This window comes from Gardnerella sp. DNF01205 (genome assembly GCF_049244135.1).
In the GTDB taxonomy this organism is placed as follows: domain Bacteria; phylum Actinomycetota; class Actinomycetes; order Actinomycetales; family Bifidobacteriaceae; genus Bifidobacterium; species Bifidobacterium leopoldii.
Map to the genome: position 1 here is coordinate 1,440,836 of NZ_CP058378.1, position 57,671 is coordinate 1,498,506.

General features: G+C 45.4%; 37 protein-coding genes and 1 tRNA gene (2 of these 38 running past the window's edge). 4 read left to right on the top strand and 34 right to left on the bottom strand.

All coding sequences use genetic code 11. The features are described from left to right. The 3 genes from HXT47_RS05760 to HXT47_RS05770 form a co-directional block, all read right to left on the bottom strand. A protein-coding gene (locus tag HXT47_RS05760) for a fatty acid synthase subunit beta domain-containing protein (protein ID WP_421789019.1) crosses the window boundary here: on the bottom strand, positions 1–8,190 show its 5' portion. 1,395 nt of this gene lie to the left of the window's left edge; 8,190 of the gene's 9,585 nt are visible here — the first part of the coding sequence; the start codon lies at positions 8,188–8,190; its stop codon lies off the left edge, out of view. Between the two features lie 128 nt (positions 8,191–8,318). Further along, positions 8,319–9,965, bottom strand: coding sequence for an acyl-CoA carboxylase subunit beta (locus HXT47_RS05765; RefSeq protein WP_421789021.1), 1,647 nt, complete (start codon positions 9,963–9,965; stop codon positions 8,319–8,321). Then, positions 9,962–11,866, bottom strand: coding sequence for a biotin carboxylase N-terminal domain-containing protein (locus HXT47_RS05770; protein WP_112928805.1), 1,905 nt, complete (start codon positions 11,864–11,866; stop codon positions 9,962–9,964). The genes HXT47_RS05765 and HXT47_RS05770 overlap by 4 nt, the downstream gene beginning before the upstream one ends. Before the next feature lie 205 nt (positions 11,867–12,071). On the opposite strand from HXT47_RS05770, the gene HXT47_RS05775 reads away from it, so the two are divergent. Next, a complete protein-coding gene (locus tag HXT47_RS05775; protein WP_112928806.1) occupies positions 12,072–12,722 on the top strand; it encodes a biotin transporter BioY in 651 nt (216 codons plus the stop codon). 228 nt (positions 12,723–12,950) lie between these two features. Here HXT47_RS05775 and HXT47_RS05780 read toward each other — a convergent pair whose 3' ends face one another. After that, positions 12,951–13,853, bottom strand: a complete 903-nt coding sequence (locus HXT47_RS05780; protein WP_004118602.1) for a biotin--[acetyl-CoA-carboxylase] ligase — start codon at positions 13,851–13,853, stop codon at positions 12,951–12,953. A gap of 102 nt (positions 13,854–13,955) precedes the next feature. Here HXT47_RS05780 and HXT47_RS05785 point away from each other — a divergent pair, with 102 nt between their 5' ends. Together HXT47_RS05785 and HXT47_RS05790 are read left to right on the top strand one after the other, a co-directional pair. Further along, positions 13,956–15,986 (top strand): DUF6020 family protein, encoded by a 2,031-nt coding sequence (locus HXT47_RS05785; RefSeq protein WP_421789024.1) that lies wholly within the window; start codon positions 13,956–13,958, stop codon positions 15,984–15,986. Between the two features lie 15 nt (positions 15,987–16,001). Then, the gene (locus tag HXT47_RS05790) at positions 16,002–17,348 is read left to right on the top strand and encodes a helix-turn-helix domain-containing protein (RefSeq protein ID WP_421789026.1); all 1,347 of its coding nucleotides are present in this window, start codon (positions 16,002–16,004) and stop codon (positions 17,346–17,348) included. A gap of 121 nt (positions 17,349–17,469) precedes the next feature. Here the strand turns inward: HXT47_RS05790 and HXT47_RS05795 are convergent, their stop codons facing one another. The 19 genes from HXT47_RS05795 to HXT47_RS05885 all read right to left on the bottom strand — a co-directional run bounded on the left by HXT47_RS05795 (position 17,470) and on the right by HXT47_RS05885 (position 42,234). Next, positions 17,470–17,928, bottom strand: a complete 459-nt coding sequence (locus tag HXT47_RS05795; RefSeq protein ID WP_004106282.1) for a hypothetical protein — start codon at positions 17,926–17,928, stop codon at positions 17,470–17,472. Positions 17,929–18,340: 412 nt separating this feature from the next. Beyond that, positions 18,341–19,762: a hypothetical protein gene (locus HXT47_RS05800; RefSeq protein ID WP_004106279.1), complete on the bottom strand. Its 1,422-nt coding sequence runs from the start codon at positions 19,760–19,762 to the stop codon at positions 18,341–18,343. A 451-nt stretch (positions 19,763–20,213) separates the two neighbouring features. Continuing rightward, positions 20,214–21,074 (bottom strand): hypothetical protein, encoded by an 861-nt coding sequence (locus tag HXT47_RS05805; RefSeq protein WP_004118590.1) that lies wholly within the window; start codon positions 21,072–21,074, stop codon positions 20,214–20,216. A 610-nt stretch (positions 21,075–21,684) separates the two neighbouring features. Further along, positions 21,685–22,380, bottom strand: coding sequence for a 50S ribosomal protein L1 (rplA, locus tag HXT47_RS05810; RefSeq protein ID WP_004106273.1), 696 nt, complete (start codon positions 22,378–22,380; stop codon positions 21,685–21,687). A 14-nt stretch (positions 22,381–22,394) separates the two neighbouring features. Further along, the gene (gene rplK, locus HXT47_RS05815; protein ID WP_004118588.1) at positions 22,395–22,826 is read right to left on the bottom strand and encodes a 50S ribosomal protein L11; all 432 of its coding nucleotides are present in this window, start codon (positions 22,824–22,826) and stop codon (positions 22,395–22,397) included. A 511-nt stretch (positions 22,827–23,337) separates the two neighbouring features. Continuing rightward, positions 23,338–24,291 carry an ORF6N domain-containing protein gene (locus HXT47_RS05820; RefSeq protein ID WP_004106266.1) on the bottom strand — a complete coding sequence of 318 codons (954 nt, stop codon included), beginning with the start codon at positions 24,289–24,291 and terminating at the stop codon, positions 23,338–23,340. Positions 24,292–24,639: 348 nt separating this feature from the next. Further along, positions 24,640–26,007 carry an ATP-binding protein gene (locus tag HXT47_RS05825; protein WP_004106264.1) on the bottom strand — a complete coding sequence of 456 codons (1,368 nt, stop codon included), beginning with the start codon at positions 26,005–26,007 and terminating at the stop codon, positions 24,640–24,642. Between the two features lie 186 nt (positions 26,008–26,193). Beyond that, positions 26,194–27,192, bottom strand: coding sequence for a class C sortase (locus HXT47_RS05830; RefSeq protein WP_032842470.1), 999 nt, complete (start codon positions 27,190–27,192; stop codon positions 26,194–26,196). A gap of 206 nt (positions 27,193–27,398) precedes the next feature. Further along, positions 27,399–29,270: a SpaH/EbpB family LPXTG-anchored major pilin gene (locus HXT47_RS05835; RefSeq protein WP_032842469.1), complete on the bottom strand. Its 1,872-nt coding sequence runs from the start codon at positions 29,268–29,270 to the stop codon at positions 27,399–27,401. 244 nt (positions 29,271–29,514) lie between these two features. Next, positions 29,515–32,031, bottom strand: a complete 2,517-nt coding sequence (locus HXT47_RS05840; RefSeq protein ID WP_421789030.1) for a hypothetical protein — start codon at positions 32,029–32,031, stop codon at positions 29,515–29,517. 331 nt (positions 32,032–32,362) lie between these two features. Continuing rightward, a complete protein-coding gene (gene nusG / locus HXT47_RS05845; protein WP_004106255.1) occupies positions 32,363–33,265 on the bottom strand; it encodes a transcription termination/antitermination protein NusG in 903 nt (300 codons plus the stop codon). 41 nt (positions 33,266–33,306) lie between these two features. Then, entirely contained in the window at positions 33,307–33,534 is a 228-nt protein-coding gene (gene secE, locus HXT47_RS05850) for a preprotein translocase subunit SecE (protein ID WP_004106254.1), read from the bottom strand. Positions 33,535–33,570: 36 nt separating this feature from the next. Beyond that, positions 33,571–33,646, bottom strand: a tRNA-Trp gene (locus HXT47_RS05855). Between the two features lie 157 nt (positions 33,647–33,803). Continuing rightward, a complete protein-coding gene (locus HXT47_RS05860; protein WP_004106253.1) occupies positions 33,804–35,042 on the bottom strand; it encodes a pyridoxal phosphate-dependent aminotransferase in 1,239 nt (412 codons plus the stop codon). A 102-nt stretch (positions 35,043–35,144) separates the two neighbouring features. Continuing rightward, the gene (gene proB / locus HXT47_RS05865) at positions 35,145–36,290 is read right to left on the bottom strand and encodes a glutamate 5-kinase (RefSeq protein ID WP_004106251.1); all 1,146 of its coding nucleotides are present in this window, start codon (positions 36,288–36,290) and stop codon (positions 35,145–35,147) included. Between the two features lie 25 nt (positions 36,291–36,315). Beyond that, a complete protein-coding gene (gene obgE, locus HXT47_RS05870) occupies positions 36,316–37,998 on the bottom strand; it encodes a GTPase ObgE (RefSeq protein WP_004106249.1) in 1,683 nt (560 codons plus the stop codon). Positions 37,999–38,145: 147 nt separating this feature from the next. Further along, complete coding sequence (rpmA, locus tag HXT47_RS05875; protein WP_004106248.1) at positions 38,146–38,397, bottom strand: 50S ribosomal protein L27; 252 nt, start codon at positions 38,395–38,397, stop codon at positions 38,146–38,148. Between the two features lie 33 nt (positions 38,398–38,430). Continuing rightward, on the bottom strand, positions 38,431–38,739 hold the full coding sequence (gene rplU / locus HXT47_RS05880; protein ID WP_004111933.1) for a 50S ribosomal protein L21: 309 nt from the start codon (positions 38,737–38,739) through the stop codon (positions 38,431–38,433). 174 nt (positions 38,740–38,913) lie between these two features. Further along, the gene (locus HXT47_RS05885) at positions 38,914–42,234 is read right to left on the bottom strand and encodes an Rne/Rng family ribonuclease (protein WP_410294731.1); all 3,321 of its coding nucleotides are present in this window, start codon (positions 42,232–42,234) and stop codon (positions 38,914–38,916) included. Positions 42,235–42,604: 370 nt separating this feature from the next. On the opposite strand from HXT47_RS05885, the gene HXT47_RS05890 reads away from it, so the two are divergent. After that, a complete protein-coding gene (locus HXT47_RS05890) occupies positions 42,605–43,546 on the top strand; it encodes an AEC family transporter (protein WP_004106240.1) in 942 nt (313 codons plus the stop codon). A gap of 221 nt (positions 43,547–43,767) precedes the next feature. On the opposite strand, the gene HXT47_RS05895 is transcribed toward HXT47_RS05890, so the two are convergent. The 11 genes from HXT47_RS05895 to HXT47_RS05945 all read right to left on the bottom strand — a co-directional run. Then, complete coding sequence (locus HXT47_RS05895; protein ID WP_421789031.1) at positions 43,768–45,207, bottom strand: Maf family nucleotide pyrophosphatase; 1,440 nt, start codon at positions 45,205–45,207, stop codon at positions 43,768–43,770. Between the two features lie 33 nt (positions 45,208–45,240). Next, entirely contained in the window at positions 45,241–46,317 is a 1,077-nt protein-coding gene (thrB, locus tag HXT47_RS05900; protein WP_116442848.1) for a homoserine kinase, read from the bottom strand. Between the two features lie 18 nt (positions 46,318–46,335). Continuing rightward, a complete protein-coding gene (locus HXT47_RS05905) occupies positions 46,336–47,709 on the bottom strand; it encodes a homoserine dehydrogenase (RefSeq protein WP_116442849.1) in 1,374 nt (457 codons plus the stop codon). Positions 47,710–47,770: 61 nt separating this feature from the next. Next, entirely contained in the window at positions 47,771–48,763 is a 993-nt protein-coding gene (locus tag HXT47_RS05910) for a CPBP family intramembrane glutamic endopeptidase (protein ID WP_004118563.1), read from the bottom strand. 101 nt (positions 48,764–48,864) lie between these two features. Next, positions 48,865–50,007 carry a D-alanine--D-alanine ligase family protein gene (locus HXT47_RS05915; RefSeq protein ID WP_116442850.1) on the bottom strand — a complete coding sequence of 381 codons (1,143 nt, stop codon included), beginning with the start codon at positions 50,005–50,007 and terminating at the stop codon, positions 48,865–48,867. Positions 50,008–50,079: 72 nt separating this feature from the next. Next, positions 50,080–51,075, bottom strand: coding sequence for an NAD(P)H-dependent glycerol-3-phosphate dehydrogenase (locus HXT47_RS05920; RefSeq protein WP_004106227.1), 996 nt, complete (start codon positions 51,073–51,075; stop codon positions 50,080–50,082). Positions 51,076–51,216: 141 nt separating this feature from the next. Then, positions 51,217–52,101, bottom strand: a complete 885-nt coding sequence (locus HXT47_RS05925) for a lysophospholipid acyltransferase family protein (protein ID WP_064340516.1) — start codon at positions 52,099–52,101, stop codon at positions 51,217–51,219. Positions 52,102–52,121: 20 nt separating this feature from the next. Further along, positions 52,122–52,985, bottom strand: coding sequence for an anchored repeat-type ABC transporter permease subunit (locus HXT47_RS05930; RefSeq protein WP_064340515.1), 864 nt, complete (start codon positions 52,983–52,985; stop codon positions 52,122–52,124). Beyond that, the gene (locus tag HXT47_RS05935) at positions 52,985–53,773 is read right to left on the bottom strand and encodes an anchored repeat-type ABC transporter ATP-binding subunit (protein ID WP_162720539.1); all 789 of its coding nucleotides are present in this window, start codon (positions 53,771–53,773) and stop codon (positions 52,985–52,987) included. The genes HXT47_RS05930 and HXT47_RS05935 overlap by 1 nt, the downstream gene beginning before the upstream one ends. Before the next feature lie 20 nt (positions 53,774–53,793). Further along, on the bottom strand, positions 53,794–55,539 hold the full coding sequence (locus tag HXT47_RS05940) for an anchored repeat ABC transporter, substrate-binding protein (RefSeq protein WP_217428718.1): 1,746 nt from the start codon (positions 55,537–55,539) through the stop codon (positions 53,794–53,796). A gap of 51 nt (positions 55,540–55,590) precedes the next feature. Beyond that, on the bottom strand, positions 55,591–57,671 hold the 3' portion of the coding sequence (locus HXT47_RS05945; RefSeq protein WP_112928816.1) for a choice-of-anchor M domain-containing protein. The gene runs 115 nt beyond the window's last position; the window shows 2,081 of its 2,196 coding nt (coding positions 116–2,196); its start codon lies off the right edge, out of view; the stop codon is at positions 55,591–55,593.

A 57,671-nucleotide genomic window follows, 5' to 3' on the forward strand; every position in this document is an offset into this window, starting at 1 on the left:
CATTGAAGCAGGAATTCCCCACTTCAGCGGATCGAAGCCCTTAGGGAATTGTCCACCGACGGTTCTGGTCATTGCAGCCCTACGCGGTACGCGAATCATAGAACCTGCCTTGCGCGTAACAGTCCATTCGCCAGATTCTGCATCGCGAGCAATCTCAGTGTGCGATTCGTCAAGTGCCACATATTCGCGCGCAATTGTTTCTGTTGGAACGCTGAAGCTCACGTCGTGATCGAGGAAGATTTCTGCTTCTTCTTCGTTCGCTCCATCCTTGTAGTCGCCGCCCATGCCGGTTTCGAATGGTCGAATACCCGAGCGCGCAACTACTTCATCGCGATATTTCTCTGCAATATCTTCTTCTGGAACAAGCGTGCCGTCCGCATCGTACCAGCCTGGCTTTGGTGAATCCTGCCAAGTAAGCAAGCCCATATTCCAAGCCAATTCCAGCACTGCTCCTGCAGAAAGCTCCACGGATCCATCTTCGCGAATTCCAAGTTCTGCTTCGAAACGAGTACGTCCGGAACCCCACGGTCCAAGCTCGCCGACTGAGACGATCACAATTTCGTCTTCTGGACGCGCTGTTACGTTCTTCCAATCAGCCAAGTTGACTCGCGGCTGAGTTGGCACGTAAGGAGTTGGAAGTGCTTTGTTGGTTGATTTAGCAGTTGATTTAGCAGAAGATTCTGCAGCTTCTTCTACAGCTTCCGCCGCTTCTTCCGCAGCTTCAGCACGCTTCTGATCTTCCAGCGCTTCTGCACGAAGAGCATTCAAATCAAGAGGCTCCTTGCCTAATCCACCCGTAAAATCAACATCCAAAGGCGCAATTGCAGCCTGTTCGCGCGCTTCCTTCGTGCACAAATCAAGCAAACGATCTGCCATTTCTTGCGTCGAGTAGGTAGTTAAGCCATGACGTTCAACTACAGCCACAAGCGGATCATTTCCACCCATCAAGCCGGTTCCACGCACCCATCCAATCTTAGGATGCGCAAAAGTCACGCGATCCGACCACACACTTTCTGCATGCGCACGGTTCACAATCGCATCGAAAGCACTCTTGACTTCGCCATAAGCACCATCGCCGCCAAACATACCGCGGTTTGGAGAGCCAGGTAACACAACGTGCATACGATGTTGCACATCAGTATCTGCTCCAATTTGCGCAAATCCAGCGATTGCACGCTCCACTCCCCACAGCATTAAGCGCGATTGCGATTCAAAAAGCGAACCAGAATCAGCCAAAGTTCCGTGAACTGGAGGCGCTGCGAATGGGAAGAACATATTCGGCTCGTACGCAGGCTTCAAAATAGTAGTAGTTGCGCCGCTAACTTTCTTCGAAACTGTGCCAACCCACTTTACAAGCGCGTCAACATCGCGGTAGCTAGACAAGTTTGCTGGAACAAGCCACAACTTTGCGCCCATTTGAGCGTTTTCGCGATACGCTTTCTTCGCCCAAGACTTAACGCTCGGCTTGAAACTGTGCGAAGTTGCGATAACCGTAGCTCCACCCTTAAGCAAGCCCGTTACTACGCGAGCAGCAATCGAATTAGGAGCAACACCTGTAACTACTGCAACTTCTCCTGCAAAACGAGTCGCTTGAGCAGTATCAGCGTTGTTTTGCGCAAGTTTAGTGCGAGAATCGTGAGCAATATCATTAAATATTGTTGCAAGATTGTTTAATTCGCGAGATTTAGAAAGACTTGCAAACCACTCAGCTTCCGAAGCTACTGCTTCCCCTGCACCAAGGAAACTACCAAAATCATTTAAGATTTCAGAAACTTCATTTACCTGAATATCAACATTCTTTCCAGCATACTTGTAGTACAAGCGAGCAACGTCTTCACGAGCAGAGGCCCAGCGGTCGTCGAAAAGAATTGCTTTACGCTCATCAAATCGAGGAGCAACTTGCTTTGGCCAATCCGCACCAAGCTCAGTTTCAACAGCAGACACAACAGCAGCATTTTCGTCACTTTCAGTTTCTGCTTTAGGAGCCTCAACACCAAGCTTTGCTAGCACAAACTTAGCAGTTGCAGCAAGTACGCCATCTGCGCCAACAACCTGCTGAGCGAAAGCGTCAAGAGCTGCAGAATCAACAACAGCACCGCCTGCGCCGCCAGCAGCACCAGGCTGAGAAACGCTAACGCCGTGAGCTTGAGCAACTTGCGCAATTGCTGCGTCGATTAAAGCGTCAGCTGCAGCAGTATTCTTTGCAGGATCAGTTGAAAGTTGCGCAAGATTTTCACCGCGCACGCTAGCACCTTCACGCGTTTGCAAAACCAAAGCCGCAAGAACGTGCGCACGCCAGCCTTCGCCAAGCTGCCAGACTTCAGAGATTCGCTTGTCAATTTGCGCTGGTTTCACACCGGCTGCACCGAAAAGCGCACGCAAACGTTCGCGCACAATATCGGAAAGCACAGCACCAAAAGCCTTATAGCGCGGAGCAACCGAATCAACTAACTTTTTAAGCGCACTCATTGGAGCTTCTGCAGCACCATCCACGCTTGCCACGCCAAGCTCGGAACTAATATCCATAAGAAGCTGGTTTCTGCGTGAAGATACGCCGTTTGTAAGAGTATCAGTTGTGTCAGTGTCTCCGATTTGGTCGAGGCGAATTTTTGCACTATACGCAATAAGCATTGAGATTGCGTCGGATGCTTTGAATGGCAAGTCTGCTACAGGTCCGCTTGCTGCTGCATTAGCTGCAGGAGCAGAAGCCGCAGGAGCAGCAGAGGCAACATTTGCTGCAGGAGCTGCAGGAGCAGCAGTCGCATCAGCAATGCTACTTGCTTCTTGACTATCTTCCTCAGTAAACACTTCAGGCACAAGCGAATCAGTGTCAGTCATATAAACGCGGCCTTCATCACGACCAACGTTGTAAACAGTCACTTTTTCGCCACTAAACTCCGGCAAAGCAAGAGTTTTAGCACCAAGATTTGCCAAAGTTGGCGCGTTTCCTAAACCAACTTCAACGTACTCTTCAACGCCAAGACCACCGCGAGCGCGATCGGCAAACATAAGAGCCTGCGTTTCAATCCAGCGAACTGGAGAAGCGAACTGCCATGAAAGAAGCTCCGTAAGAAGCAATCTACCAAGCTTCTGCTCATCCTCTGCATAAGATTTCCACGTAGTTTCATCTTCCAAAGCTGCTTCAATGCGCTCAGATGGCACAACATCCAAAATCTTTTGCGCAAATTCTCGCGTAAGCTCAAACGGGCAAGCCACGAGGTTTGGAATGTAACGATCTACAAGCACAGAGTAATCAATATGCTTCGGCAGCAGCGAATCGAGCTTGTCGCGGAATTCCGGCACACCCTTTCGAAGAATTCGAGAGTGGAACGGCACGTCAATTCCTGGAACAAACATGAATGGAGGCTTGCCGCCATACTCCTTAGCGCGCTTAGAAGCGTCTGCCGCCAATGCCTTCAAGCCTTTAATAGTTCCAGCAATTGCGTACTGCTGACCTGCCAAGTTGTAGTTTACAATTTGCAAGAATTCGCCAGTAGCCTTGGAAATGCCATCAACGTAAGCGTTCACACCTTCGTCTGACACTCCAAACTGGTTTGGTCGAAGCGCACCCATGCGGTAGTTCGAGCGACCTTGCGCATCGCGCTCAATCAAGTGATGCATTGTAGATCCGCGGTGGAACACCAATTCAAGCACAGTTTCGAGTGGAATAATTTGCGCGAAGGAGCTCAAAGCATTGTATTCTCCAAGCGAGTGACCAGCAAAGTAAGCAGGCCAAATATCGCATCCCGCTTCACGCAAACGCGCGGTTTGCGCAAAGGCAACTGTTGCGAGCGCAACTTGCGTAAATTGCGTTAAATTAAGCAATCCTTCAGGATGGTGATAAGTTACGCCGTGAGCAGTAAGCTCCTTTGGATTATCGCGCACGACTGCGAGGATTGAGAATCCAAGCTTTTCGCGAGTAAGCTTGTCTGCTCGCTCCCAAGTATCGCGCACTGCAGGCGACTTTGCGCGCTCATCCAGCGACATTCCTTGCTTTTGGATACCCTGACCTGGATATACGAATGCTGCACGTGGAGCGCGAGTAAGTGCGCTTGCTTTAGACACGATTTGCCCATCAACTCGGCATGTAACTTCCAAAGCAAGTCCACCGCGACGAACTTTACCAACGCGCTCAACTGTGATTTCTACTTCGTCATCAAGCTGAACCATGCCGTACATGTTGTAGGACCAACCAATGAGCTCGTAGCGAGCACCTTTTTCATCAACCGCTTGAGCCACATGCTGAGCTGTTGCAGAAAGCCACATACCGTGTACCAAAGGAGCAGAAAGACCGGAAATTGCAGCACCTCGCTTAGAAGTGTGAATTGGGTTGAAATCTCCAGAAGTACGCGCGAAAGCGGTCATATCGTGAGGAGCGCGAACGACTACTCTGCGCAAAGCTCTGCGAGGAGTGTCTTCAATTTCATATCCGTGCAATCCTGCAGCTTCGCCATATTGCGCAGCTGGAGCAGGAAGCGCATTGCTGAAGCTTCGTCCACGAATAGCAAAACGCTCAGTTTCGTGAGCCAAACGAGTTCCATCTGCAGCAGTATGCACTACGTGAATAGTTACCACGCGTCCGGAAGCAGATTCTGCATACGGCTCAGCCCAGCCGAGCAAATTAATTCGCTTGTCGACATACTTTTTAAAATCTTCAGCATCGACGTCAAGCTCTACTAAATGATCTAAGTGAACAGCGTTAAGCAGACCCTCAATAATCGGGTATCCATCAACCATTACGGAACCCAAAGCCGAGTAAATAGTCGGCCAAGCAGGACCTACTAACGCGTCTGGCACAATGCGAGAAGCAAGCAATCCATCTGGAAGTCTTCCAGCAGTAGCAGACTCGTGATCAATTCCAAGATTTCTTGAGAAAGTATAGGAAGAATGAACCAATCCAAACGGGAAATCTCTATAACCTTCTGCCATCAAATCTTCCGGCAATTTTGCCAAACTGCCATCTTCTTTTACTGTTTCAACCTTAGGCATAGCGTCAAGCACATCGCCAGTAATCGCTGTATTTCCAATACCTGCGGTTGCTGCAAGCATTTCGTACACGTGCTTTGGCAAGCGCTCGCGGTCAACTACTGGTATGCTTCCAGCTTGACTTGCGTCAACAGTTAGCGGAATTACAATATCTCGTACTGCATGCTTGCGTTTTGGTGAGTTTGCAGCGTTTTTTGTGGAGTGTTTTGCTTCCTGATTTTCTTGATTATCCCAGAATGTATCTAGCTTAATATCTAAATCAAGCGAAATTACGTCATTATTACTAGAAGTTACTGTAATTACGTAATTTTCGTCTCCTAAAGACGTTCCGTAAGCAGGGTTTGCAGTTACATGACCAACCCAAGAAATATTCGGGCATGCACGCACGTAAGCTTCAACGTTTTTAGCATCAGCAATCTGACTAAAAGCAGATTTTGAAGACTTGCTCGCCGCATTTTCCTTATTTTCTGCTTCTACTCCAGTTTCCGCTCCAGTTTCCGCTCCAGATTCTGCACGATTGAGCACAGCTGCTTCAAAACGTCCCAGAATATCGGCAATCGGCTCATCCATAGTCGTAATTCCAGCCACGGAAATCGGTCCTGGAATTACGCGCACAGCATCTGCCGAGTAACGCGAATCTTCCGACTGCCAAAGCTGATCTTGACCCCACCAACGCAACAAATCGTTGTCAATAACTGGCACGAATGGCATTGGCTTCGGATATTCGCGCACCAAAGTTGGGAACCATGCGGCATCCATTGGCACAACGTTCATCTCGCGAGCTTGAGGCAACGCGTCAATCAGCGTATATAAAGCAGCTTGAGGGTGCTTAGAAACTTCTTCAATAGAAGGCAGAATAGAAGCAAATTCGCCTGAATCTTGATTAATTAAACGCGCTTCAATACGCTGCAATAAATGCATGTAGCGATCTGCGTAAGTCGGATCCACCCAAGGATATGCCAAATCTAGGAAACGTTGAGCAAATTGTGCGTAAGTCATGCTTTCTACGTCACCAAAATATGGCTTTGCAGTAGAGTTAAGTGCTTCGATTACTTCATCGCGACGCACTTCAAGCTCTTCAGGATGTTTCATCATATGAACGAGCAATCGACCGCAGCGAGCAGAAGCGTTTTCTAACTCGTAAATATCTGCGTGCAAATGGCTTAAACCGCTCGTCACGCCGCCAATAACTTTGCCAGAAGGCACCCAACGCTCACCCATTGGCGCGAACGGATCCTCATCAAAACCTTCAATGCTAGAAGATTTCGGCATCGCAATACCCGGAGTTTCCACAAGCATACGCTTTACTTCAGGGCTTGTATGCGCTTCTTTTGCTGTCATTGCAGCTGTGCCAATCATTACAGCATCAACTGGCATATTTGGCAAACCGTATTCATTCGCCCATTCGCCAGAAATGTAGTCTGCAGCACGCTCAGGAGTGCCAATACCGCCTCCTGCAACAAGCACCAAATTTTCGCACTCGCGCACTTGCGCGTAAGTTGTCATAAGCAAATCGTCAAGAGATTCCCACGAATGGTGACCTCCTGCAGCACCGCCCTCAACCTGCACAATAATCGTTGCTGGAGCAACAGCCTTAGCAATTCGCACAACTTGACGAATTTGGTCAACTGTTCCTGGCTTAAACGTTACGTAAGGGAATCCATCAGCTTGCAAAGATGCTACTAATTCCTTAGCTTCGTCAAGTTCTGGAATGCCTGCAGAAATAACCACGCCATCAATAGGAGCTCCCGACTGCCTCTTTTTTGGCACGATTCGCTTCGAACCAAATTGCAAATTCCACAAGTAGCGATCCATAAACATGGCGTTAAATTCGATAGTTGCGCCTTCGCGAAGCTGATTTTCAAGCGACTTCATATGACGATCGAAAACTTCTGCAGTTACTTGACCGCCTCCAGCAAGCTCAGCCCAGTAGCCTGCATTTGCTGCTGCAGCAACGATTTCCGGCTCTACTGTCGTTGGTGTCATTCCTGCAAGAAGCACAGGAGCTTTGCCTGTAAGCTTGCTAAATTTGGTAAGTACTTTGCGTCCTGCAGGCGTGTTGATTACTCGAGGCGCAAAATCAGCCCAGCAGCCCGTACGCTCTGGCTCAGAAGCAGAGTCAGCTGTCGAAAGCTCTGCACGCGAGCGCAAGGTAGCAGCCTCTACTATTCCAGCGCCGGTTCCTTGCACAAGTACTCCAGTAAGCTTTCCGAGAACTTCGCTAGGACCCATGTCTAAAATCCAAAGCGAGCGCGCGTCGTTTTGCTCCAAAACTTCGCCAATTTGCGTAGCCCAATCAACAGGAGTTACAAGCACTGCATCAGCCAATTCGCGAGCAACTGTAGTGTTCAAACCAGCCTCATTTGCCCACTCTACTACCTGCTCAACTGCAGATTGAAGCATTGGCGAATGGAATGGAACTGTAACATCCAAATATTCAGCAACTGGCGCAAATACAGCTCCACCGCGAACTTTCATTTCGCGCAATTTTTTCGAACGCTTTGTTTCTTTTTGCGCTTCGTTTGCAACAGCTTCCATATCTTCCGGGTATCCTGCAATAACCACGTGATTGTAAGCGTTTTTAACAGCAATTGACACTTCACCGCGCGTGCGCTCTACGCGGGAAATTAACGCTTCTGCCTGCTTTTTAGTAACTCCTTTAAGTGACAGCATTGGCGTATGCTCGCCGTCACCAGTAATTTCAAGCATTCGAGATTCACGATCTCCTGCAGCTCCAATTAAGTAGGCAATTGCGAGTAACTCTTCGATTTGAGCACGAGCCTTCTGCCAAGACTTTGCTTTTATGCGAGCTTTTACCATTTCTGCTGCGATTACGCCTTGAGAATGACCCAAAACTGCGCACGGCTTGTTTACTTCAAAGTTGTATCCAAGATTTGTTAAGTCGCGCACTGCACCGAACTGTGCAAGCGTAATTCCAGGCACACTAAGAAGCGCGTTTGCAGCGTTCATATGCTTATTTTCTAGCGCGTCAAACACGTTTATGTCGCCGCCTGCATTTGCTAAAAGCTCAGAATAAATTGGCGATAGCAAAGCTTTTGCGCCTGCTTCATACTCGTGAAGTTCTGCGTTTAATTCTTCGTCTGAACTAAGCTCGCGCAAAGCTTCAACCCACGGAGTTGACTGACCTGCAAACACGAGTGCGTGCGGATTATTAGCGAGTTGGTCAAAAAAGTATGTTGTCATGATGTTTCCTTCTCGTCGATTTGGATAAGTTTTATAAATTCTGTAAGTTTTGTAAGGTTTATAAGTTCTGTAAGTTCTATAGTTTTTAGTTATAAGTTTGATAATTCCTATAATTTTTATAAATCTGCTTACATTGGCTGATTTCCGTGATGCTTTCCAGTTCTGGAAACCCGCTTTTTACTGCGCAAAAGTTTCAATGAGCCAGCAATCATATCGCGAGTCTGCTCCGGGTCAATCATTGCGTCAATCTGCCCAGTTTCCAACGAAAGATTTGCGTTAACAGTAGTCGCCTCATACTCGTCAACCAGCTGCTTTCTAAGAGCTGCAACGTCTTGTCCACGCTCTTTAGCTTTTTGCAAATCTTTACGATGAATAATATTCACAGCACCTTGCGCACCCAAAACCGCAATCTGGCTGGTTGGCCACGCGTAATTTACGTCCGCACCCATCGACTTGGAACCCATAACGATATAAGCTCCACCGAAAGCTTTACGCAAAATCACCGTAACCAGCGGAACCTGCGCGTTCGCGTACGCATAAATCACTTTCGCGCCTCGGCGAATAATTCCTGCGTGCTCTTGATCTGAACCAGGCTTATAACCAGGAGTATCTACTAGAGTCACCACAGGCAAATTAAACGCATCACACAATCGCACAAATCGCGCGACTTTTTCGGAAGAATTTACATCCAAAATACCAGCGTTCACCTTCGGCTGATTTGCTACGATTCCAACAGGATGACCCTCAATGCAAGCAAAACCAACCACTGCAGAAGCAGCATACAATTCCTGCACTTGCACGAACTCACCATAATCAACAATTCTGCGAATCACGTCGAGCACATCGTAAGGCTGACGGTCGTTATCTGGCACAATATTCGCCAACTCGCGCGCAGTTTCGCGATCGGCACGAGTAGCAGAATATGCAAAAGTTGGAGGCTCTACCTCGCAGCTAGATGGCAAATAAGCCAAAACTGTGCGCGCGTAGTCAATTGCGTCAGCTTCATCCTCTCCCAAATAGTGAGCGACACCGGAAGTTGCGTTATGCACAAGACCGCCGCCCAAATCGTCCATGCTAATAGCCTCGCCGGTTGCAGCTTTAACAACATCCGGACCGGTTACAAACATGTTTGAGTGCTCGCGAGTCATAATAATCAAATCTGTTAACGCAGGACAATAAACTGCACCGCCAGCGCAAGGACCCAGAATAATTGAGATTTGCGGAATTAAGCCGCTCGCTTCGCAAGTTTTTTTGAAGATACGCCCGTATTGCATAAGCGCGCTCACACCTTCTTGAATGCGAGCGCCGCCGGAATCAATTACGGCAACAACTGGCACGCGAAGTTCAACAGCCATATCTAAAAGATGGCAGATTTTCTCGCCTTCAGCTTTGCCTAAAGTTCCGCCGCGCACGGAAAAGTCTTGTGCATAAACTGCAACTTTTCTGCCATAGACTTCGCCAAATCCGGTGATTACAGCGCACCCTGCAACGTCGTTATTAATGTCACCACCGTTAAAACGTCCGATTTCCACGAACGATCCGGTGTCAAAAAGCAAGTCAAGACGCTCTCTTGCAGTTGACTTTCCTTTTGCGTGCTGACGTTCTAAAGCTTTTTGTTCTGCGTCACGAGCAAGTTGTGCTGCGTGCTGAACTGCAGCTTTTCCGCGACGAGGCTGCAAGTTTGTATCGTCAGCAGAGCTATTAACAGAAGAGTTACTAACTGTTTTCGCTGAAGTTTCAGAGATTTCAGACTTTTCTTTTACTAAAGCGCTCATTTCTGCTCTCCTTCCAGCTTTTCATCGCTTTTTTCGGAAGATTTTTCTGCGCCTTTATCTGCGCTTTTGTCTCCAGCAAGATCAATCGTCACAAGCTTTGCGCCCGATTCCACGCCGTCACCAGGCCCCACAAAAATTCCAGTAACAGTACCAGCAGCCGGCGCGTAAACGTAATTTTCCATCTTCATAGACTCAAGCACCACAAGCAAATCACCCTTAGCAACCTGCTGTCCTTCAGCCACATTCACGCGCGTAATAACAGCTTGCATAGGCGCTGCGATTACGCCAGGAATCTGCTTTTGTTCTTCAGATTTGTGAGTACTTCCGCGAAGCGAACGTCCGCGCAAAGGCTGCGAAGCTCTAGAAACGCTACGAACTCGCGCAGAACCAGTCAAATTATCAACAATATCTTGCGGAATCGTAAGCTTTACGCGCTTATTATCAACCTCAATAATGAAGGATTCCATTGCAGGCTGCTTATTTTCGGATTCATCCGCAGACTTTCCAGAAACAAGCGAAGCCGGCTGACCGCCCAAGGAAGCTGCAGGAACGCGGTTCAAATACTTGCGTTCCATCCACTTAGTAGACACGTCAAAACTGTGATTTTCCGCAGTAAACTCAGGGTCGTTAAAAATCTGCTCAAAAAGTTTTGCTGGAGTTGGCACGCCCTCAATACAAAGTTCCTTCAAAGCGCGACGCACGCGAGCGACAGCAGTTTCGCGACTTTGCGCAGTAATAATAAGCTTGCCCATCATCGAATCGAATTTTGGCGAAATATTATCGCCAACTTCAACACCAAAATCGACGCGAATACCAGGACCGGAAGGCCACTTTATTTTCGTTAAAGTGCCGGAACTTGGAGTCAAATTCGTAGCAGGATCTTCCGAAGTAATGCGAAGCTCGAAGCTGTGTCCGCGAGGTTCTGGATCCTTAATCAACTCGCCGCCGTCAGCAATATTGAGCTGTTCTCGCACTAAATCAAGTCCACTAACTTCCTCACTAACCGTGTGCTCAACTTGCAATCGCGGATTAACTTCCAAGAAGTAGACTTTATGCTGAGAAGTCACCATATATTCGCACGTGCCAAGACCAACGTAGTCAACAGCTTCAAATAGGTTACGAGAATATCGGTAAAGCTGATCTTTTTCATCGTCGGTCAAGAACGGTGCAGGAGCTTCCTCAACCAGCTTTTGGTTTCGGCGCTGCACCGAGCAATCGCGCGTGGAATATACGGTGAAATTTCCGTGAGCGTCGCGGCCGCACTGCGTTTCAACGTGGCGAGCCTTGTCGATAAAACGCTCAATAAAATATTCATCTAAGTCGCCGCCCTGAAGAGCGTCGTGATTCATGTAAAAGCCTCGCAACTCGTCATCGTTACGAACGACTGTAATGCCGCGTCCGCCACCGCCATCCGTGCGCTTCATCATCACAGGATATCCGTGCGTTTGCGCAAAAGTTAAAAGTTCTCGAATATCTTTTACCGGCTCCGAAATGCCTGGAACTGGCGGCACTTTCGCGCGAACTGCCACGCGACGAGCCGTAATCTTATCTCCCAAATCAATAAGAGCTTCCGGGCGAGGACCAATCCAAATAACCCCAGCATCGTTAACTTTTTTCGCAAAAGACGCAACTTCCGAAAGGAAACCGTAACCCGGGTGCACAGCATCCGTGCCGCTTCTTTTAATAATGTCAAGAATCGCATCTTCGTTTAAATAAGTATCACGATACGTGTCTCCGGAAAGTGCGTACGCTTCGTCTGCCATTTCTACAAACTGCGCGTTGCGATCAGTCGGTGCATAAATAGCAACGGTAGAAATGCCCATTTCGTGAGCCGTGCGAATAACTCGCAAGGCAATTTCACCGCGGTTTGCGATGAGAATTTTTTTGATATTCGTAACCATACGTTACAAGATATTAGAAAAGTTGCGTTTACGGATGAGTCGACATACACAAAAGCTAGAGCAAAATTTTGTACACTTCTCCAATGCACATGATTTTTTAGGCACGTAATGTGATTAGCGAAACGGAAAACAACCGGCAAAACCGTTTAATTGACAACCTATTAGCTGCAAACGGCAAACCGGAAATAACCAAAAGAAGGTTTTCATGACTAACATAAATCAAAATAATGCAGCAACAGCTTCAGCAAATTCAAACGTTGCAAATAAGTTGAAAGTAGCTGCAGCATGGCTTGCAAAGCCAGCGCTTCTCACTGTGCTTTTGGCTCTTTCTACCATGGCAGGCGCAATTTATCTTCCTATTACTCCTGTGCCTATTACGTTGCAAACTCTTGTTTTGTGCATTATTGGTTTAACTTTGAGCTGGCGCGAAGGCGTAGCTTCTGTAGTTATGTATCTTGCTGTTGGCGCGGCAGGTTTGCCTGTGTTTGCTGGCTTTAAGGGCGGCTGGGCTGTTTTTGTTGGCCCTACTGCAGGATTCTTAGCCGGTTTCATATTTGGCGTTGCTGCAACTGCAGCTTTGAAGCGCGTATTTGACGTAGCTCTTGACGCAATGATGCCAGAAAACTCCTTCAAGAAGACTTTCGCACGCTTCTGCACTTACTCTGTGGCTTCTATAATCGGCACGATCGTGATTTACGCATTCGGCATTTTCGGTCAAAGCTACCTAACTGGCATGCCACTTTCAACTGCCGCCGCAACCTTGATTATCTTCATGATTGGCGATTTGATTAAGGCTTTTGTTGCAAGCGCAGCTTGCTCCGGCTTGTACAACGCACTTAACAAAAAGCGCGCGTAGCGGAAACGTTATATTGCAGAAAAACGGCATTTCCTTTACACGACTGTAAAGGGAATGCCGTTTTGTATAAGATTGCCGCGCACTTGCTCTTTGACTGAGATAACTAGCAAACAGCTGACGCTTGCGCTTTAAGCGCTCGCTGCTGAGCTTGCACGGAAAGCACACTGTGCTTTCAACTCTGAGCAAGCTCGGCGCTCCGAATTGCTTTCGCGCGCTAAATCGCAGCGCTCAAGCAGGTCGTCGCGCTTCATACGCAACTGCGTGCACATCGCCGCTTTTTACCACAATTTCCTCGCCAGATGCCTCACGAATTGTAAGCGACGCATCTTCTCCAAGCCGCACAGCAGTTCCTGTCACCACGCTTCCGTCAATTGGATGCACGTTAACTTCGCGTCCAAGAGTCCAACACACACCATTTACCTCTTTAAGCAAATCGGCAGCGTTACTTGGATAATCACGCATAAAATCGCACAATCTCGTCCTCAATCCAGTAACTATTTTTGCAGCAATCGTATCACGCAATTCTTTAGATTCCGGCAAATCAGTCATATGCATTTGCAACGAAGTTGCCATCTTAATTGGCAGCACTTCTTGCGGCACGCACAAATTCAATCCGATTCCAAAAATTACTCCAACAACATTGTCTTTGCTTGGATCGGCTACAATTTCTGTTAAGATTCCGCCTTCTTTACAATCGTGCAAAAACACGTCGTTAGGCCATTTAAGTTTTATCGCGCAAGCATCACCGTGTATCGGCGAACTTCCGCACTCTTTAAACGTTTCTAGAAGTGCGTCACGAGCTGTAAGCCCTGCAATAATAGGCAGCCAGCCATTGTGACTTGCGTCCATAACAATTGACTTCGGCAGCAAAGTTACGAATGAAACTAAAAAGCTTTCTCCCGGTCGGCTTACCCACGCGCGTCCAAGCCTGCCGCGACCTGCTGTTTGCTCGTCTGCCACAATCGCAACTATTGCTGACTTTCCGTCATCTCGCGCGATTATTTCGCCTTTTTGTATCATTTCTCGCGCAATATTTTGCGTAGAATCTGTAATTGCGAAATATTTTACCAAATCTGCTACTTCTGATGTCTGCGGCATCAATGCCACACTTTGCGAAGAAAAAATAGTCATATGTATAATTTACATCAGATTATATTTTTGCGCGCGTAATTGCATGTTTTGCGCGCAATAGCAACCAAAATAGCTAGGCATCAATTAAGCAGGTGTTAACACATGGAGCGCATACGTCGCAAAAAGCAGTACAAGAAGCCGCGCACATTGCGTGCTGTTGTAGCACGTTTTTTAGATTACACTCTTGCTGCTTTGTTATGCTTTATACTTGCTTTTTGCACTAGCCTGGGGCCAATTTTCCGCAGTCAAGATATTAAAGTTCATTTAGGATCAATCGCTGATTTTTCGTTGGTTAATGCTTTTATTTTCGTTGCTGCCTTCATAATATACGCATTAATACTGACTGTGCTTATTTACTACGGTAAAAATAAAAAGTTTTTGCCTAAATATCAACGTTTTATGAAATTAATAAAGTCAATTGCGTTAAGAAAAAATAGTGAAAATAAAAAACAGTCAAAATTACAAAAATTTACTACTAAACACGCTATTTTCCGCAATATTTCGCATTTTCTTTTAAAATCTGCAAAACTATTTTTTAATTGCGCTAAATGGTTCATTAACCACTCCACTCGTAACAGAAGAAACCTACTTCTTACTTTTTTCGTGGGCTGGATTTGGGTTCCAGCTACGTTACTTGCCGCATACGGTGCAGATATATGCTCGCAAATTCGTGAGTACAGTTGGACTTGGAATAAAATTACAGGCTTAGACCAGCCTTATATCGGCTTCTTTAGCTTTGTCCCAATGGATATTTACCCAACTGCGCACTACTTGTGGCCAACTCATCCAACTTATTTAACAGATCAGCACAACATTGTTCTAACTGTTATTTATGGCGCAACAACAGCAGTCTCCAGATACTTTACCGACTCAAACGACGCTGGAATTGCACTTCTTGCCTTTGCACAATTTGCATTTGCAGCATGGTGCGTTTGCGCAACAGCACACCGCTTCTTAAACAAACCTTGGCTTAATGCAGAATCTAGCTCAACAAATTGCAGCACAACAACTTTTGCAAGATTCGTTATTCTGCTTATGTTTTTGCTTAATCCGCTTGTGTTGTGCTCAACTATTGCGCTTACAAAATCTCCGCTTTTTGCGTTCGCTTTTGTTTGGTGGTTTGGTATAAATTACGAGTTAACTAATTGCTATCATGCGAACGACACTAAAAATACACCTAGCACAAAGCCGAATGCGCAAAAGCCTAGACTTCACACTGTTTTGGAATTAATTGTTTCAGTGTGTGTAATGCTTATTGCTGCAAAATACGCCTGGTATATTCTGGTTGTTCAATTCATACTTTTAATTATTTTTGAGCGCAAACGCTGGCGTTTGTGGGTTTGCGGAATTTTGCTTCCAATCGTTGTAATTCACGGCTCGTTAATTATGCTTATTTCGAGCGGTGCTATTATTAGCGGCGATCCTATTGAGAGTCGCGGCATTCAGTTACAACAAATTGCACGTATAGCTAAGCTCGATCCGCATAGCATACCGCGTAGTGCAAAGCGCATTATTGCACCAATTTTTAATCTGGATCAAACTGCAGAAGCATACAAACCTTATGACGCAGACCCTGTGAAATCTTCCGGATTGCAGTCTAAAAAAGTGAGTTATCGTTGGCGATACGTTACTAAAGACAATATTCGTAAATTAGATTTCGCTTGGTGGCAAATGATTACGCATAGTCCATTTGTGGCAACTGACGCTTTTCTTGCAAAGACTTACGGATACTTTGATATTTTTGACCGCCCGTATGTTGGGCCAGAATACTACATAGACACTGACAGCATACACAAATCTGATTGGATTAAATATTGGAATCCTAAGTGGCGAACTAAATTTGCAGAAGACATTAGCACGTTTAGTGATATTCCTGTTTTAAGTTGGCCAATTCACGGAAATACTTTCGTTATTTTTACACTACTTATTGGAGTTGCAGAAATTATTCTTCGCCGTTGGCGCACATTGTTATGGCATATTCCACTTGCCTTGCTGGTTGGAGTTATGATTCTTGCTCCAGCTAATAATTTTGAGCGACACATGCTACCGTTAGCTTTTGTTTTCTGCTTTGTAGCACTTACTTTTTGGCGAGATACTTTTACTCAATCGCGCTATAATAGTAGAGAATGTTAGAATCAAAGGCATAAGATGGACGAGAAGAATACACCTCAGTTTGCGCAAGATAGCAGCGCTGCTTCTTCTATTATGTCCGAAGAAAATTATGAAGATAAACTTGCAGGAAACAGCTTACTTAGTAGCGATTTTCTTTCGATACTAGCAAGCGTACAAGCAGCAGAAAAGTACGCGGAGGATTCTAATATTGCCAATTCTCTTGAAAATCAACAGTTAAACAAAACGCAAGTAAACGCTGTATCAAATGATCAAGAGAGCTCTTCTAAAGCAGAGCAAGAAAACGAAGAAAAGCACAAGCACCACTTATGGCATCGTCTTTCATCAAATCAAAGTCGTTCGAGTCATTCAAGTCAATCTTCTGAAAATACTAAAGGTAATAATTCACCGAGTTTTACTCCACTACCCAGCGCGCAAAAATCAACTAGCTCGGAACCGCTTAGAATTTTCGACAATCGTGATGGCCAAGTTTTTGACGCGGCGATACGCTTGCAATTACACTCGATTATTGCCACGTGCTTAATGAATGGTATTGCAGATGCTCGTATTGACGCTTTCATGCATTTACTTCAATGGTCAGATTCGCCAAAAGTTATTGTTATTGCAGGAACTTTCGGCACTGCAATTAAGCCAGATGACGGACCAAATCGCAAGCCAGCACCAGATATTCCACCTGATAACACTGACACTTTGCGCCGAAATATTTGGCCACAGCTTGGTAGTTGCAATGCGTATGATGCAATAGTTGAGCGCACACAAAGTAGTGCTTTGCAGCGCATTACGGGAGCTTGGCAAAAAACGCAAGCACTGATATCAGCATCTACAAAAAATTCTTCTACTTTTGCAGCACCTTCTCATATTATTCTGCTTGCTGTACGCGAAAATCCTAGCGATCAGGCTTTAGAGAAGCTGTGCAAAGTTTTTGAGAATTCTCATAAGACGATTTGTGTTAGCAGCATGGTTGAGGGCGTTGAGCAGATTTCTTCCGCTCTTACTGCTACTCTTGCCGCGATTGCTGTTGCTCCAGCAGTAAAGCATTTGCCGCAAATCATTCACACGGATGATTTACTTCCGGAGCGAGCACTTATTGGCGATGCCACAGCTTTTGATACTCTTTACAACAAGGTGTATCAAAGTTTGGCTCCTTACAGTCATGACGATCCGACTTTGGAAACTATTGACATGTTCTTGCGCTTTGGTGGAGCTCTTGACCAAACAGCACACGAACTTAATGTGCATCCAAATACTGTTCGTTACCGTTTACGTAAAGTTGCGCAAACTACAGGATGGGATGCTACGGATCCGCGCGCCGCTTATGTGCTGCAAACAGCTATAACAATTGGTAGAATTCGCGATTCACATTAAGTCTAACTTTACAAACAAAAAACGTGCGACGCAAAACCAAAGGTTTTACATCACACGCTAAATGCAAGAATAAAGCAAGCACAAACAATAATAATATATTATTTATACTTACAGCACTAATTTAGTGACGAATCTTGCGAAGAGCAGTACCCATGCCGGCAAGAGCAGAAGCAACGACAGCAATCACAGCTACCGCAGCACCGGTCTTAGGAAGCTTAGCCTTAGCTGGAGCAGCTGGAGCTGGAGCTGGGGCTGGCTTCTTATCATTCTCATGGAAATTGCTGGTAAGAGCTCTGTTGTACAAAGTCTTTGTAGCAGGCTCGCAAACTACAGTGCCCAAAGCGTTCTTGTAGCAGTGATTCATATCAGGAACCTGGGTAGGGTCATTGTAACCCTCAGGATTAGCAGGAGCCTGATGAGTCTCTGGATACAAATTCTCACCGTTCAATGGATCTGGAGTACCGTACTCAAGAACATGAGTATCGATTTCATCATCAGCCATTGCTGGAGCAGCAAAAGCACAACCTGCAAGCAAAGTAGCAGCTGCAGCGAAAGCTGCAATGGTCTTCTTCTTTAACATATTAGACCTTCAATCTCTTTTATCTGATCCCCGCGCAAAAGTTAGGGCTAACACGCAGAAGCCAGATACCAATATTAAAACTGGAATAAACCAACCCGGAATACACCAACTCGGAATATACCAATCTAAATTACAATAACACAGGGTACACCAATTTTTCACAAATAGAAAGTATTTTAAAGAAAAAACACTAAATAAAGGCGTTTTGCTGTAACAAAGCAACTACCAGCAGTATAAGAGAACGCTTAGAACTTAACGCAGAACAAACTATGGATAATCAGTTACTGGCGTAATACTGAAGTAAATAATGTAAGCAAAAACTGAACTAAAAAGTAAAAAGTGAGCGCACCGTATTCACATACAGCACGCTCACAAATAGTTAAGCAATCATGCACTTCTGTGCATTAAAAGCTTAGTGGCGAATCTTGCGAAGAGCAGCACCCACACCAGCAAGCACAGAAGCAACAACAGCAACCAAAGCTACAGCAGCACCAGTCTTAGCCAATGGAGCAGCAACATTTGCAGCATTCTTCATTGTCTTATTGTCATTAGTATTACCAGCAACATTTCCAGCGCCGTTGCCAGTACCAGCGCCATTACCGCTAGGCTGACTTGGAACAGGAGTCAAAGGATTAATAGGCTTTGGAGTAAGCTTCTTGCTCTTTTCAGCTTCAGCAAGCAAAGCGCGAGCACCCTCAACAGTCTTAGCCTTACGAATCAGCTTAGCAGTGAAAGTGAAACCTTCCTTCTCAGCCTGCTGAGCAATCTTCTCAATCTCAGCCTTAACAATCTTCTGGAAAGCAGCCTTAGCTTGAGCAAGAAGCTTTACAGTATCAGCATCAAGCTTGCCATCCTTAGCAGCCTTCTTAGCAGCTTCTGCATTAGCGTTCATTTCCTCGTACAAAGCCTTAGCCTGGTCATAAGTCAAGCCCTTGAACAAATCAGCACCATTATACTCAGGCACATTATTAACTGCAGGAGCTACGCCATTGTTAATATTTCTTTTTTCACGCTCAGCCTCAGCAAGCAAAGCCTTCAATGCAGTCAAAGTAGACTTCTTGGAATTACGAATCAGCTTAGCAACGAAAGCGAAACCTTCCTTCTCAGCCTTCTTAGCTAACTCTTCCCTAGCATTCTTCTTACCCTGCTCAAGAAGCTTTGCTACAGCAGCAGACTCCTTAGACTCAGCATAATGTTTCAAAGCATCAATAACACTCTTTGGCAAGCCAAAACGCTCAGCCTCAGCAATAAGCGCATCCTTCTTAGCCTTATCTTTAGATATTGCTTCTTCAACCTTCGCTCTTTGAGCGTCAAACAAAGCTTTTTGAGCAGGAGTTATTGACTTACCAGCAGCTTTCAACGCGGCTTCAAAGTATGAATAATCACCAAGGCTAGCCATGGTAACAACAGTATCATTGTCTATAAGATTATTGTTAACTTTAACAGTAACTTCGTTTTCACCAGAATTAAGCACCGAAGGGAACTCAACCTTATCAACAATGGAATTACCATCAGCAGAAGTAAGACTATTCTGCACCTGAGCTAACAGACCAGCACCAATCTGAGCTACAGTATAGTTAATATCGTTCTCAGCAGTACCGTACTTATCACCCTTCTTGTAAAGAGTAATAGCAGTAGTCTTATGATCCTTGTCTCCTACCTTGAAGTTGAAAACAACACCGTCAAGCTTAGTAACTTGATCGCTCTGCACAGCAGGAGGATTAGCAGGAGGATTAGCATTTGGCTTTTCTGCCATGGCTGGCGCAGCAAACACCAAACCAGAAACCAGCGTAGCACCTGCAGCAAATGCAGCAATCGCTTTCTTATTCAACATAATAAACCTCAATTTTTCTCACATACATTGCGCGACATCATTTGTTCACGCAAATGTAAAATCAATAAACAAAATTTAGTAAATATTCAAAATGAGTTTCAATATTTTGGGAATTAATTCAATATCTTGAGCAATAACCTTCAAAACTTGGGTTATAGGTCAAGACTTTAATCAAACCTAAAATACGCACACATACGGCAAAAGGCTTGGGAAACAAATGCCCTTAGTAGCACAATTAACCAAGCCTCTTACACTAATCAGCATCGCTTCCCTAACAAGCAACACTGATTCAACACTCAACAGCTAACTTACAAACACTATCCACGCTCGCACTGTGAAGAAAGAGATTTGGCAAAACAGTGAAAACGCACAATAAAATTTGCAAGTCGCCTGTGGCATAAAACTTAAACAGTCTCATGCCACAAGTTGAGTGAAAAATTATTCACTAAATTTAGTGACGAATCTTGCGAAGAGCAGCACCCATACCGGCAAGCACGGAAGCAGCAACAGCAGCCAAAGCTACAGCAGCGCCGGTCTTAGCCAATGGAGCAGCGGCAGCTGGGGTCTTAGCTGCAGCAGTCTTAGCCTCAGCCTTAGCAGCAGCCTTCTTAGCTGGAGCCTTCTTACCTGGGAAGTTTGGTTCCTTCTTCATAGCATTCAAGATATCCTTGGCACCAGTGTCGCAGCTCTGATCCTTAGCGTGATCGCGTGCGGAATCCAACAAGGCAGCAGCGCGAGTACGGTTGTTATCAGCAACCTTGAGCAAAGCTTCTACCTGAGCCTGAAGCTGCTGGACTTCGTGAGCCTCAACGTAATCACCCTTAGCAAGGGCATCCTTCATATCCTCAGCAAGCTCAGCCTTGAGATCCTTAACAGTAGCTTCAACATGACCGTAGTGCAAAACAGCCTTCTCAAGCTTACGACGAATATCCTTCAAGTAAGCGCAGGTGTCACCCATACCCTTGATGAGGTCATCCCAGCCGTGAGCCTGTGTAGCTTCAAGCTTTTGGAGAAGAGCATCATAAAGGTGAACATTGGTCTGCGCACGCTTCAAAACCTCTACGAACTGACCCTTGTAGTTATGCTGAAGCAAATCAGAGTTGATTGGATCATGGCTTTCTGGATCAGCTGCAGGAGTACCAGGAACACCATTATCAGACTGCTGACCAGTTGGATCAGTAGTGTGGCTGCTCATACCTGGAACCTTAATCCAGTCATCCAAGCCTGCTGCCATTGCTGGAGCAGAAAAAGCGAAACCGGAGAGGAGGGTGGCGCCAGCAGCGAATGCGGCAATAGCCTTCTTATTCAACATAATATTTTCCTTTCTTCTTCTCCTTCACGCCAAGCGCGCGAAGAAAAATTAACATTCACAACTTAAGTTTTGTGAATAACTACCAGCGCAGAGCATCCGGCTGGAAGCTGTTATTAACATACCCCCCCCCCGTTCGAAAAAGTCAAGAGCAGACACACAACTCATTAACAAAAAATATTCATATTTTTATGAAAATATTTCAGTCAAACTATTTTTAAAAGTAAAAAATACAGTATTACACATTACTTTTCGTAAAAATGTCAATTTCAAGGTTTTTAAAGATTTTTCCCAGAAAACTCTCAGGAAACTCTTGAATACTCCCCCAACCAGCCGTAAAACCGTTGCAAAACCGCCATTCCCCCGCGACACGCCGCGCACGACTACGCGCCCTCAACTTCTCCAGTCACCTATTCATTACTAACGCAGTTTGCGTACTGCACCAGTAACGCAAAATCTCAATTATTCGTTGCTAACGCAGAAACGCAGTAACGCAAGTAACAAAAAACGCTGAAAACATGACTCAAAAGAGCACATTTTCAGCGTTTATAAGTTTTAAACTTAATCTACTACTTACCAGCCATGCTTTCGCATAAGCTACGCAAGCAATAAATCAGGCAGCAATGCTGGCGATATCAACTGGAACACCAGGAGCCATCGTGGAGGTCACAGTTACCTTAGTAATGTAACGACCCTTGATGGTGCTTGGCTTCAAGCGACGGATTTCGTCTGCGACAGCCTTGAAGTTCTCTTCAAGAGCCTTAGCATCGAAGGAGAGCTTGCCGAAGAGGAAGGACAGGTTGCCCTGGCGATCCACGCGGAACTCAATCTTACCGCCCTTAATGTCGGCAACAGCCTTGGCTACATCCATAGTCACGGTGCCAGTCTTTGGGTTTGGCATCAAGCTACGAGGACCGAGAACACGACCCAAGCGGCCAACCTTACCCATCATGTCTGGGGTTGCAACGACTGCATCGAAGTCAAGGAAGCCACCGGCAACCTTTTCGATAAGCTCGTCATCACCAACAATGTCAGCGCCAGCTTCCTGAGCCTCAGTAGCCTTTGGGCCACGAGCGAACACCAAAACCTTAGCGGTTTTACCGGTGCCGTTTGGCAAGTTCACAACGCCACGAACCAACTGATCAGCCTTGCGAGGATCCACGTTAAGGCGCATAACAGCCTCAACAGACTCATCGAAAGCGTGCTTTGGCATGCTCTGCAACAAAGCGATAGCTTCAGCTGGGGTGTACAGGTTATTGCGGTCGATCTTCTCAGCCGCTTCACGATACTTCTTAGAACGCTTAGCCATTTCTACACTCCCTTTCAGTCGGTAACGGTAATACCCATCGAGCGAGCAGTACCCGCGATGATCTTCATACCGGCCTCGACGTCACGTGCGGAGAGGTCAGGCATCTTAATTTCGGCGATTTCGCGCACCTGAGCCTTGGTCACAGAACCAACCTTGTGAGTCAATGGATTCTCGGTGCCCTTCTGGATTCCAGCAGCCTTAAGCAACAAAGCAGCGGCTGGTGGGGTCTTCAAAATGAAGGTGAAGGAACGATCTTCGTAAACGGTGATCTCTACTGGGACGATCTGACCCATCTTGTCCTTCGTCTGGTCGTTATACGCCTTGCAGAAGTCCATGATGTTCACGCCGTGGGAGCCTAATGCTGGGCCCAGTGGTGGGGCTGGATTTGCTTTGCCAGCCTGAATCTCGAGCTTAATAAGCGCGGAGACTTTCTTTTTCGGAGCCATAATATGGTTCTTCTTTCTTTTACAAGCGGTTCAAACGGTTGTTGCAAACGCTAATATAGTCGCTTCTTACAGAAGTAAAGCACTTACGAAACGTTGCTATAAAGCTGTTTTGCAGCTTCCTCCCGCATCTTGTATTGCTGTGCTGTGCTAGCGGATTCCTCCTCCAGTCACAAGCCTTCCTATTATGCCACATCTTCGCGACACGCATCATTACGAAAGCTGCAACTATCTTTGTGCAGCAACAAAAGTTGGAAGTCTACTTCCAAGTTGGGTACAAACTTACGAAAGTTGGAAGTCTACTTCCAAGTCGAGCGCAAAACACTAGAACATTATAAAATGTTAAAACTCTAACTCAGGATTCTTTAACAACTCATCAAACATCACATGATACAAGCGCAAAGGCAGATCCTGTCGCTCGCACGTTACAGCGCGCTCACGTCTTCGCTTGCATTGAAAGCACACCGTGCTTTCAACTTTGAGCAAGCTCAGCGCTCCGAATTACCTTTGCGCGCTACGCTTTAAGCGCAAAGGTAGGTCGTCGCGCACAAACGTAAACAGCCTCATCTGCCGTCCCATAATCTATAACCACATACCTATCGTGATACTTTCTGCCAGCAGTCTTAAACTTCAAATCAACACCAGGATAATCGCTTACAAAATCTCCCAACATGCTTTCCGTAAGCATATTCTTATTCCTAGAATTATCACTAAAAACTACTATTCCCACCCCTTCACCAGCAAACCGCAATAGTTCCAAAGTTTTAAGACCAATATAATTATCAACAACGTAAATGCTTTTCTTAGCTGACTCATATATTTTGCAATACGCAAGATCCGCTTCTATTTTATTGCCGTCCATAAGAAGAAAATGCTTATACGAATCTGGATTAATAAAATTATCCATTACCTTATTAAAATCTTCCTTCGTTGCCATTTGAGATTTTATTTCCGCTATATCTTTAGTATTCTGATTCGTTTGAATCGCCAACTGCGCTAACTCATTCGCGCCAATAAAATCCCTGTTTTCAACAATAAAATCCCTGTTTTCAACAATAAAATCCTTCATTTGCTTAAAGGTTCTAACTAATGCCCTACTCTGTTTAACAGCAAGATCACCTCTTAACACAGTCATGAGCATATAAATACCCTGCTCCGTAAAAGCATAAGGCAAATATCGAGAGCCACCCCAACTTGAGGTGAAATTTTTGCACCTCAAGTTTTTGAACTCGTCAGCAGTTAGCCGAAACATAAAATCTTCGCCCTCAAACTTTTCAATATTATTCTTAATCTGTCTATTGAAATTTTTCGTTTCATACCCATATATTTCAGCAAGCTCAAAATCAAGCATAACTTTTTGATTGCGAATGTTATAGATCTTCTCTTTTATTGTTTCAGCGTCTATTATCATTCCAACAGACGCGTTTTTAGAGTCAGCGATAATTAGATTTTTATTCCCCTCTACCATAAGATCACTCCTAAAAAATGTGCGTAAAACCTAGCGCTGTACAACAAAAACTACATTTCTAACACAAAACCCATGAATCGCAAGCAATCAGGGTTATTCCCAAAAATCAATCACAAGCCATAAAACATCTAACAACTAGCAAAACTAGCATGCATCAGCGCATAAATATAATTCTATAAGATTCCACAAATAAAAAGCAACAAAAAAAAATCGGTTTTAATACAAACGCACAGCACATTTATGTAGTGCGCTTGTACCTGATTTACGGCATGTCATGCCAAATCAGCCAAACGGCTAAGCCGTGAGGAATAAGTGCACTACATAGCAGCGCGAAGGCAGGTCGGAACGCTACACCAATCCACACATATAAAGTGGTAATATTACGAGATTCAAATCTTTTCTAACGCTAAGCTGTTTAGGAGCAAATACATAACTTGTTCCAATTCTTTTTGAAAACTTCGCCTTAAATTTATCAAGAGAAACTGTCTTGAACACATTTCCAGATTTAACTTCAATCGCAGATATACGCATTTTGCCAGCAGAATCCTGAAAAGCTTTAGAAATCAAAAAATCTATTTCCATTGTATTTTCCGAATTTTCTTTGTCTCTATTTGAATAGAAAAATAGGCGATGTCCAGATGCTATTAGCTGTTGCGCAACAACGTTTTCAACTAGCATTCCTTCATTAATTGAAATTTTTCCAAATAAAATTTCTTTATGCAGATCATTAGACGCAATACTACTATCTGAAAGTATCATAGAAGTCAACAACCCAGTATCAGCCATATAACATTTTACTAACGCATCATCTGCATTAAGATTCAAGCCAACATTTGGATCTGTAGATTTGTAGCAATTATTTGTAATACTCGCATCCGAAAGCCAAAAAAACGCATCCTTGTAATCACGCATACGAGCATTCTTACCCAAGGAAGTAATCCTATACCTTTTTTCATGCCTAGAAAGCTGTGCTGGTATTCCATCAAACACAGCCATAACTTTCATTTCATAACCTTTTGCAAACTTTGCAGCATCCTGCCTATAGAGCGAAAGAATACGACGCTTAACCCTATCTACTCGAGTAAAATCTCTCGAATCAACATATTCATTTACAGATTGCGGCATGCCACCAACTAGCATATATTCTCTAAAAAGTCGCATCGCTTTTTTATGTAAAGCATCCGGCAAAGGATTTAACTCATCAAATGAATTTTTAATAACTTTCGATAGATTTTCTTCTCCAAAAGCCCACAAAAATTCTTCAAAATCAAGAGGATACATGCGTTCTTCTTGTTCTTCAGATGGAATCAATATTGTTTCAACATTGTGTTTAATAGACAATAACGAGCCAGTCTCTATATAGTCGTATCTGCCATCTGCAACTAGTTGTTTTACAAATTCTCTAGCCTGTGGGAAAAATTGCACTTCGTCAAAAACCATTACCGATTCACGGTTATAAAGTTTCACACCATACAATGCAGATAGGTACGTAAAGAAAGTGCTTAAATCTGAACGATAATCTTCAAATAGCCGAAGCGCATCTTTTGATGCTTGCGAAAAATCAATAAGAATATAAGACTTGTATTCGTTTCTTGCAAACTCTTCAACTATAGTACTTTTCCCAACTCTTCGAGCACCTGTTACTAAAAGCGCTGTTGAACCGCGATCAGCATTCTTCCAATCGAGCATTTTTTGATAGAATTTTCGCCTTAACATATAACACCACTCTTAATTACCACAAAACCGTTGAAAATACTATTGTTTTATAGTATATATTTCACGAAAATCAATGTCAATTTATGCTAAATTTTCACGAAATCAGGGGTAAATATATGCCGAATTTTCACGAAAATCAAGGTGTTATTTCTCTAAATCTTCGCAACACGCTGCATTACAGCAATTCTAAGCAGTTATATGTTTGGCATGAGCAAGTGAAGCAGCACGGCGGCGGCGCTTGCGAACCGCGGCAATAATCATCGTCGTAAGAATCACCGCGCATCCAATAAGCGCGAGCACAAACATCGTCATCCAAAGCGGCCACTGCAACTTATCACCCGGCGCGGAAACTGGATCCGGTAGCACGCGATACCCCGTCACCAGCAGCCGCTGCGTATTCACACCATACGGCGTACACGTAAGCAGCGTCGCCAAATCGCGCCCCTTCTCGCGCTGAAGCAATCTAATATCATGCGGATCGACCACACTAATGCGGAATACCCTGTAACGCAGCGTCTCCCCCTGCACGTCAAAGTAGAAGAAATCACCCTTCTTCAACTCTACTAAATCATCAAACATGGTCGCATTCGGCAAACCCGTATGTGCCGTCACAACAGAGTGACGCGTTTTGCCACCAACCGGCAAATCCGTGCCATACAAATGCCCGGCGCCATACGCCAAAACCTCCTGCGAACTACCGTGATAAATCGGCAGTTTAACGCCAATCTTCGGGATTTTCACAATACCCATAATCCCCATTGGCTCATCCAACTGCTTCGCATATTCCTTATACTCCGGCGTCTTCATATAATCCGTCGTGCCATCGTAAGGATCAGCCGTAATAATCGACTTGTGGCGCGCATTATAACGACGAGCCGCGTTCAAAATCTTCTCGCGAGCGCTCGCAGTCTGCTTACGACTCAAACGATCATACGCGGTAGAAATCTCCTTCGAGACCTTGTTATTCCACAACGTTGACGCAATCGGGTACGTGAAGCACAGAATCGCTGCAAGCGCGAGGGCAATTGGCTCAAGAGTGCGGCGGAGTTTGGATTTGGTTTTTTTTGTTGGCTTTGGCGCGGGTTTTGATGCGGTTGCTGAGTCTTGGGTTGATTCGGTTGCAGGTTTTGCTTTAGACTGATTGAAGAAAGCATATACTTTTGTAACAACGTCGTTTAATTTCATGCTTCCTCCGTTTCGTTGGATTATTTAACTTAGAGCGCGTATCGGTAAACAAATTCGGGGTATGGTTCTTGATTTTGTTTACTTAAGGTTCGCGCGAGCGAAAAATCTCAAATCTTTACCACACAAATATGAGTCTAGGATTTAGTTCAGTAAACCCTAGACTCACACTTTGCTATTAGACTACAAGACCAGCTTTAGAAAGCGGATCAAGCGTTCTGCTGCTGTTCTTCTTCCTTGCGATTGCGCACGTACATAATCACGCTCGCAACAATAAGAACCATGCCCACAACAGCGAAAATCAGCACGCCGTAAGCACCAGTTGCAGGAAGATTGAACCAGAAGCTCTTGCCGTTGTCGCCGCCCTTAAGTGGGAGGTCCTCAAACGGCTCAGTCGTAGTTTGATCCTTCTTAACAGTCACATCGTGGACTACAGGAGAAATCGCATAACCCTTAGGAGCTTTAACCTCAACAAGATAAACAGGAACATCAGCGCGAGTCTTGTATGCCTTCGCGAAGTTACCTTTAGAATCTGTTGTAGCAGTCTGTACGTCAGTAGCAGGTTGAGCAGCTGCAGCTGCATCACCAATAGTTGACGCAGCCTTGCAAGCTTCAATCTTGTCAAGTTCCTTATTTTCCTTCAGACCTTGAGCGCAAGCAGTTGCCTTTTTCTCATCAGCAAAAATCCTGAACTCAGCATTTTCAAGCGGCTTCTCTTCAGTACCTTCCTTGTAGAACTTATGCACCTGAAGGAAACCGAAGTCAATAGTCGCTTGAGAATGATCATTATCAGGAATGATTGGCGGCAAGTCACCCTCATTCTTCTCATGAGCCTGGAAGAAGCCAGACTTGTTTACAATCTGATCCTTGCTAGTGTCAGCTGCAGTCTGACCATCCGCAGGAGGATTACCACCCTGATAGTCTTTATTAAGCTCAAACTCAAGATCTACTTCAACCTTAATCGTGTCTCCAGCTTTAGAACAATTGTTTATAGCATCAGCGATCTTTTCAAGGCCTTTCTCAGCAAACGTCACAAGAATACGAGTGTGACCAGCAGCAAGATTCTTACCTTCAGCATCATTAGCTGAAGTGATAGGATCTTCTACCTTGTAATAAGTAGTAGTGGCGTCATTAGTCACCTCTTTGCCGTTAATCTTCACAGTCTTCACAGCATCTTTAGTTATCGATGCGAAGGCAGCAGTTGGAGCATCATCGAAGACCTTATAACCCTGAAGATTAGCAGCAGTCAACTTACCATCTTTAGGCTTAGCTTTGTTCACTTCCGCAGTAATTGTAAAAGGCACTTTATCCTTAACGCTAGCGAACTTAGTCTTATCGTAAACCTTCTGAATAGTAGCTGATAGATCCTTGTTCTTCGGCGTCACAACAGGATTATAGTTATACGAAACAGTCGTTTTTGCATCCTTGCCCTCGCTAGTAGTGTACTCCGGCAAAGGAAGTGTCATATAGAAGGATTGCAAATCAGAAACACCATAGCCCTTAGGCGCGTTAGTTTCCTCAACCTTATACAAGCCAAGATCAAGATTATTCTTGCCATCACCAAACTTGGCTATACCATTTTTATCAGTGTTCTTCGGACTAATAGCGTTAGTGGTATCAAGCTTGACTTCTGCATCAGTGCCACTGTCTTTAATAGTGTGATCGTTCAGCTTAGTAACAAGCTTTGCAATCTTCTGCCAAGACTCAAATTTGGTAAGATCTAAATTAACGTCTTTGCCGCTTTCCTTAACAGAAGTGACTTTAGTCAATTTGAAAGTAGCATCTTTAAGTGGCTTAAAACCAGTTTTGCATTGAGGATCTGTTTGTGTCTGAGAAGTAGTAGAGTTATCATCATTTGCCTTCTTCACGCACTTAAGAATGGTTATAGTACCATTCTTTGGAGCGTCAGTCTCCCACGGAGCCTTAGGATCCTTAGGATCCGTATTCGCAGGATGTTGCGGAACAACCGGCTTACCAGCCCATGCAACTCCAGTCATTGTTACAGCGCCGGCGACGCACAGCGTGCCAGCCATAGCAAGCGACGCAATCGCCGCCACGAATTTATTAGTGAACTTTTTCATGTTCACTCCTTTCATTTGCCGTTTTACGGCAACTAGAAAATTAATTTGCATTGATAATGCTCATACGAGTAAAGTTTTAAAATTTTTGGCATTTACCTTGTGTTATCACGCTCCCGAATCCGGAAAGACTGCGCAATAAAACAATACGCAATAAAACAATGCGCGAAACAGGAAGGCTTTATGCGCAAATGCGTACGTAATCGCCTTATGCGAAGCACGGCGAGTAAATGCATATACAACTGCTTTATACGTGATTGCATAAGCCTCGCCACCTTCCCAAAATTAATTTGCGACCGCGCTCACTTTGGCTTACCACAAAGCCAGCCGCCAGCAGATTCACCAACAGAGCGGCAAGAATACCGAGCTGCAAATTCCAACTCTGACCGCCCGTATGCGGCAAAGTAAACTTGCTCACCGAATGAATATTGAACGTAAAAGCAGCAAAATCCTTGTTTTCTTTAAAAGATGCTGGATCAGTAGTTAGCGCAGAGCTTATCGTTGCAGGGGTTAAGCTGCCAGTTAGACCATCAAACTTAGCGAGCGCTTTAGGTTTCAGCGCGTACACAACGCACTGGTAATTGCCAACCTCAGTCGGCTTTATGCTCACTTCCATAGAAGTTTGAGACGCAACGTTCTTCGCAGTACATTCTTTATCCCCATCATTTGCCTTATTGCATCTAGTTTGCTTCGTATCCTCAGGCACACTCAACCCAAGCTCGGCAAGATTGCTACTCCAAGTCTTGTATTCAAGAGGCTCCTCAGCTTGCGGCGATCCAGCAGTTTGAGACTGTTGCGACGGTTCAGAGGGTTGCTCAGATCGCGAGACAGCGCCAATATTAGTGCCACTTGAGCCACTTCCAGCAGAACCACTTCCACTCGAGCCAGTACCGCCAGTCGAAGCGCCACCACCAGCATTATCCTTCTTCTTTTCGCCCTTAGAGCACAGCACGCGCAATGTAATCTTATTCTTGCTATCCGCCGCAGAAGTAGCATCAATAAACGGCTTAAGCTCCATACCGATCATTGCAGAAATCTTGTTATTCTTTTCAGACAATGCCGTAGGACTACCATTAAACGGATACACCTTCAGTGTAAGAATTTCTGGCGGCTTCGGCTTATCTCCAAACTGGATTGTTATCTTCTTATAATCCCAGTCAATGCCTTGCTTAATAGACGCTTTATTAGTCCACTTATCTTCAACAATGTTTTGTTCTGGCTTTTCAAACAGAGATTGCTTATTAGTTTCTACTCTAGTATCAAACTCGTCTAATACTGTAGAATATACCTTAGTTTTACCGTTTCCTGAGTTTCGCTCTAATTTAAATTCATCATCTTTTTTAATAGCAAACACTTTGCACTCAAAAGTCCCAGACTTCGTAGGCGTTCCAGTAATCCAGCTTTGAGAGCGCTCAGTATAATCATCATTTTCATACACAGCAGAATTCTCTGCATTTTTATCAGGTCGATTCTGATTTTCCTTATGCTCGAACTGAGTCTGCGTACCTAGACTCAAACCATTAACACTGCCTACCGTATAACTGGCATTATCATCACTACCAGTTTCATGGCAAATCATACGATGATAGATAAAACCAGGCTTATCTTTCGATTGCGATTCAATAAAAAGCTTATTGTCAATAGGATCGTAAGTGTCTTTCTTATCAGTACTGCCAGTAGCACTTCCTTCAGTACCTCCGCTAGGAGCTGAACCCTTAGACTTTGGTTTTATAGTAATTCTATTACCGCTTACAGAAACTTTATCATCCTTTTTCCCAAAATCGTATAAGCTCAGCTTTAAATCACCAGATTCAGCCTTAGGCAAATCATCCTTAGCAAGTATCGCTTTAATCCTAGTGCTGGATTTAGAACCATTTGGATAATGTATTACAACATTAAACCTATATGTATTATCTACTAGCCATTTGCTTGCAAAAAAACGTATAGAACCATCGCTATTAGATACACCCTGCGTAGATTTAGCAGTGTAGCTATCATTCTTATCATTCTCACCCTTGAAAAAAGCATACTTTACGGAATCATTAGTTTTACCATACTTCTCCAACCCAAGCCAAACGCCATTAGGTAATGTTTGCTGCACAATACCAGCAACTTTTATTGTTGGGGTAATAATCTGAGGAACCCTATTATAAGACTCGCCATCCTTGCCTTTAATGTTTATTGTGTCTTTATTACCTTTATCTTTACTACCATAAGTAATGCTGTAGCATTTTACAGGAGTATTATACTTTTTATTATTCTTGCACACTTCCGGAAGTTCAGGCTTTTTCTTCACACTTCTGTCAGTGCCTTTAACAGATTCCGTAGAGGCGCCTTTCTTTTGGGCATCTTTAGCTTTTTTATTTACAGCAGTCTCATTTACAAACTTCTCAGCCTTAGGCTTATTGACACCATTGTTACTAGCAGGGTTCTGCTTTTCAACAGACTTTAGCTCACCATCATTCTTCTTTAAAGTATCAGAAGAGCCAGTATTTTTCTTATCATGCTCAGCACTATTAGATTCACTCTGATCAGGCTGCTTATTCGATTCACTATCGTTTTTAGCAGAACCAGCCTTCGCGTCCTCAGCCTTCTCAGTAGAAGTAGCACTTTCACCAGTACCTTCGCCAGCACTTAGAGCAGAAGTTGGAGCAATCACAAAAGTAGCAAGCAACATTGCAATCGCCACGAAAAAAGCAAATAACGAACGACGAATTGAGCGCACTAGTCGAAGGAAACGGCTAAATATATGCGAATTAAACATATACACCTACCTTCTAATCTGCAAAGCTTACGAATCATGATGTCATCATTACGATGACACTTAAAAAAAAAACAACTCAATTACTCTGCTTAAACACTCAGCACTATACCCCCCCCCACGCCTATTTGCAAGCCAAACGAAATATTTGGAAATATTTATTATTTACATTGATAAAAGCACTGTAATTGCAAGAAAATTTAGGATTATTTCCCCATTTTACGGCGTGTTGCAGTAAATAATAAAAACCGGGGCGCGAATTAACACACCCCGGTTTGTAAAAGTTACAAAAACTTAAAGCTTTTCACTCAAGCTTTTGGATCAGTCTTTCATCTCAAACAATCGGCTCCACTTGGTTGAATCCAAGCTCCACAGGAGTTTCACGCCCAAAGATGGAAACCAACACTGTAAGCTTCTGAGTTGTAGGCTCCACGTCCGAAACCACAGCTGCCATCGTTGAGAATGGACCGTCAGTCACAGTCACCTGATCGCCAACCTTGTAAGCAACCTCAACCTTACGCTTGCGCGCTGCAGCCGGCTTATCGCCAGCATTCTTCAAAGCTTCGGAAGCAATCATCGGAGCCATCATTGACACAACTTCCTTGCGGCTCAATGGTGCAGGCTCTCTAGAAGGACCAACAAAACCAGTCACGCCCTCAGTCTCGCGCACAATGCGACGAGCGTTCTCATCCGGCCACATGCGAATCAACACATATCCTGGCACACGCACACGGGTAATAACCTTCTTACCCTTTTCTGTATGCTTCTCGACTTCTTCCATAGGAACTTCAATCTGGAAAATCTTATCTTCCAAACCAAAGTTCTGCACGCGGGATTCAACGTTAGTTTTCACGCGCTTTTCGTAACCAGAATACGTGTGAAGAACGTACCACTTGCCTTCCAAAGTGCGAAGTTTCTTAGAAAATTCTGCTACAGCGATTGCGCCGGCATCAGTTGGGTCGGCTTCGTTCACATCATCAGCATCAGTAGTTTCGCCAGTTTCGCCAGTTTCGTTAGAAGCATCAGCAACACTGTCAGCTACAACACTGTCAGCAGCAGCGCCATCAGCTACATCAGCTTCAACATCAGCAGATTCCTCATCCACATCAGCTTCAACAGACTCGCTAGAAGCAACAGCTTCATTATTCACAGCTGATTCGTTTGCTTCGTCAGCATCATGAGAAGCAAAAGCCTCATCAGCTTCACTTGCTTCTTCGAGATTGAATTCATCAGTCATCTTGCATACACCTTCAAAATTTCAACTCAGCCAATTTCAACTCAGCCGAACAGCCACATTACGGACTTACCCAAACCGAAGTCCATGCAGGTGACGAAAGCCATCAAAAATACAACAAATATGAAAACTGCAGACGACCAAGCAAACAACTCTTTGCCATGAGGTGCAATAACCTTGCGTGTCTCGTCAATAGTTTGCTTAACGAACATGCCAATACGCACGAACAAGTTATGCTTTACTGCTTTCTTAGTACTGCGTGCCTGCGCCATGCTTGAATCCTTCGTGTAAAAACTTGAACAAAAAACTGGCAGGGACGGCGGGACTCGAACCCACAACCTACGGTTTTGGAGACCGTTGCGCTACCAATTGCGCCACATCCCTAAGGTGAACTTGCTCATCATACCCCAAAAGGAACGAAATAGCAAACCGCCAGATAGACATACTATCTCATGGGCATGATTTCGTTATATCATCACACAAAAGCGAGTGTCGCATTTTGCAATGGTAAGCAAGTTATTATTTTGCAATAAATACTTGCTTAAGCTTCAACCCACTTCTTCATGCGACGCATGCCCTCAGCAAGCTGGTCGTCAGCAAGAGCGCAAGAGAATCGCAAATATCCAGGAGCACCAAAAGCCTCTCCTGGAACCGCAGCAACATGCGCTTCGTCAAGCAACATTTCAGCAAATCGAGAAGAAGTATGCGGCACTTCGCCATGCTCCCCGAGCGGACGCTCAAGCAGCGCCTCAACGTTAGCAAACGCGTAAAAAGCGCCATGAGGAAGAGGGCAAGTAACGCCGTCAATATTGTTCAACGCTTCCACAATCGCTTTGCGTCGAGCGTCAAAAGCCCCACGCATAGTGGCAACCACGTCTAGCGAACCGCCGACTGCAGCAATTGCTGCACGCTGCGAAATATTAGAAACATTAGAAGTCATATGGCTTTGAAGCTTAATTGCAGCTTTAGCAACATCTTCTGGTGCCACCATCCAACCAACACGCCAGCCAGGCATGGCGTAAGTTTTCGCAACACCATTCAAAATCAGCAGCTGCTCGCGAATTTCCGGCACCTCAACGCCAATATACGAAGTCGAAATGCCGTCGTAATGCAGGTGCTCGTAAATCTCATCAGAAATAACCCAAATATGGTGTTTTACAGCCCACTCACCGATTGCGCGAATAGTTTGCGCGCTCCAAATAGCGCCTGTAGGATTCGAAGGCGAAGTTACGATAATTGCGCGCGTGCGTGAAGTGCGAGCGGACTCAATTGCCTCAATATCTGGCTCAAAACCGCAATCTGCACCTGCCAAAACTGGTACAGGCACGCCGCCTGCAAGCTTCACAGCCTCCGGATAACTCGTCCAATATGGAGCTGGAATAATAACTTCGTCGCCATCATTTAAGAGAATTTGGCAAGCCTCATACACAGCTTGCTTTCCGCCGTTTGTAACTACGACTTGTTTTGGGGAAACTTCGTAGCCGGAATCTCGCTGCACTTTGCTCGCAATCGCCTCCCTAAGCTCCGGTAAACCTGCCGTAGCAGTATAACGATAGTTGCGCGGGTCTTTGCAAGCTTGTGTTGCAGCATCAACAATGTAAGAGGGAGTAGGAAAATCTGGCTCGCCTGCGCCAAAGCTTACAACGTCAATGCCGTCAGCTTTCATAGCTTTTGCCTTGCCGTCTACTGCCAAAGTTGCACTCGGAGCGACCCGGTTAATACGCTCGCTTAATACGCGCCAATTTTCTGAGGATGAAGTTTCTGCGATATTCTCTGCCATGATTTACAGTGTAACCTTAAGCCGCGAAACGAGCGAAACAAGCGAAACTGTCGAAAACACAAAACCATTTGGTGAAATCGACAAAACACGAACCACTAGTAATCACACAAGCACGAGATTGTCGCGGTGCACAACCGGATGCGCATACTGACGGCCGAGTGATTCTTCAAGCTCATCGCTCGTACGCCCCATAATCTCCGGAATTTCCTCCGCGTCAAAAGCAACCAAACCCTTAGCCAAATGGTTACCCTGCTCATCGTCAATCCACACAGGATCCGTCGCCGAAAACTCGCCACGCACGCCAACAATACCAGCCGCAAGCAAGCTCGCGCGACCTCCGCGAACCGCCTTCGCAGCACCATTATCAACCACCAAAACTCCGTGCGGATGCGAAGCAAAACCAATCCAAAGTCGCCTTGAAGAATCGCGCGTATGCACCGGCGCAAACACAGTACCAACAGCATCTCCAGCCAGTGCCGGACCGGCATTTCCAGCGCAAGTTAGCACAGTTGGAATTCCCGAAACTGCAGCAACATGCGCAGCTTCCATCTTCGTCACCATACCACCGGTACCTACGCCCGAAACACTTGCGCCAACTTTCACTTCTTCAATCGCGCGCGTCACATCTGGCACAAAACTCACACGCTTAGCACCCGGTTCACTAGGCGGCGCAGTATAGAGAGAATCCACATCCGTAAGCAACACAAGAGCTTCCGCTCGCACAATATTTGCTACAAGAGCTGCAAGACGGTCGTTGTCACCAAATCGAATTTCGTTGCTAGAAAGTGCATCATTTTCGTTTACTATTGGGATTACGCCAAGCTCAAGCAAACGTAGCATTGTGCGTTGCGCATTGCGGTAGCGCGACGGCGAAATAGTAACGTCCGCCGTAAGAAGCATTTGCCCGACTCTGAAACCAAATTGCGAAAATGCAGCTTCGTATTGAGCCATAAGCAATCCTTGACCAACTGAAGCCGTTGCCTGCTGAGTTGGCACATCTTTAGGACGCTCATTAAAACCGAGCAAACCAAATCCAGCTGCAATTGCGCCAGAAGACACAAGCACAATGCGAGCGCCTTGCATTTGCGCGTGACTTATTGCAGTCACAAGAGCGCGCAACTTTTGCACATCCAGCTGACCGGACGCGCTCGTAAGTGAGCTTGAGCCAACTTTTACGACGATTGTGCGCGCCTCACGAATTGAACACCGAACCCCATCTTCGGTAAGCTCAATTTCTGGATTATTCATAAGATTCCCCTTGACCTTGATTTTTCTAGTTTTTCTGCTCTTCTCCACGACCAAACAAGCTATTTTCATCATGGCGATCGTCATCCACAGAAGGATCCGCCCAGTGACCCGACTTTCGCTCAGCCATCATCGCGTCTCGAACTGCGCTCTTTGCATCCATCATGCTGTGATAATCTCGTCTACGCTCAGCATTCGTACGCCTTGCTCCGCGAGGATCGTTCGCTTCAATTCGCAAATCCTTACCACGCGCACCCAAGTTAGCGCCGTCCAATCCTTCTGCACCGGCAGCAATATTTGGATCCCAATCGAAACAAACCATATGATTCCCAGTGCCAATACGAATTTCGTCTCCTGGACGCGCGCCCTTCTTGCGCAATTCATCCTCAACACCAAGCTTTGCTAAGCGATCCGCCAAATAACCAACGGCTTCGTCGTTGTCAAAATTCGTTTGCACAACCCAGCGCTCAGGTTTTGCGCCAGTAACAGTGAACCAAAAATCACCATTCCTGTCTTCCTCGCGCTTAATTTCAAAGTCTGCACTATTTCCACGTCCATCATCGCGGCGACGACGCAAAGCTGAAGTCTGCTGCTCAAGCGGCTGGATGACAACACGCTCTTCTTCTCGTGCTGCTTCCTCGGCAGCGAGCTTCTCGCGCATCTTTTCAACCAATCGTCCAAGCGCAAAACCAAGCTCTTTCAAGCCCTCATGAGACGCGGTAGAAATCTCAAATACAGTCAATCCCATTTTCTCAAATTCACCGCGTACAAAATCAGCCAATTCTTTAGCTTCAGGCACATCGACTTTATTTAGCACAATAATGCGCGGACGCTCTGGAATTGGAATCGCACCCAACGGAAGCTCAAGTTTATCAGCGTATTGCACAAGCTCATGCTCAAGAGCGTGGTAATCGCTAATTGGATCGCGATTTGGCTCCAGCGTTGCGCAATCAATTACATGCGCAATAATCTCTGTGCGCTCAATATGACGCAAAAACTCAAGACCTAAGCCTTTTCCTTCGGAAGCTCCTGGAATCAAGCCTGGAACGTCTGCAATTGTGTAGCGATAGTTGCCGAAGCTTACAACGCCTAGGTTTGGCACCAAAGTAGTAAACGGGTAATCAGCAATTTTCGGCTTAGCTGCACTAATTGAGGCAACTAAGCTTGATTTTCCTGCAGAAGGGAATCCAACTAAAGCTACGTCTGCGATAGACTTGAGTTCCAAAATTACGTCGCGTTCTTCGCCAGGCTCGCCTAAAAGCGCGAATCCTGGGGCACGACGAGTTTTGTTTGCGAGTGCTGCGTTGCCAAGACCGCCGGCACCCCCCTGCGCCACAACGAATTTGTCTCCAACATGTTGCAAATCCGCCAAAACTTCGCCAGGTCGCTTTTGAGAGCCTGCGGCACCGCGTGCTGTAAAAACAACAGTTCCAACAGGCACTGGAAGCACTAAGTCTGCACCTTTTGAACCGTCTTTAGTGTCACCTAAGCCCATCGTACCGTTTTCTGCAGTGCGGTGAGGCATGAAGCGGTAGTCAAGTAAGCTGTTTGCATTACGATCAGCTACAAAAATAACGGAACCACCGTCACCGCCATTACCGCCATTTGGGCCTGCTAATGGTTTGTACTTTTCGCGACGAACTCCGGCAGATCCGTTTCCGCCATCTCCGCCTTTTACATGCACTGTTACGCGGTCTACAAAATCACTCATACTGCTACCTTACTCGAAGCTAAACACCTAAATTCTCGGGAACATGCAAGAACAAAAAAGCCGCACCGAACTGGGTGCGGCTTAAACGTTTTATCGCCGACTTATTATCGTCGACTTATTGTTGAAGCGCTTAGGCTTAGCTAAGATTCAGGCGGTAACAACGTCAACAACCTTGCGGTCGCGACGAATACCGAACTTCACATTGCCGTCCACCAAAGCGTACAGCGTGTGATCCTTACCCAAAGCAACATTCTGACCTGCGTGGAACTTAGTGCCGCGCTGACGAACGATAATGTTGCCAGCCACTACAGCTTCACCGCCAAACTTCTTAACACCAAGATATTGCGCTTGTGAGTCGCGACCGTTGCGCGAGCTAGACGCACCCTTCTTATGTGCCATCTCACTGTCCTTTCAGGTTTATAACACCGTCAATCAGGCGATGGCCGTGATCTTGACGAGAGTCAACTTCTGACGATGACCCTTGCGACGAGCCACACCAGTCTTGTTCTTATACTTCATAATGCTAATCTTTGGACCTTTGGCTTCGTCATTCAAGACTTCTGCCTTCACCGTGATCTTAGCAAGATCCTTGGCGCTTAAGGTCACCTTAGCACCGTCAACAACGAGCGCGACCGGGAATTCCACGGTATCGCCCTTCTTTGCATCGAGACGGTTCACGAGAATGGCGTCGCCAACCTCGACCTTCTCTTGATGGCCACCGGCCTTCACAATCGCGTACATAATTCGTTCCTTAGCTCAATTGAAAGCTTACTTTTGCCTTGCGCACAGCAAAACGCGCGCGGCAAGACACCGACTATCAAAAATACACCTACCCATGTACTAACGTCAAGTCGCTAGATTCATGAGTCAATGCAGACAATATTCAATATTGTACTCAAGGCATATACTTAGTCACTATTCAGAGGCGCAATCATCATTTTCTGTAGTTTCTTGCGTAGTTTCCTGCGTAGCATCTTGCATAGGTTCTTGCGTAGTATCTTGCGCAGGTTCTTGCGTAGGTTGCTCCGCAGTATACTCAGCAATCTCTTGCGTAGTATCCTCTAAATTATTTTCAACTAATTCTTCAGAAGTTTTATCAGCTTCACTAGTTTCCGCAACTTCACTAGTTTCAGCAGTTTCGCCAGCATCCGCAGTTTCGCCAGTTTCATCCGCCTTAGAAGATATAGACTCTTTGTCAGAATTCAAAAAATTGCTATACTGCGTTTCTTCTTCAGATTTATGAGCTGCGTCAGTAATTACAGATGCGGCAGCTATACGCGCTAACTTAGCTCTCACTTCCGCGCTAGAACCCTGCTGCTTAACAGGAGCAGGCTGTTCCGTTGCGCTTCCGTGACCATACTTGTTTGTTTTAACAAAAGGATCTCCGCCCTTAAGCGCGTAAGGATCCGCATATTCCGAAGAAACAGTAGGCTCATCGTGCAAAATAAATCCACGTCCCTTGCACGTTGGACACTCTTCAGAGAACGCTTCAACTAAGCCTTGGCCAACGCGTTTACGCGTCATTTGCACAAGACCAAGAGACGTAACTTCAGCAACCTGATGCTTCGTGCGATCCCTAGCCAAGCATTCCAAAAGCCTACGCAAAACCAAATCGCGGTTCGCTGGCATAACCATATCCACATAATCAATCATGACCATGCCACCAATATCGCGCAAACGAAGCTGGCGCGCAATCTCTTCAGAAGCCTCCAAATTACAACGAGTAACCGTTTCTTCCAAAGACTTACCACGCCCAATAAATCGTCCAGTATTCACATCGATCGTAGTCATTGCTTCCGTACGATCAATCACAATAGAGCCGCCAGCTGGCAAATAAACCTGACGCTCCATGCCCTTACGAAGCTGACTATCAATCTGCCACTTATCGAAAACGTCTTTGCCTTCATGCTCAGCAGGATCCCAATATTCAACCTTGCTGCGCAAATCTGGAGCCATCATCTCAAGATATTCATCAATTCGCTGACGCACTCCCTCGCCTTCCACAATAAGCTTTTGGAAGTCATCGTTGAAAATATCGCGCACAACACGAATTGCCACATCAGGCTCACCCTGTAACAACTTAGGACGCTTTCCATGCAAGTATTCTTCGCGCTTAGCTTCAATGCGCTCCCACTGCTTAACGAGCGAATCTAAATCTTTTTCAATCGACTCCTCGCTTGCACCGTCAGCAGCAGTACGAATAATAACACCCATATCTTTTGGCGCAATCTTCGACACAATAGCGCGCAAACGCGAGCGCTCTCGATCTGAAAGCTTGCGGCTTACACCTGTCATACCGCCAGATGGCACAAGCACTAAGAAACGCCCTGCAAGAGTTACTTGCGAAGTCAATCGAGCACCCTTATGTCCAATTGGATCCTTAGTAACCTGCACAAGCACAGGATCGCCAGACTTAAACGCAAGCTCAATCCTACGAGGCTGACCTTCAAGACGAGCCATATCCCAATTAACTTCGCCTGCATAAAGCACGCCATTTCGAGCCTGACCAATATCCACAAACGCAGCTTCCATGCTTGGAAGCACGTTTTGAATGCGCCCAAGATAAATATTTCCAACAGTAGCAACTTCTTGAATATCAGAAACATAATGTTCTACAAGAATATTGTCTTCAATAACGGAAATTTGCGTATGACGATCGCGCTCACGAACAACCATTAATCGTTCAACATTTTCACGACGAGCAAGGAAATCTTGCTCCATAAGAAGGTTTTGACGGCTACGCTCACGCCTATTATCTCTACGGCGTTGGCGCTTTGCTTCAAGTCGCGTAGAGCCTTCAATATCCGTAATTTCGTCTATATACTGCTGCTTGCGCGAGCGGCGAGAAGTCAAGTCGTCTTCGTTTGCATTAGTGTAGTCGGATGACTCTTCCTGAGAAGGTGCGGAATTCGTGTCATCGGAGGATTTAGAACGGCGGCGGCGACGGCGGCGCGTATAAAGAGTTTCTTCCTCATCTTGCTCACGAAGTTCTTCTGGATCTGGAATTAAATCGCGATCTTCTTGAGAGACTTCATCTAGACTTGTGCGTTTTGTGCGAGAATTCACGTCATCGTCAAGATCATTTGAAATATCAATGTCTAAATCGCGACTTCCGTTGCGGCTTTCATTTCGATCAGTGCGAGAGCTACGACGGCGACGACGGCGACGCGTAATCATTATTTCATCGTCATCGTTGCCATTATTCGCATTATAATCGTCGTTTGTACCTCTGTTATCGCCTTCGTCACTGCTATTGCGGCTATCTCTGCTATTGCTACCGCCTCTGCTGTCTACTGCACCGTTTTCATTTCGAGCGTCATCATCATTAGAGATGTTATTCGACATATTGCGACGATTAGAACGCCTATTCGAAGTATTTTCTGCAGATAAAATATCGCTAACATCAAGAGTTTCATCGATGCGCGTATCAATGGGAGCATAAACAATATTGTCGTATGCAAGATCCTCTTCAATTTGCTCAACTTCAGCTGCAGCACGTCGCTCAACAGCATTCAATCTGCGAGAACGGCGAGAACGCTGGCTTTTGCGAGTTTTTTCGTCGCGATCATCTTGCGAATCCTGAAAATTCTTAGCGTACTCAGAATCTTGAGAATACATAGAATGACTTGTTTCACGCGATGTTTCACGACTATTCCCTCTGCCACTATCACGCTTTATTTCGCTTGAATTCTCGCGTCTTTCAGAACGAGACTTGCGTTCGCTACTATCACGACTATCACGAGAATCACGGCTATTGCGTCCACCGCGCCTTCCGCGAGAAATATCACGTAAATCATCGCGCAAATCATCATTCAAGCCATCACGCGAGTTGTCACGCAAGTCATTACGCGAACTGCTGCTTTCCTCGCTACGATCGTTCACTACCTTAGGAAGAACTGGCTCCTGGAATAGGAGCGAAGTTATTGGGCGCGATTTAACAACATGCGGCTCAGAATTCTTCGCACTAGAATCCTCAACTTTTAGTTCCATTGCTTCTCCAGCCGCACCGGCACCACGAGTAACTCGTCGACCGCGACGGCGACGCGTAACGCCAGAGCTTTGCTGCAAAGTATCACCGGCAGCCATATTACTTTCCGCAAAATCTGTAGATTGCATTATTCCGGACATTTCCGCAGAAGTAGCGGTTTTAGACACAGTTCTACTATTTTCAGCTTCAGATTCATTGAAGCGTTCTCTTATTATTCTGGGCACTATGCTCCTCACGAGACGCTGCATCGCCTCGCATCCCTGGCTTTAAGTTAAGCACGCACGTGCGCGAGCCACCCCAAAGCTCTCTACAAAGTCTAGCTGCGCGACAGCGGACGCCAGCCTCGGAAAACGCTCACGAGGGGATCGACGCCATCGATTGCCTGGCGGCTTGCAGTGCCACCGCTCTCTAGTATGCCATATTGCCGAGTCAAATATATGACTCGTTGAATATTAAAATTTGCATCGCTGTTTTTAAGCCAATTAGCAGTTACTAAAAATTCCAATAATTTCAAACTTATCCATAGCGCACATAAAAGTTGCGTATCTCTCCTATAGTTACAGCATAGGTTCGCACGCATGCAATTTGCGTGCGATTAACGAATTTTGGAGGCAAGAAATGGGCTTAATCAGCGCAATGCAAGGCTTTTGCGTAATTGGCATTGTTATTGCTGCAGGCTACGTTACTGCTCGCATGCGCGTTGGCGGTTCACAGGCTCAAATGGTCCTAAATCGCGTAAGTTTTTTCGTTTCCAGCCCTTGCTTAATGTTTGCAATACTTTCTAAAGAGCCTATTTTTGAGATTTTTCACTCTTCGATTTTTGTTGCATTCTTTTCTGCGATGATTGTTGGAGTTGCGTTCGTTCTGCTTAATCGCTTTTGCTTCCATCTTCCTGCAGCTGACTGCACTATAGGTGCTCTCAATTCTCTTTATTTAAATTCCAACAATATTGGCTTGCCGGTTGCGACTTATATTTTGGGAAATCCTGCGCTTGTTGCTCCGATTTTAGTTATGCAACAGGCTGTATTTACTCCTGTTGGTTTGACTGTTCTCGACATTACAACTACTGGAAAATGTTCTCTCAAGCGCATTGCACAGCAGCCTTTAAAACAACCACTTTTAATTGGTTCGCTTGGGGGAATTATTATTTCTGCAATTTCCGCAAAAGTTGGCTACTTCCCTGTTCCTAATTTTCTTTACGATCCAATTAAGATGATTGGCGATTCTGCAGTTCCAATGATTTTAATGGCTTTTGGAATGTCGCTTTACGGCAGCAAGCCTTTGCAAAAAGATTCTAATCGAGCTGCTATTGCCACGGTTGCTGTGTTAAAAAATCTTATTATGCCTGCAATTGCGTTTTTGCTAGCTTATTTTGTGATGGGTTTCCGCGGGGCGACTTTGTATGCGTGCGTTGTGTTAGCTGCTCTTCCAACTGGTCAAAACGTTTACAATTATGCTGCGCGCTACAACGTCGGCTTAAGTTTTGCGCGCGACGGCATACTGTTTTCTACTGTCACTAGCCCAATTTGCATAGCCGTAATTGCCGCAATTTTGGGATGATTTCGTGCGCAGTTTATGCCGCCTACGCGCGCAATGCTGCGCTCAGGCAGGTCGGAGCGCACACAAAACACAACCCAGTTTCTAAAACCCAACCACACAAACCTGCCCTGCCTTCGTCAATCGAGACGAAGGCAGACCTCGCTTGCGTTGAAAGCACACCGCGCTTTCAACCCTAAGCAAGATCGGCGCTCCGAGTTGCTTTCGCGCGCGCTGTGCTGCGCTCAAGCATGTCGGAGCGCTAACTCATCAAGGCGCGCACGGAAAGACGGCCAATCCGTGCGCATTGCCGTAAGCAACTTCAGCTTAGGCACGTCGTCAATTGGCACCCACTTAATTTCCATACTCTCGTCGTCGTGCGCGCAAGGATCCACACTATGCCCCGGCTTTTCAAACGCAAAAACCGTTGTATAACACCAGTTTCCGTGATCCTCGCGGTAAGCTCCAACAACTTCAATATCTCCCGAAGTAATATTTGCTTCCTCGAAAGACTCACGCAATGCGCCCTCAATCGCGCTTTCTCCATCGGAAATTGCGCCACCAGGGATGCCCCAAGTGCCACCTTCAGCGCTCCAAAGCGCGCGATGTTGCATCACAACGTGCGTCACGCGACCAGTTTCGGCATCTCGCCTAGCAAGCAGAACTCCAGCAGCACCGTTATGACCCCAATGCCTGCGACCACAATCGCAATGCACCCAGCCATCTCCCGGCTGATGCACATTTTCTTTAGGCACTTCCGTGGAAGTCGGATCATTCTTTTCGCCAGTTTCTTCCAAGCTTTCCTTATTCCACAAATCCGGCCAAGCATATCCAAGCTCTGAAACCATTTGTCTCAGCAGCGGCAAGCTGATTCCAAGAACACCGTGAGGATCTCCATTAATGCTTTCAATAAAAGCTCCGCCAAAACCTTCTAGTGTAAAGGATCCTGCAACTTCTAGAGGTTCACCAGTTGCTACATACGCGCGAATTTCCGCGTCACTCATTTGCGCAAAAATTACGCTTGCATGACTTGTTTTGCAAATAGTTTTGCCGGTTTTTGCGTCGATTAAGCAGTGGCCAGTCCACAATTGTCCTGTTTTTCCGCTCATCTGCTTGATTCTCTCAAATGCCACTTCAGGAGTATGCGGCTTTCCGTAGCACTCACCATCGAGTAAGAACATGGAATCGCAGCCAACAATCAGCACACCGCTACAATCATGAGAAGATTTATTTCTATATGCAAAATCGTGAATATCGAAAGTTTTTGTAGGAACAGTAACGCCTGAAAAATCGCGAGTTTGCGCCGTATCTACGTTATGCGTTACGTCTGATTGCGAATCGCTTGCTAAAGCATTACCAGCAGATTTCGCAGTTTCTGCAAGTTCAGAAGATTCAGTTTCAGCTTCCAGCGGATACCCCACAACTAAATCGCCACTAGCCGAAGCAGCCGTATCCGCCACACGTTTCCACGCATGGTACACAGCTTGAGCTTTTGCGCGAGCCAAAATAGAAACTCGCTGCTCAGCACTCAACTGCTCAACGCTTGCACCTCGATCACTAGCGGCATCACGCAAAGCCGCCGGCTCATCCACTTCGCTTACGTGAATTACCGGAATCACGCCAGCCGCCGCCAAAACCGCTCTACGCGAAGGAGACTGCGAGGCTAAAATCAACGAAACTGTCATACCTTACCCTTCCCTTTTACAACTTCACACAACTTATTCGCGAGTTATTGCAACGCCAGTAGAATCAACAGGCACGTGCAAAACGCGCCAGCCCGTACGCGAAAGCCACGGCTCGGCAATTGCGTCGATTTTTTGAGCTGCACTCTTGTTATACTCGGCATCTCCTGCATAAAATACAGCAACGCACGATCCTGCTCCCGAAATCGCTGCAGCAAAACCATGCTCGCGCAACGTTTCCACTAGCTTCCACGAATCTTTCATAAGATTTGCACGATACGTTTGATGAAGAGCATCTTGAGTTGCTGCAAAAAGTAGCGCATTTCGCGAAATATCAGATTTTACTGTGCATAATTTATTTTCAGAATCGCTATTTAACTCACCAAAAGCAACCGGAAGCATTGCAGCTCGCGACACGTTAAATATTGCGTCACCATACGGCACTTTTGCCGGAAGCGCGCGCCTAGCAAGCTCTGTAGAAAGCTCGAAATCAGGAACGAATACCGACACAGAAATATCTTGCGAAACTTTGTATCGCACAGTATGAAAACCGGTAGAAAGCGGAGCTTCGCAATCTCCAGCCACGCGCACAGAACCTTTGCCTTCCCCAGCATCAAGCTTCCAGCTCATCGTCAAACCGCCAAAAACTGCAGGAGCAACATTGTCTGGATGACCTTCAATTGCGGCCGCGATTTCGAAAATTGCTTCACGATTAAGCTCACCTTCGTGCGCAAAAGCCCAAGCAGCAGCAACAGCAGCAACAATCGCTTCTGCAGAAGAGCCCATACCGCGCGCTTGCGGAATCCGATTATGCGCTTCTAACGTAAATCGCAAGTTTGGCAGACCAAATATTTTGCAAGCTTTGCGAAAAGTCGCTACAACTAGATGCGTTTCATCTTTTGGAAGCGTATCCTCGCCTTCGCCGTGAATAATTACGCGCACGTTTCCAGCATAATCGAGCGAATCAAGCGAATTTTTAGAACGATTATCATCCAGAGTAAAAACTAAAGAATCCGCATAATCAAGCGCAATACCGGCTGCATCAAACCCAGAACCAAGATTTGCGCTAGTTGCTGGCACGCGCACGGAAACACTGTTACATACTGGCTTCATACGATCACCTGCAGCTTTTCACTTTATAACGCGCAAAACTAGCGGCTTTTCGCACACAACGTCCAACTTCTGCAAATCCTCGCAAATAGCTTGAACCTCAGCTTCCGAACATTCGCTCACAAGCACGCGCACACTGCCAGGTCCACCAAGACCGCACTGTGGACAATCCGAATCACCTTCAGTCTGCGCATACTGCGCTTCACAAGCCGAAGCCAAACGCTCAGCTGCAACGCCATGATCTGCAAAAACATCCATAACTTCGCTGCACAAAGCCAAAGAAGTATCTTCCATATTGCAACGAATCACAAAATCTGCTCTGGTCTGCTCGCTAGAAGCCGGCACATACTTGTTGTACATTGGCACGCCAAAACCTGCGCATCCACGCACAAGATTTCGAGCAGCACTAACAACATCTCCAACAACAGCACTTGCAGTTGGAGCGCCGCCGGCACCGCGTCCGTAGAACATCAAATCATCTGCAGCCTGCGCCTTCACAAATACAGCATTAAAACTGCCATGAACCGATGCCAAAGGATGCTCCGCGCCAACAAGCGCCGGATACACACTAACGCTTACGCCGCCATCTGAGTTTGATTCGCCGTCGCAATGCCTTTCAACTGCTGCAAGTAGCTTAATTACACGCTTTTCCGCGCTCGCTGCAGCAATATCTTCAGAGTCAATCGCGCTAATTCCTTCAACAGAAACATCGTCAATACTTACCGGCATTTGGAATGCGAGAGTTGCAAGAATCGCAGCTTTATTTGCAGCATCGAAACCTTCAACATCTCCGGTTGGATCAGCCTCAGCATAACCCTTTTCTTGAGCTGCGCGTAAAGCCGAGTCAAAATCAAGTCCGCGCACAGTCATTTCGTCAAGAATATAGTTGGTAGTTCCGTTTACGATTCCAAAAATTTGCGTAATTTCGTCGCCAATAAGTGACTCTCGAAGCGGTCGAACAATAGGAATCGCTCCTGCTACAGCCGCCTCAAAGTACAAGTCAACTCCGTGACTTTCTGCACACTCGTATAATTCCGGACCAAACTTCGCAAGCAACGCTTTATTTGCAGTAACAACAGATTTTCCGTGGCATAACGCACTTTTTACAAAAGTATGAGCCGGCTCAAGTCCGCCAATAAGCTCGATTACAATATCAACGTCTTCGCGGGCGCACAAAGAGGCAGCGTCTGTAGTTAGCAAATCACGCTTAATCCAAGAAACGTCAACTTCTTCCGGATGCAGGCACGCAACTCCTGCAAGCTCAATATTTGCGCCAATTCTAGCCGCAAGTTCATCACTCTGCTCAACTATAAGTCGCGCTGTTTGCGAACCGACTGTTCCTGCACCAAGCAATCCAACGCGAATAGTTTTATTGGCTAATTTTTTGCTTAACATATAACTCGCCTCCTTAAGTCATGAATTTTGAATTTTTGTTTTTCGTTACGAAAAATAGCAGTTACGAAAAAAGCATCATCACATTAAGAATCACAGAAATAATCAAAAACGCAATTACACCTACGGTTCCATAAAGTGATTTCAAATTATTTTCCTTAGGCAATTCCAAAGGCGCATCAAAGAAAACTAAATATCGACGACTACGAGCAAGTAACACTATTCCAACTACAAGCACTGCAAACACAAATATGCTATATAATCCAGCTAGCACAAATCCAGAAGGCAAATCCATTAACTCTTTATTTGATAATTTGTCAATTTCTATAACATTCCCGTTTGCATCTGTCATCTGTTTTAGTAACCATAAAGCAACAACGCTTCCTTGGAAGTTCACAATCATGTGAAGAAATATGCTGTAACGCAATTTAGAAGTTCGCACGTACATGTACCCGAGAATAAGCCCAAGCCCGAAAGCGTAGAAAAATTGGAATATATTCATGTGGAATAATGCAAAAGCTAAAGCAGAGAACACAATTGCTTTCTTTTCGCCATACACACGCAATCGAGAAAGTATTTGCTTTCTAAAAAACCATTCTTCCATAATAGGAGCAAGAATCACTACGAACACAAACGTTTCCCACATATTTCCAGACACAATAGTCTCTGAAATGCGATTTTCTGCTTTACCGTCTGTAATAATTGAAGCTAATGTTGTACCAATTAAGTTTCCTCCATACATAACTGGCACACTAACTGCGTAGAATCCCAAAAATTGACGCAAAGACATAGAAAATTCACGCGACGCAAGAGTTGGTACTGCTCGCATAATCAGCATTGCAATAGGAAGCGCTATTAAATATTGCGCAATGTCAGACACTAATATTGTTGCAATAGATTTTTCTAAAAATTCTTTAGGCAAAAAATACGGAAAGCACATACCTAATGCATATGCAGCAGCAATCCACACAACCATGAACATGCATAATGACATTCCAATAGTTCCCTGCCGCTTTCGCGCCAACAAATATGTGTCGTCATGTTGTATCTCTTGCATACTCATTCCTTTTGTTATTCTTTACGCTTTATTGTGATTTTTCGCTTTTTATTTGACGTGTGCTACGTTTGCGCTGCTTGCGCTACTCGCACTATTCACACTTACTTAAGCACACCCTCAATAAGCTTCGTAATTAAATCGCCATAGCTTATTCCGGTTGCTTCCCAAGCTTTTGGATACATGGAGATTGGCGTAAACCCAGGCATTGTGTTGATTTCGTTGATCATCACATGACCTTCAGGAGTCACGAACGAATCAACACGGCTTAATCCTCTACCGTCTGCTGCTTTGAATGCTGCGAGCGCTGTTTTACGCACGAGCTCCAAAGTTTCCGCAGGAAGATCTGCTGGAACTTCCACGTGCGAAGCCGCGGAATCCATGTATTTGCTGTCAAAATCGTAGAACTGATCTTCGCCAGCCTGACGCTTGTCTAACACAATTTCACCTGGCAAGCTTACTTTCGGCTCCTCGCCATCGCGAGCTGCAAGAACCGCACACTCGATTTCGCGCGCGTTAATTCCTTGCTCTACTAGCACTCGCCAATCGTGCTTCGAAGCTTCAAAAACGGCTTGTGCTAAAGCCTCAGCATCATGCGATTCCACTTTTGTTACGCCAAAACTAGATCCTGCACGACTTGGTTTTACAAAAAGCGGATACTCGAGTTTTGCTGCCTCAACTTGCGCAAGCATTTCGTTTGCGTACGCAGCAAAACGATTCGTCGAGTCACTTGCAAATTTTCTAGCATCCAACGCAATTCCTGGAGCGACATCAATTCCGGCAGCCTTAAACAGCTGCTTTGCGTAGTATTTATCCATGCATGCAGCCGAAGCCAACACTCCGCAACCGACGTACGGCACTTGCATCATTTCTAGCAAGCCTTGCAAAGTGCCATCTTCACCGTTTGGACCATGAAGAACTGGGAAAACAGCGTCAATATGACCTAAACTTTCAAGCGTGTCGTCCGCTTTTCGCACCAAGAATCCGTCTGCACCCTTTGCAGGGTCAAGCACAACATCACGCGTTCCAGCGGTTTTTGTGATTACTGGCAACTCGCCTTCTTCCATGCGGAAGTTACGAGGATCTTCACCACCAACAATCCATTCGCCTTGTTTTGTGATTGCGATCCGCACAATGTCAAAACGATTTTCGTCTACAGCACTGAGCACTCCAGCAGCAGATATGCAAGAAATCGAATGTTCGTCTGCCTTACCGCCATACAAGAACACTACACGCTTTTTCGTCATTTTTTTCCTTTATATATTTTTGAATTATTCTAATTATTTTGGATTAGTTTTGATTATTTTCGCAAACGCTACTTACTCTTCGCAAACGTCGTCGTCGAAAAGCATTGCGAGCATTTCTTGGCAGGAAATTCCTTCTTCAAGCACGCGAGCCATTGCACTTGCAAGCGGAGTTGCAACACCCAAACGCTTGCCCATTGCAACTACTGCACTTGTGGTTGGCACGCCTTCTGCAACACCATTGCTTACGGCAGTTGCTTCTTCAACGCTCATGCCTTTTCCAAGATTTGCACCGAAAGTATAGTTGCGGCTTAGAGGAGATCCACAAGTTGCAACTAAATCACCAAAGCCAGCAAGACCTGCAAAAGTGCGCGAATCTGCGCCTTCTGCTACGCCCAATGCCGTCAATTCTGCCAAACCGCGCGTTTCAATCATAGCCGCCGTGTTTTCGCCATATCCTGCGCCTCGAGCCATACCAACTGCGAGCGCAACCACGTTTTTAAGCGAGCCACACATTTCTACGCCGATTACGTCTGTTGACACAAATGCTTTAAAGTAGCTGTTTGAGCATGCTTTTGCAACTACTTCTGCCTGAGATTTTTCTGCGCAAGCAACTACTGCTGCAGCCGGGTGGCGAGATGCAACTTCCTTGCTCAAGTTTGGTCCGGAAAGTGCAGCAAAACGGTTACGCGGCAAGTTCAAAGCTTCGCACACAACTTCATCCATACGTTTGCCGGTTGTGCGCTCAATGCCTTTCATAAGCGAAACAACGATCGCATTTTGTGGAATCAAACCCACAAAACCTTCCAACGCAACGCGAGCAAACTGTGCCGCAATCGCCACGACTACAATATCCGCATTCGCAACAGCCTCTGCTCGATCCCCAGTTGCAGTCATGTTTTCTGGAAGTTTTTCTACGCTAGGCAGACGCACGCCATTATGATGATGATCGCGAATTCCTTCAACAATTTCCGGCTCTATTGCCCACATTGTCACTTGATTTCCTGCATCCGCAAGTACTTGTCCAAACGCAGTTCCCCAAGCACCAGCACCCAACACCGTAACGTTCATGTTTTACGTCCTGCCTTTCGGTTGTGAGTTTTATAAGCTACTGTATAGCTATTTATTTGTAATCACACTATTACATAATTCTACACATGCCGCTTTACGGGATTTTTAAAAGATACTTTATTTTATTCTTCTGTATATTTTTTATTCTTCCGTAACGCGTTTCATCTGCCTGTAATCGAAGTAACCTGCAGGAGATTTTTCTCCACGAATTTCTTCCATGATCTGCGTCATACGCACACGCACGCGACGAGCCAACTCTTCAGCAGATTCAAGAGGAGGTAGCTCTCCCCAATTTTCACTCCCCTTTAGCAAGTCAGCATAATCGAGTTGGGTATCGTAGCACATTACAACATTTTTCTTTGGCCACGGCCACCAATGGTTAATGCTTGCCGCACCCCATGTAACCGCGCAAAATAGCGGAATCTGATGTCCGAGTCTGCGCGATGCTTCGAGAGCAATTATACCAATTCCGGGCTTCATGCTCATAGGCCATTTTTTAGGATCGCGCGTAACTGTTCCTTCAGGCCATACACTTAAAGGTCTGCCATTGGTGAGGATTTTAATAGATTCTTCTTCTATTTCTCGCGCTTTTCCGCTTCTGCGAGGAACAGGCTGCATGCCTACAAGTTGGAACCATTTGCCTAAGATTGGCCAGTGAGCGAGTTCCGCTTTTGCCATGTAGCGCGGACGACGACCTTGGTGGAATAGTGCAGTCATAGGTATGAAAACGTCAAACATCGTCACGTGTGTGCAAGCTGTAATAAACACGCCTTCTTCTGGCACGTTTTCCAATCCCCACGCCTTTACTTTGCAGCGCGAACGCAATACGCGCGACGTTCCTTCGAGCAGTCTTTCGGCGGCTTTAGGATTTTGCGCGTCAATTTCTACCTGATTTGGCTTGCGTTTTCCTGTCGGATAGTAATACGTTGGGTCAACTAAATTGTGTTTACTTGCTAAAAGCTTTACTTGCTCATCACTGAGTGGTTTTACTGCACTTCTTGGCGAAGGTTTTCCTTTTGATACCATGCTTTCTATTGTGCAGCATGCTATAAACCTACGCTGCGACCTACTTTTGCAATCAACCCATGTTTAGGAGAGCACGCCCAAGCGAGCACAAAGAGAGCGGTTGCTACGAGCACAATTGTTCCGCCCGTTGCTGTATCAAAGCTCCACGAAATATACATTCCAACAATCGAAGAAACGCAACCAATAACAGGAGCTAAAACCATCATCCTAGATAGCCGATCAGTAAGCAGTCGCGCAGTTGCAGCAGGAGTCACAAGCAGAGCAAGCACAAGCACGTTTCCAATAATTTGCACGGAAACAACTACAGCGATAGCCACTAACACGTACAACATTCCATCTAGCCATGCAACCGGCAATCCCATTGCGCGCGAAGTTTCTCGATCCATCGATACGCAAACAAGCTCTTTGTGGAACATGCATAATATAGCCAAAATAATCAAACCAGTAATAGCAACAACAGCAATATCTGAATCAGGAATACCTGTAATCGAGCCAAACAAGAAGGATTCTAAGGATCCAGCGTAGCCAGATGCTTTAGAAATAATCACAATTCCAAGAGCAAAAGCAGATACGAAAAATACGCCAATAAATGAGTCTTCGCGAAGCCTACGGTTTTGGCTAAAAATAGATACGATTAGCGCGGTTGCAACTCCTGCGAGTGCTCCTCCAAATAGCAGATTTCCTTGCAATACGAAGGCTATAGCAAGTCCTGGGAATACTGAGTGAGCTACAGCATCTCCAATAAACGCCATTCCTCTAAGCACTACATAGCATCCAACTACACCGCAAATTACGCTAGAAAGGCACGCTACAATAAGCGCTTTTAGCAAAAACCAAAGGTCAGGATTTGTTAAATCTTGTATAAATTCTATTGGAGATAACATTACTCTTTTACCACACTTTCCTTACCAATTACGCGCTCAACTGCTTTAATAAGCGGATTTTGCGGAGCTACGTGGAAGGTTCGTACCCACTGTTCTGTTTGCAAATGTTGCGGATCGTCGTCACCCACAATAGTGCCATCAAATAGCATTATTCTCGAGCATGAGTTAATTGAGCCAATAATATCGTGCGAACTCATGAGAATTGCTTCACCAGAAGCAGACAATTTTAAGAACAAATCGGTAAGCAGCTCCTGAGTAGGCATATCGAGTCCAGTAAACGGTTCGTCTAGCAAAAGCAAACGCGGCTCTCCAGCCAATGCTCTCGCAACAAGCACGCGTTGCCGCTGGCCTCCAGAAAGTTCTCCAATCGTGCGATCTTGGAAATCAGCCATTCCTGTGCGCTCAAGCGAGTTTAATGCAATCTCGTAATCTTCTTTTTTAGCGCGGCGAACGTAACCAATATGACGAATCCTACCCATCATCACTACATCTAAAACAGAAAGTGGGAAATCCCACGCAATATCGTGACGTTGTGGCACATACCCAACGTAAGATACGCGAGAATTAAGTTTTGCACCTTCCATATGAGGAGCACGCACTTCGAGTTTTCCAGTATGTGGAATCAAACCCATAATTGCACGAAATAGCGTTGTTTTACCGGCACCGTTTGCGCCAAGTAATCCCACAAATTCGCCACTATTAATGGTAAAAGAAACGTCTTTTACAACAGTGCGATTCCCGTACGAAATATTCAAGTTTTTTGCGCAAATTACTGCATTTTCTTCCATATTTACTACCTTTAACACTTTCACTTCAAACATTTCGCTAAAGAATCCGCGTTAGCTCGCATCATATCCGCGTAAGTTCGCACATTTGCGTCGAAAGCGTCACCATAAATTGGGCAAACTTTCACATGCGCTTCAGACGCAAGCTCTTTAAGCACAGACGAGCGAGAAATTAAATTCGGCTCTAAAAACACTGCAGGGATTTCCAAGTCGCGCAAAATTTGCGAAAGTCTGCGCCTATCTTGCACGCTTGGCTCGCTTGAAGGGTTGATTGTTACAAATCCCGCAATATTTACGCCATAAGCTTTACCTAAGTATGCAAAAGCGTCATGCGTTGTAACCAAGTTGCGACGCTCTTTTGGAATTGACGCCACTTTTTGCCTCATATACGCGTCTACATCTAATAGCTTGTTAATGTATCGGTCCGCATTTGCGCGATATTTGCGAGCATTTTTAGGATCGACTTCACACAAGCGGTCAGCTATTGTGCGCACATAAGCAATTCCGTTTTTCACTGACTGCCATAAATGCGGATCAATATCTCCGTGAACATGTTTTCCAAGAACAGCTTGTGGAAGTTGATAGATTTTCTGCCGTGCAAATCCAAGGAATCTATAGCCTTGTTCAGCTGGAATTTCTTTTAAAGCATTAGTCGGCACTTCTACTACTACATCTCGCGGCTCATAATACACGCGCTTTGGCGCAACCGACCGCTTTTCTTGCAAAGTGTCAACTCTGTACAAAAATCCGCGTTTAGCTAAATCGTAAGCCAAATCTGCATGGCCTTGATTCAAAACTACACTAGCTCCACGCTTTTTCGCTAATTTCTGCGCGTTAATGCCAACAGCAAAACGCATAGTTGCGTTTCCTAAACTTGCAACCCTCTCGTTTTGAGCATTGAGCATATCTGCGTGAAAACCGAGAGTGTATTCTCCTGGCTTACTAAAAGCCCAACTTAAATGCGTGTGCGCGTCCGCAGGCAAATCCACATGATCTTCATCGTTAATTCCGTTTGCTGAATTAACGTAAGTTTCTACACTTCCAAAAGTGCCAGTAAGGTAAGCGAAAAGCGAACCAGGACCAGTTACTTTAGTTGCAGTTAAGCGGATCCTGTCCGAACGCTTCATGTTGTATGCTTTTGGCTTTATTACAGTAGCGCGTCCTTCTTTCGTTACAGTGGAAGGCGCGTTTGATTGCGAAGACTGAGAAACTTGAGAAGACTGCGAAGATTGCGAAGACTGCAACTTATCAGATTTCTTTTGAGATTTCTCTTCAGATTTTTGCTGCTCTTTAGCATCTTTAGCTTCTTCAACCAGCTGCGAAGTTTGGCGTTCTGTAGCAAGACCAAGCCAAATAGTGTCCAACGACACATCTTCGACCATTGGAATAATATCCGCCGCATGTTTCACGCTTTCTTCAGCAAGTTGCACATTCGGCACGCCTTTTCGCAAATTCGCATCTAAAGCAGTAATAACACCATGCTCCTCAAGCATCATGTAATTACTAAAAGCCACGTCCGCATACACAACATCTCTGATTGAACGCAATCGCGGCTCGTAAGAGTGCGGATCTGCATTATCAGGTACGATTGAACTCACATTTGCAGCATCCCCTGCTACATTCGCCACCATATCACGCAAAACGCCTGTAGTTGTAACTACATTAATGCGACCATCGCGATGTCCTGCACGATTCCCATTAGCACTACCACAAGCAGAAAGCGGCAAAATAAGCGCGACGACTGCAATTGCACCAATCGAAGAAAACAAAGTTTGCTTTACTCTTCTGGGCCTATGAATCACCCTTACACACTCCTACTACTAATAGCGCAACAGCCAGTTGAAGTTAATAAGTCCGCGATTGTAGAGATACCAAATCCCTGCACCCAAAACGCCAAGCACAGCAATAATTCCACCAGCAAGAAGCGAATAAGCAAGTAAAGGATTTCGCTTAAATAATCCTGTTACACCTTTTGCTTCAGACTTCACAACATCGTCATTATCGTTCAACTTCTGTCGGTACAAACTTTTAGCAAGCCTCTTGTTACTAATTTTTGAAACAAGACCTTTATGCTTTTTAGCTTTTCTTGGCAATTGTTTTCCAGAGTGTGAATTATTTGATCCAAAACCACGACCACCAACAAAAGAATTTCCGCCACCGACAAAACCGATTCCACGGCTGCCATGATTGCCGCCAGAATGAGGCAAATTAGCAGGTTTTGCTGGATTATGAGGTGCAGAAGGTCCACCTTTTTTGCTTTTGGTGTCCTTTTCTTCATTGTTTTCAACACCGCCAGCAGAGCCCATTGGCGTTTCTTGTGGATCTACACCAACAGCAACGTGAATATTGCGAGTTACTGTAGAATTTCCGTCAGAAGCTTGGAATTGCAATGTGTAATATCCAGGTTTGTCGAAATCCCAATTCGCATGAGCATGCGTATTTGCAGGTATTGTATAATCTGTTGCTCCTTGAGTGGAGAAAATCTCTTGATCTCCGCCGCCCAAACCTCCAAACATCCAAACGCGTACGTTTCCAGGACCTTCAACTCCTGTTAGGCTCAATTGAGTTGGCTTATGAGGATTCATAGACTGATTATTCCAACCCATCCATGGCACACCATCAATTTGTGTTTGCGGTATACGATACACGCCGTTAGTTTTACCAGCATCACCAACTGCGAATACAACTGTATCCGGGTCTCTAAAGACGTGGCTTCCTGTCACATCTTCTTGCACAGCCATATCAACTTTATTTGAATCGCCAGTATATACAGCAATATCAACATGACCGTGGTCTATAACGAGTTTGTCACCCTTGATGTCTTTGAACTTTGTCGAAGTAGATTGCTGACTTTGAGAATCTTGCTTTCCGCTTTTCGCGTTATGTTCCCCATGAATAAGACCACCGTTATTACTTCCAAAAAGTCCTCTATTACTTCCAAGAAGTCCTTGTTGTTGCATTTTTGCTCCAGGCCATGGAGTCACATACACAGTGTTGTTGTTACCGTTAATGAAGAAAGATCCGTTACTTTGTTGCACATTAATACTGTGATCCTCACTTTGAGAATCGTCATTATCATCTGAATCTTCTTCGTCATCTTCACCATCTTCATCACCATCAAAAGATGCGCCATCATAATCAGCAAAATCCCCAGCTGTTACATCATGATTAGTGACGTGGAATGTATAGACTTGCTCAGAACTTTGCTCCTCGTCACCAACGGTAGTAGTAGCCTTCATTTTTAACTTGTACACACCAGGACGGTTAAAAGACCAATACATGTGAGAATGCTTGCCACCAGTCTCAGTGATGTCAACATCTTTCGGCCATCCGTCAACAGAACCAAGCATTTTCTCATAATCGTCACCGCTGCGAGTATACATAAAAACTTCGCCGTTGTGGGGTGCTTCGATACCAGTTAATGACAGTTTGACTGTTGGGTTAACTTTTGTAGAACCAGCTCCCTCATATAACGGTCTAGTATCTAAACCAGGCCATAATGCACCAGTATTTCCAGCTCCAGATTGATCAAAGAACCAGACTACACCTTCGCGAGTTGTTGCGTAGATTTCTTTTATTATCGGATCATTCTCATCTTTGGAAAGCTGCATGATATTTTTAGAACCAACTTCAAAAATAAGTCGATTCGTATCGTAACGAGTGCCATCATGATCTTCACTTTCAAACGCATCTCCCAAGGTGCCTAATACTATGCGCTTGCTTGCACTATCAAAGAAAGTTGCAAAAACATCAGCATGACCTTTATACGCGTGACACATTACAGCTTTACTATCAGCCGCAGGTTGTGAAGCAGTTTTATCTAAGCGAGCAGCCGTACACGCTTTAAAATTAGCTTGCTTTATTGCGTCAAAATCTTTAGAAGATTTCTTTCCGCTTACAA

Excerpts from the sequence above, each read along its gene's own strand:
- HXT47_RS05765 (WP_421789021.1), bottom strand. The coding sequence starts at position 9,965 with ATGAGCGCTTTAGTAAAAGAAAAGTCTGAAATCTCTGAAACTTCAGCG.
- HXT47_RS05770 (WP_112928805.1), bottom strand. The coding sequence starts at position 11,866 with ATGGTTACGAATATCAAAAAAATTCTCATCGCAAACCGCGGTGAAATT.
- HXT47_RS05775 (WP_112928806.1), top strand. The coding sequence starts at position 12,072 with ATGACTAACATAAATCAAAATAATGCAGCAACAGCTTCAGCAAATTCA.
- HXT47_RS05780 (WP_004118602.1), bottom strand. The coding sequence starts at position 13,853 with ATGACTATTTTTTCTTCGCAAAGTGTGGCATTGATGCCGCAGACATCA.
- HXT47_RS05785 (WP_421789024.1), top strand. The coding sequence starts at position 13,956 with ATGGAGCGCATACGTCGCAAAAAGCAGTACAAGAAGCCGCGCACATTG.
- HXT47_RS05790 (WP_421789026.1), top strand. The coding sequence starts at position 16,002 with ATGGACGAGAAGAATACACCTCAGTTTGCGCAAGATAGCAGCGCTGCT.
- HXT47_RS05795 (WP_004106282.1), bottom strand. The coding sequence starts at position 17,928 with ATGTTAAAGAAGAAGACCATTGCAGCTTTCGCTGCAGCTGCTACTTTG.
- HXT47_RS05800 (WP_004106279.1), bottom strand. The coding sequence starts at position 19,762 with ATGTTGAATAAGAAAGCGATTGCTGCATTTGCTGCAGGTGCTACGCTG.
- HXT47_RS05805 (WP_004118590.1), bottom strand. The coding sequence starts at position 21,074 with ATGTTGAATAAGAAGGCTATTGCCGCATTCGCTGCTGGCGCCACCCTC.
- rplA (WP_004106273.1), bottom strand. The coding sequence starts at position 22,380 with ATGGCTAAGCGTTCTAAGAAGTATCGTGAAGCGGCTGAGAAGATCGAC.
- rplK (WP_004118588.1), bottom strand. The coding sequence starts at position 22,826 with ATGGCTCCGAAAAAGAAAGTCTCCGCGCTTATTAAGCTCGAGATTCAG.
- HXT47_RS05820 (WP_004106266.1), bottom strand. The coding sequence starts at position 24,291 with ATGGTAGAGGGGAATAAAAATCTAATTATCGCTGACTCTAAAAACGCG.
- HXT47_RS05825 (WP_004106264.1), bottom strand. The coding sequence starts at position 26,007 with ATGTTAAGGCGAAAATTCTATCAAAAAATGCTCGATTGGAAGAATGCT.
- HXT47_RS05830 (WP_032842470.1), bottom strand. The coding sequence starts at position 27,192 with ATGAAATTAAACGACGTTGTTACAAAAGTATATGCTTTCTTCAATCAG.
- HXT47_RS05835 (WP_032842469.1), bottom strand. The coding sequence starts at position 29,270 with ATGAAAAAGTTCACTAATAAATTCGTGGCGGCGATTGCGTCGCTTGCT.
- HXT47_RS05840 (WP_421789030.1), bottom strand. The coding sequence starts at position 32,031 with ATGTTTAATTCGCATATATTTAGCCGTTTCCTTCGACTAGTGCGCTCA.
- nusG (WP_004106255.1), bottom strand. The coding sequence starts at position 33,265 with ATGACTGATGAATTCAATCTCGAAGAAGCAAGTGAAGCTGATGAGGCT.
- secE (WP_004106254.1), bottom strand. The coding sequence starts at position 33,534 with ATGGCGCAGGCACGCAGTACTAAGAAAGCAGTAAAGCATAACTTGTTC.
- HXT47_RS05860 (WP_004106253.1), bottom strand. The coding sequence starts at position 35,042 with ATGGCAGAGAATATCGCAGAAACTTCATCCTCAGAAAATTGGCGCGTA.
- proB (WP_004106251.1), bottom strand. The coding sequence starts at position 36,290 with ATGAATAATCCAGAAATTGAGCTTACCGAAGATGGGGTTCGGTGTTCA.
- obgE (WP_004106249.1), bottom strand. The coding sequence starts at position 37,998 with ATGAGTGATTTTGTAGACCGCGTAACAGTGCATGTAAAAGGCGGAGAT.
- rpmA (WP_004106248.1), bottom strand. The coding sequence starts at position 38,397 with ATGGCACATAAGAAGGGTGCGTCTAGCTCGCGCAACGGTCGCGACTCA.
- rplU (WP_004111933.1), bottom strand. The coding sequence starts at position 38,739 with ATGTACGCGATTGTGAAGGCCGGTGGCCATCAAGAGAAGGTCGAGGTT.
- HXT47_RS05885 (WP_410294731.1), bottom strand. The coding sequence starts at position 42,234 with ATGCAGCGTCTCGTGAGGAGCATAGTGCCCAGAATAATAAGAGAACGC.
- HXT47_RS05890 (WP_004106240.1), top strand. The coding sequence starts at position 42,605 with ATGGGCTTAATCAGCGCAATGCAAGGCTTTTGCGTAATTGGCATTGTT.
- HXT47_RS05895 (WP_421789031.1), bottom strand. The coding sequence starts at position 45,207 with ATGACAGTTTCGTTGATTTTAGCCTCGCAGTCTCCTTCGCGTAGAGCG.
- thrB (WP_116442848.1), bottom strand. The coding sequence starts at position 46,317 with ATGAAGCCAGTATGTAACAGTGTTTCCGTGCGCGTGCCAGCAACTAGC.
- HXT47_RS05905 (WP_116442849.1), bottom strand. The coding sequence starts at position 47,709 with ATGTTAAGCAAAAAATTAGCCAATAAAACTATTCGCGTTGGATTGCTT.
- HXT47_RS05910 (WP_004118563.1), bottom strand. The coding sequence starts at position 48,763 with ATGCAAGAGATACAACATGACGACACATATTTGTTGGCGCGAAAGCGG.
- HXT47_RS05915 (WP_116442850.1), bottom strand. The coding sequence starts at position 50,007 with ATGACGAAAAAGCGTGTAGTGTTCTTGTATGGCGGTAAGGCAGACGAA.
- HXT47_RS05920 (WP_004106227.1), bottom strand. The coding sequence starts at position 51,075 with ATGAACGTTACGGTGTTGGGTGCTGGTGCTTGGGGAACTGCGTTTGGA.
- HXT47_RS05925 (WP_064340516.1), bottom strand. The coding sequence starts at position 52,101 with ATGGTATCAAAAGGAAAACCTTCGCCAAGAAGTGCAGTAAAACCACTC.
- HXT47_RS05930 (WP_064340515.1), bottom strand. The coding sequence starts at position 52,985 with ATGTTATCTCCAATAGAATTTATACAAGATTTAACAAATCCTGACCTT.
- HXT47_RS05935 (WP_162720539.1), bottom strand. The coding sequence starts at position 53,773 with ATGGAAGAAAATGCAGTAATTTGCGCAAAAAACTTGAATATTTCGTAC.